The sequence below is a fragment of the Lactobacillus sp. UMNPBX4 genome (assembly GCF_002554115.1).
GTDB classification, from domain to species: domain Bacteria; phylum Bacillota; class Bacilli; order Lactobacillales; family Lactobacillaceae; genus Lactobacillus; species Lactobacillus gallinarum.
In genome coordinates this window covers 1-45,074 of sequence record NZ_PCZF01000013.1, presented here as the reverse complement: position 1 = coordinate 45,074, position 45,074 = coordinate 1, and the positions used below count along the sequence as shown (strand labels likewise).

Sequence of the window (45,074 nt, the reverse complement as noted above, 5' to 3'; positions counted from 1 at the left end):
ATTCGATCTCTAAAAAAGCACCCTTAATTGTCAATGTCTTAACTTAATGACATTGGGAAAACCTGCTGCCTTTTTTAATGATAATGTTTATAACGGTAATAACGATAGCCGATTTTTTTACCAAAAATTTCTTGGGAAATACCCATTAAGTTCGAAATTAATACGTATAATCCTAAAAAGATTAAACCAAAAATTGCTAAGTAAATAAAACTCCCCACTCGTCCTAAATGATTAAAGTGATTTCCTATCAGCAATTGATAAATAAACAAGATAACTATATAAATCTCATTAGTAACCACAATTGGCAATAAGCTAGTAAGACGAATGCCATAGGTCTTGTTAAGTTTATGATAGCTAAGCCAAATTACAATCAAAAATGAAATGTCCGTAGATAAAATTGCACCGTCCGCATTCATAAACATAGTCATTGGGACTTGCAAGATCACTTTAAACACAACGCCCCAAACCATGTAAATCACGGCTAGTTTATTCATATTCAAAGCAAGCAGTAGAGTCAACGAATTCATTACTAGTCCAGCTAACAAACTCTGGACAATATTTTCAACTAGATAATATGCGCCGAGACTATCATGAGAAAAAAGCACCGTATAAATTGGTGATGCCGCAAATGCACCTAATGCTACTACTGGTAATAATACAAATAAAAGTAAACGGTAGTTTTCTAACAATAATTTTTTAATGCTTTCTTGTCGATCCTTACTCTTAAACTTAAGTCCAGCTAATAATGGCAAACTTGTTTCAGATACAGCCGTCGCTAAAGAAATAATTACCGTAGTAATCTTGCTAGGATTAGCTGAAAAAATCGTATAAATATAGCTAACGTAAGTGCTGCTGAGATGATTAAAATTAATCAATACCTGCTTGAACAATAATTGATCTACTAATTGAGTAACGGTAATAAAAGAACCTAATAAAACAAAAGGTATAGAAGCATACCACAGATTAAGCAAGCTTCGTGTTACGTTGTTTAAAGCACGCTCTTCGCTATTTTCAAGAAGCTGCTTATAATGACCCCACCGCTTGCGTAAATACGCAAAGAGGTACAAATAACTAGCAATAGCGCCAACACAAGCACCGAAAACGCTAAAATAAACTGCGATTACGTAATTATGATGAAAAACCTCAATAACTAAAAGGGTTGCCAACAAAATAAAGAGAATCCGCGCAAATTGTTCCCATAATTGGGAAATTCCGTATGGCTTCATATCATTATTTCCTTGAAACCATCCTCTTACCATACTCATTGATGGCAAAATAATTACGGCTGGAACTAAAACACGAATTGAAATCGTTGCACTAGCTACAGAATCAACCGGACTGTTTTTAGCAATGATTGGTGCAGTTACATATAGCAAAATTCCGCAGGCTAACCCCATTACTAACATGATAATGAGTCCCAGCTTGGTAATATACAAACTATCTTTATATCTATTTTGCGAATTTAATTGTGATACTTCCCGGGCAATAACTGAAGGAAGCCCCGCGGTTCCGACAGATAAAAATAATGCATAAGGCGTGTACGAAGAATTAAACAGAGCTTGCGCATTCAATTGGTTGTGATAGCTCCCCAACATAATCAACCAAGGAATTAAATATACAACTCCTAGAATTCTCGATACGATACTACCAAACGATAGCCAAAACGAACCCGATAGGATCTTTTTATTCAACAGTAAAACCTCAAATCTACGTTATCTCATTGTGCCTCATTAATTATACGTGGATTTTTTCATTTTTGGGAACAAAGGGGCTTCTTTTTAGAGAAATTTAGTCGAGGAATAATACAAATTAGTTACATTAGTTACCATATTATTACCTATAGTTTAATTTATCGTTAGGAGGCTTGACCCGCCTCAGAATAATCATTATGATTGAAATGTTTCTATGTGAAAGTTACTGATTATTTATAATTCTATTAATAAAAAAATCATGGGGGATTTACGTTGTTTTTTAAGAAGAGATTTATTACTAAATTAGCATGCGTTGCTATTTTTTCAACTACAGGTATCGCTGCAGTAAAGGCTCAAGCTCCACAAACTGTGCAAGCTTCAACTACTTCCGTAGCTGCACGTTCACTTGGGATTGACGTTGCTAGTTACCAAAGTGCTGACTTGTCTGCTCACGCTAGATCTGGCGCTAAGTTTGCTGTAGTTAAGGTTAGTGAAGGTACAGGCTACAGAAACCCTAAGGCTAGTGGTCAAGTTGCTAGCGCACGTCGTCAAAACATGATGCCAATGGGCTACCACTTCGCTACTTTCAGTGCAAGCACTTCAGCTGCTAAGCGTGAAGCAAATTATGCTATTGCATCAGCCAAGGCTGTAGGTCTTAACCCAGGTTCATACCTTGCTTGTGATTATGAATCAGGCGATGGTAACGACATCAACATGGGTAAGAACCCTACTGCTAACGCAATTATTGCTTTCATGAAGAAAGTTAAGGATGCTGGTTACAAGCCACTTCTTTACGCTAGTTCATCTGTATTGAGAAACAACATTAACACTAACAAAGTAGTTAATGCATTTCCTAACAGTTTATGGGTTGCTTCATACGCTATTTCAGGTCGTATCGACAATCCTAACTTTAACTACTTCCCATCAATGAACGGTGTTTCAATTTGGCAATTTACTGATAACTGGCGTGGCCTTAACGTAGACGGTAACATCAACGTTTTGCCACTTTCATCATCAGGTAATGCAGTTTCTCAAGCTCCTAAGAAGAATACCGGTAAGGCTCGTGTATTGAAGCACAACGCTTATGTTTACGATAAGAACGGCAAGCGTAAGAAGCACAAGGTCTTGAAGAAGAACCATTCTGTTACTGTTCACGGTAAGAAGACTATTCATGGTAAAAAGTACTACAAGATTGGCAAAAACAAATACATCAAGGCTGCTAACCTTTACTAAAAAATAATTAGCTATCAAAAAATGCACCAGGTAAAAACTTACCTGATGCATTTTATTTTGCTTTTTTTACTTTAAGAACTTATCGCCTGCAATGTGACGGTAAAAGTTTGCTTTAGCAGTTTGGTAATATGGAGTAACCCATAAATAGCCAATTCCGCAGGTTATGGCGGCCAAAATGTTCCAGCCTAGGAAACTTAAGTCAAAGATAAACAAAGCCATCTTGTGGCCCTTCATGAGCTCCTTGCTGGCATTAATTCCGTCAGTTGCACTGACTTGCTTACCGCTGGCTACCATGTCCTTCACGATATACGGTGTCATGGAATAAGAATAAGCCTTGATAATACCTGGGATAATCAAAAGCCAAGTCCATAAGAATGTAAAAATAGAAACCAGCACGAAATTAATCAATTCTGGACCAAAGCGATTCTCAGTAAAGACTGAAAATGCAGCCATATATGGTTTTTCTTCTTTTTGATCGTCTCTTAATTCTAGAAATGCAATGTTTCTACTCAAACCAATGAAACTACCGATCCAAAGGAGAATTGATCCAATTGGACTAGCAAATTGGTAGAAAATATTGGTTCCGTCATAATTTATGTAAGTTTCATCTAACCAGTGACCAGCGCCAGTAAAAATGCCAACGATAATTGCGGTAATCAAGAAGACAATTATTGCCCAGCCCCAATTTCCACGTAAGTATTGCTTGGCATTGTCTTTTAATTCTTTTCTTGTAACAGCCATTTTCCCACTCTTTCTATATCAGTTACATAATTAGTGTCACCTAAACGTAGATTATAGTCAATAAAAAATGGTATCAAAAAAAGCCTAATTCCACCAACACGGAACTAGGCTCACACAGTGTTGACCGCCGTCTCTGACCACATATAGAAGATAACATTTTCGCTACCGGAGAAAATGACTACTACTAGCGGCGGTACATGAAAATTCTAGCATTCAAAAATATAAAAAACAAGCAAAATGACACGGATTGATACAGATTGTTATTTTGATAGTTATAATCCACAAATAATTGCGATAATACCAAAGATAATTTGTAATACTGCTATTGCAAGATGACCTGCGTTTTTACCTTCTTTGAGGGGATGCTCAGCATTAATAGATTTGTGAATTTGCCAAGCGTTATAAATTCCGATAATTGTTACAAAAATTCCTGCAACAATTGCAGTCCACTTATAGATAGCACCATTATTGGCATTGCCAGCAGACCATAAGATGATTAGCCCAATGCCTATGATAATTAAAGCATAACCGATTCTTCTACTATTGCGTCCAACGTTGGCAGCATTATATCCTTTATTGCCAGCAGTTTGCTTCATAACAGAATTACTAATTAAAATTTGAACAATACCCATTATTGCAATAAAAACAAATACACCATATGTAACTAAAGTTGCCATAATATTCGCGCTTTCCAATTAAATCGCTTTCATAATTCACTTACATACGCAAAAAAGACGAGGCTCAACGCCTCGTCTTTTCTCTTTAATTAAAGTGCAGCATTATCGACATAATGCGGTTTACTTTCTTTTTAATCTTACCAAATTCGCCATGAGTAGTGTGATTATCCTGAATAATAATCATGTCCTTAGCACCTTTGGTAGTACGCAAGAAGGTGTAATAACCTTCACCAGCACCATTAGCTGCCTTGTACTTCTTCAAGTTATAAAAACCACCATTGTAGTATGACGGTGCCTTACCCTTGAAAAGCACTTTTCTGCTTTCTTTAGTCAGTAATTTACCATGTAGGATATACTCAATCGTTTTTGCTAAATCAGCATTAGACATCACAATAGAGCCTGCACCTAATTCATTATGTGCATCCTTCACAGCCTGATCATGATCAACTCTCATGAATTGACCAGAACTTCTTTCGTAGCCTGGAACCCAGCCTGCAGATTTCAACTTAGTCATGCTTGACCATAAAAATTCGGTTTGCTTTAACTTAAGCGGCTTGATGTAAGTCTCACGGAATAGCTTTTCATAAGACTTATGTTCAAGCTTAGACAAGATACCACAAAGGTAAATGTAGTTTACAGCTGTATAATGCCACTTGCCTAACTTTCTACCGTCAAACACAGTGTATTTTGCATCATGAGCAATATTGGCTTCATCTGAAATAAATTCCGGTGTCCCCAATTGTTGATCAGTTTCTAGATCTAATCCAGAAGTCATGGTTAACAAGTTGCTAATCTTGACATTATCTGCACCATCTACGTTAGGGTAAAACTTAGAAAGTGGATCATCTAAACTCAGCTTTCCCTTTTGTACCTCACGCATGACCATCGCAGCAGTCATTGATTTTTGCACTGAATTAATCAAATAACTAGTGTCAGTACTATTATTTGTAGCGTACTCAAGTAAAGGTTTTCTGTTGCTTGTTACCAAGACAGATCCTTTAATGCCTAAACGATCAATAGCCTGGCGCACTACTTTGCTTTTAAACTGTTCTTATTAGTCAAATCGACGCTCTTAACATCGTCTTTATTCTGCCACTTCTTGGAGTAGTAGTAGTTAGACATGTAGTAGTTGTAACGTCTATTTGGTAATTCCATGAATGGTTTAACAGCTTGATCAACTGCAACCCATCCTTTCCAACCTAAGTGAATAGTATCTTCCATGAAGTACTTTTCATTACCACGTTTTGAAAGATCTACTACATTTTCAAAACCTTGGTTAACAAGTTGGTGCTCAATCTTAGCAACAGATTCCTGGTACATCTTTTCTGATAAACCAGTGTATTTCATCCATTTTCCGTTAATTGGAGGAATAATGAACAATACATTAGTATGTTGCTTAGCAAATTGTTCCAGCATTAATTGGAAGTCACCATATTCAACTGAGTGAACATAGTCGAAATTACGTTGACTACCCTTCAAACGCTTCAATACCTTCTTAGGCAAACGAGTTCTATAGAAAGTATTGTCAATTCCTAAGTTATTTGAATTAGTATGCATTGCAGCTTGTTCTGCAGCGACCTTATTCAAAGCCTTAACAGAGTATGCACTTGGTAAAACTTTAGCTTTCTTTTGAATCTTATTTACACGATCGCGCAATTGGAATGCACTGAAGAAGTTATCTTCATTACTGAGCATTCTACGACGATTGTTTAAGTAAAACTTTTGGAAAGTGGTTAGTTTCTTACCTTCCGCAATTTGCTGAAGACTATTCTTAATTTCGCCCTTAACGTCTGGCATTTCAAGCAAACGCTTAGCAGCGTAACGATCAGTCTTATTATTCTTAGCACTTAACAAGAAATTACATGCTTGAAGTGGTGAATAATACAAAGCAAAGGCATTAGGATCTTGACCCTTTTTGGTAAACCATTGTGGTGAAATAATCACAACAGCCTTTTTATTCTTAAGTTGCTTAGCTGTGCCTTGCATCCCTAAAAACTGAGCCAAAGATTGACTACCTGGACCACCAAGCAAGAATGGACGGTAATTTCTATGATACTTTTCCGCAATTACACTAGGGTGCAATGGATCAAATCTTGATAATTCACTTGAACCATAGAAAGGTACATAGCCGTCATCAAAAGCTTCTTGCTTCATTGTACTGCCCTTAAAGACAGTAGTATTTTGTGAAGCAGCAGCTTCATAGATTGTTTGCTTAGAAAAAGTTCTTTCCCAGGGAATAAGGAATACAACTAATAAAAGGATAAAAGCGCAAATAACTGGGCCAAAAATTTGCCACAGCCGGCGTTTATTACTCATTTTCTAAGCTTTCCACCTTTGCAACAATCTTATTTGGAGTATCCCATTCAGCACGCTTGAATTCTGAAACGGGAACATCAATATCAAACTTTTCTTGTAAGCTCAAAAGCATTTGTACACTTGCCATTGAGTCCATCAAACCATTGTCAAAGATGTTTTCATCCATTTGATCTGATAAATCTTCACCAGTTAAATCGTTTAAAATGTCTAATACGCCTTGTTTAGTGTCCATAATTAATACCTCTATTCAACACAAATACTTAATTAATATCATTCCATATTATATAAGCTTATTTCCAACCGAACCATAGTTGACTAAGAAATCCTGAGAAAATCAAGAAACTGAAGCAAACTACGTTAAAGGTTAAGAAAATGGCGAACCATTCAGTAAACTTGTTAGATGGAATTTGCTTCTTATGCTTTCCCTTAAATCTAAGCCACATATCGTTGATACAAATAGCTGAAGCGTGGAAGATACCATAAACAATATAATACCACGTTAAGCCGTGCCAGAAACCCTGGATTAAGAACAACAGGAAGTAAGAAACTTGTGACAATCTAATTCGATTCTTAAACAATTTTTTCTTCATTGCAAAGAAAGAGAATCGCATATAGATGTAGTCACGGAACCAGAATGACAAAGTCATATGCCAACGATTCCAGAAATCTTTAATGTTCTTAGAAATAAATGGCTTATTGAAGTTCATTGGGGTATGAATACCCATGAAGTATGAAATTGATACGGCAAATAATGAATAACCTGCAAAGTCAAAGAACAAGTACATGCTGTAACAATACATGTAAGCAAGTACCCACCATGAAAGCTTCAAACCACCATTTGCATTGCCGACTGCTAATGCAGAGGCAGTGATCTTTGGTAACCAATAAGTACCAAAGAACCAACCAATAACAAACTTATATAAAAAGCCTTGGAATAAATATCTTACTGCATATTGCAAATCAGTAATATATGCATCCCTTGTAGGAACCTTTTCATAATCCTTCTTAAATCTACGGTAACGATCAATAGGACCTGATGAAATGGTTGGGAAGAAGAGCAAGAATCTTGCATAAGTTACAGGATCTACCTTCTTAATCGCACCATCACGCATTTCCATAATAACTTGAACGGTCTTAAAGGTTACATATGAAATACCTAAGAACCCAATTACAAAGCCGATGGAATTATCAGGAAAAGCAGTTAAATATTTAACTGCAGCTAATGGAATAATTGCCAGAATTACTGCTAAGCTAAATACCCAAGTCTTATTTTTACCGTGATGACGATAATACTGATAAGCAAAGGTCAAAATAAACTCATAAACCAGCCAGATTAATAAGTTAACCCCTTGTTGCCAGTGACTACCATCAAAAATCAAGAATAAGAAAACAATTGAGAAAATTGCTTCATATGTCTTGAAACGATGACCGAAGTATAACCCCAAAATGATTGGGATTAAAGCAATCATCAAATAAATGAAATATTGCGGATTTGAATAAGGTTGTAAGTTAATGAAATTAAAATTCACTACTTATTAACCTCCTTAATAACCGCTTTGATATCTACCTTGCCATTTTGAGAAATTGGCAATTTATCTTGGTAAACAAAACGTTGTGGAATCATGTAAGGCATAACGTTCTTAGCTAAATCTTCACGAATTTCCTTAGTTAAAGCAGCTTCTGAGTGCTGACACGCTACGCCTTCCTTTAATTCGATTTCTGCAACGATTTGCTTAACAGTGTGGTCCTTATTGTATTTAGGTGCCGCAACGCCATAACGAACGTATTTATTCTTAGTTAAGTAGAAGTTGATTTCTTCAAGTTCGATTCTGTAACCATTGAACTTAATTTGGAAGTCAATTCTACCGCGATAAAATAGCATATCGCCATCAAAGAATCCGGCATCCCCACTGCGGTAGCTAGCATACTTTTCGCCATCTTTATGGAAGAAAGCAGCTTCCGTTTTTTCTGGGTTATTCATGTAACCCTTAGAAACGCTAGGACCGTTAATGATAATTTCACCTTCGCCAGGTTTATCACCCTTTGAAGTATCAATTGTAATCTTAGTATCTTCCTTAACTTTACCAATTGGCAAACGGTCATACTTTTCAAGTACTTCGTCAGTAATTTCGACTTGAGTAACAGCAACTGTAGTTTCAGTTGGGCCGTAAGTATTGAAAATATGACTAGTAGGGAATTTCTTCTTAAGCATGTCTGCTTCACTGTGTGGTAATTCTTCTCCACAGAATAAGAAGTGAGTCAAATCTGGGTGATGTTCACTATCAAAAGTCTTATCTAAGAAGCACATTTGTGCAAATGATGGTGTAGATACCCATACGTTGAATTGCATCTTTGGCAAAGTCTGGAATAATTGACCAAAGTTTTGAGTAACATCATGTGGAAGTACCACTAACTTACCAGCAGAAACAAGTGCTGGGTAAAGACTCATAACTGACAAGTCGAAAGAATATGGTGCTTGTGCCAAGAAGCTTGGATTTTCTGGCAAATTGAAGTCTGATAATTCCCAGTTTACGAAACTAAGCAAATTGTCATGACTAATTTGTACACCCTTAGGCTTACCAGTTGTACCTGAAGTAAAGATAATGTAGTAATTATCGTCGCCTTCGACAAAATCGTCTTCATTAACAGTAAAGTCGCCATCTTCAACTTCACTAGCCTTAAGCACTTGAACATCAGACAAATCAACATCTGGCAATGGATCAATTTCCAAAACTATTGGTGATTTTGAAACATCTTGGATCATGGTCAAACGTTCAGCGTTTGAGTAGCTAGCAATTGGAATATATGCGTGACCTGACTTAACACAGCCAAGGAAACTAGCAACCATTTCAAAAGTTTGACCACCCCAGATCATGATTGGAGCATGATCTGGAATATCCATCGCAGCAATCTTGTGTGCCCACGCATTGGAACGCTGCTTAAGTTCGCCATATGTATTGGTTTTACCAAGATAGTCGTAAACAACACGATCTGGTTCTTGTTCAGCTATCTCATCTATTCTCTTAATAACATCTTGAATCATGTAACAGCACCTACCTTAAAATTCGTTATAAATGAAATGAACTGAAGTAAGTCCACTATATTCATACAAATAAATAAGGGCCATCAGGATCCCAAAATAAACAATCGTTTTCAAGACAAACATACCGACGCGTTTGCCTCGAGAATCAATTTTCGATTTCTTATCCATTGTTTCTCCCTCAAGTAATATTTTTGTAACATTTTATTACTTTGTCTTATATTACTACAAATAGCAACAATCAGCGCATCATCGCTATATATTTTAACAAATTTAAACTTTTTCTTAAATTAAGGCTGCATAAAATATACGGAAAGCGTTTTATTATTGCATTTTTTTGCAATTGCGGTATGCGAAGTACAGCGGAATGGCTATAATTACCGCAACAAAAATTAAAGCAAAGATCAATAGTCGCATCATATTTTTAGGATCAGTCCAACGATCGCTTTTTGCCGTGGCCAAAATATACGCTGCAAACAATACGATAATGATTAATTCGCCTAAACAAAACCATGAGTGTAGATTTTGATACAAATACAGATACGTTGTTGCAGGCAGCAGGCAAAACCAGCCCGCAAAACGCAACCAAAAGATTTCCTTTTGACGGTAATTGAGATTCATCGCTTGTTTCCTTTCATCCTAATTGCCAAACAACGCATTAATATTGATGGATAAAATCCGATCCATTACTACAACATTCGGCTTAGCATATTGCTGCGACGCGGATTCAAATAGACAAAGTAGTTGCCCTTTATAAGCTGTAATCTGCTCCAAATATGGCGGCATTTCTAGTTCTAACTCCGCATTCTTTTCATCTAATGCATTTAAGGCAGAAGTTGGGAAAACGTACAGCTTAGAACTACCGCTACCGTATGACTGACTCAAGAAGATCTTATTTTGATAAATTGCAATCCCTTGAATCTGCTTATCCATGCTAGTTTCGCCAGTTGGATCTGACCACTGCAGCGTACCCGTAACAGATTTCACTTCATTATTAGTAATCGAACCTTTGTTTTTGCCGCTACGAGCAATTCGATATGCCGCAACTTTGCCGCGTCCATACATATTGAAGAATCCAACAAATAATTGACTGTCATAATAGGTAACTGCAGATGCTTTTTCAACTGCTGGAATTGCAATCTGGTGATCATATTTAATTGGAATTCTGCTTCCTGGCTTATATTCTTTCATTTCTTTTAATGAAAATGCGGCTAAAGCTGAGGACTTACCTAATGAACCTGTAATCCAAATATTTTTAGCAACGGGATCATATGCAATACCGCCTAAATGCGGCCTACCTGGAACTTGAATTGTCTTAATATATTTACCCGTCTTTTTATCTAAAACATAGATAACGGAAGCATGAACATGATCCCCGTCATAGGCAGTAATTAAAATGTACTTGCTCGCTACCGCGATTCCTTGAGGCGTCATTGCAGTTGCTACATCGTATTTTTTAGTTTTAAAATTGTAGGCCTTAGTTGAAATCAGTCCTGGAATAATAAAATCTTTTCCGTCCCATGTCCTCGGCGGAACATAAGTAGATACTTTATTAATAAAAGGATAGTTTTCACGTAAAGCTTTTTGATAGTTTTTGAAATTATGCCAAGCTGCACTCGTATTTGTTCCATCATTAGCTTTTACTACTTTAGGACGCTCTCGCAGCATCTCTTGTTTCTGCAACCATTGATAGCCAAAATAGCCGCCTGTTCCGACACCTACTAAGATGAGAACAGTTATTATCAATTGCAAAACAAACTTTCCAAATTTTTTCACCGAACTGTTCCTTTCTTTACCTTTTTGACATGTCTAACATTATAGCCACATTCATTATACTTTTACTAATCTGCCACGAATTTTCATTAAAAATATAGATTTTTCGAAAATAAAGTTTATTTCGTCACACTTTTTTCACAATTTAAGGTTATACTATGTAATGTAGCAAGTAAGACTTCCACTTACTACTACAACTCAACTTTTTTGTTTTTCATTCATACTCCTCCAAGTAAATAATGAAAATAAAAAGAATTGACTTACTCCAATTAGTCAATTTCATATCTATCCCTTTCGGCTCACGTGCGTTGCGTGAGCTTTTCTTATGCCCAAAATCAATTTCTTAAATACTTCACAAGCAAATCTTTACCTTTTCATAAGAATTTGAACATTTTTAATTCACATTTAGCCTGTATTATAAAAAATGTAACAAGGCGGTAGAAACTTGTTACATACTCCCACTTTTTTATTTCATTCATTCTTACTCCTCCAAAGTAGATGAAACTAATAAGGTCCGCAAAATCTTGCGGGCCTTTTCCTTTTTTCCTGTATACTTAAGATAGAAAAGAGGCGCAAATATGTTTTCACCATCAATCAAACACTTAATTCAAGAAAAATCAGGTTCGTTTTTAATTCCAGCTAGCCGGATTGCCTTTGTTCAAGATGACAATCCTTTATATCATGCCTTTTTAATCCTTACTAAAGTTAAATATTCTAAAATTCCAGTTTTAGATAAAGATAAAAAAGTGGTTGGTCTGCTTAGTTTAGCGATGATTACAGACAAGATGCTAACGAATGAAGAAATTTCTACCGCACCTTTAGATCAATTAAAGGTTAAAGATGTCATGCAAACCAAGTTCGATAAAATAAATTTTGTCGAAACTACGCTAGAGGCGCAGCTTCATTTATTGATTAACAACGCCTTTTTACCGGTCGTCGATGACCGCGGCGTTTTCCAAGGATTACTTACTAGACGAGAGTGGATCAAAGCCTTTAACTATGTTACCCATACATATGATAAGCACTACAAGTCAATCAAAATAAAATAACCCACGGGCAGTCTATTATGGACTGCCTTTTTTAATGAAGAAAAATAGAATTCTATTTACGTATTCTTATGATAAAAGAATGTTAGAATGTTTTGAGTAGAGTGATATATTTACTTTTTTGGAGGCTATACATATGAAACGTCAATGGAAATTTATTGTCGTTTTAATTGCCGGGGTAATAAGTTTAATTTTTGAATTTGGTTTACATGCTTCTACTCTATTTGTAACGCCAATTCTTAAATTGCAAATGAATCCACAAGCAATTATCATCGACATTTTGGGTATTTGGATTTCCGTTCTTTTGTTAATGGAAATATTCAATGACTGGAAATCCGGCCGTTACGGTGTCGATATTTTAGCCGTAATTGCGATTGTTTCTACTATTTTAATCAACAATTATTGGGCTGAATGGATGATCTTGGTAATGTCTACTGGTGGTGAAACTCTGGAGGACTACGCTACAGGTCAAGCCAGCAAGGAATTGCGTTCCCTTTTGAACAATACTCCTAGAATCGCCAACAAGTTAATCAACGGCAAGATTACCGAAGTCAATGTTGATGATTTGAAAATCGGTGACATTGTTTTAATTAAACCAGGTCAACAAGTTCCAGTTGATGGTGAAATTGTTAAAGGTGAATCAAACTTTGACCAATCATCATTGACCGGTGAATCTGTTCCTGTTGCTAAAAAGCCAGGCGATGACTTGATGTCTGGTTCCGTTAACGGTGATGCTGCCGTCCAGATGAAGGTTACTAAGGCTGCTAAGGACTCAGAATATCAGTCAATTGTCGCTTTGGTTAAGTCATCACAAGCTCAACCAGCTAAGTTCGTTAAGATGGCCGACCGTTACGCCGTTCCATTTACCATCATCTCATTGATTATTGGTGGTGTTGCATGGGCAGTGTCTGGGGATGCTACAAGATTTGCGGAAGTTATGGTTGTTGCTTCTCCATGTCCACTTTTGATCGCAGCTCCTGTTGCTTTAGTCAGTGGTATGAGTTCAATGTCAGCTCACCACATTATTGTTAAGTCAGGTCCAACTCTTGAAAAGTTAGCTCGTGCTAAGACTTTTGCCTTTGATAAGACTGGTACTTTAACTGAAAATCAATTGGTGGTTGACCAAATCATCCCTGAAGGCGATGCTCTTTCAAAAGAAGAATTACAAAGCTTAGCTGCTAGTGTTGAACAACAATCTAGCCACGTTATTGCCAGTTCTTTGGTTAAGGCTACTGACAGCAAGTTAATCAAGCCAGTTACCAACTTAAAGGAAACTACCGCTCAAGGTGTTGAAGGTGACGTCAATGGCAAGCATGTTAAGGTGGGTAAATTAAGTTTCGTAGATCCTAATCATGAAAAGATTGACATAACTTCAACTGCTGTCTTCGTTTCAGTCGATGGCAAGTTTGCCGGTTACATTACTATGATGGATGAAATTCGTCCAGAAACGGCTGATACAATTGCGAAGTTGAAGCGCCAAGGTGCAGAAGACATCATGATGCTTACTGGTGACCACAAGCAAGTTGCTGAAAAGGTTGGTAAAAAAGCTGGCATTACTGATATTCGTGCCGATCTTTTACCAGCTGAAAAGATTAAGGCTATCAAGGAAGTACCAAAAGACTTGCGTCCTGTCGTTATGACTGGTGACGGTGTTAACGATGCTCCAAGTTTAACTGCCGCTGATGTCGGTATCGCTATGGGTGCTAAAGGCGCAACAGCTGCCAGTGAAAGTGCCGATGCCGTTATCATGGTTAACGATTTATCTAAGGTTAATGATGCGGTTGCTATTTCTAAACATACAATGAAGGTTGCCAACATCGATGTTTTAACTGCTATTGGTGTGGTTATCATCATCGAATTGATCGCCTTCACCGGTGTCATTCCTGCCTTTTGGGGTGCTATCTTACAGGAAGTTGTCGACATGATCACTATCAGTTTGGGACTTCTTGCTAAGACTAAGCCAAGCAATAAGCAATTTGGTTTGGAAGAGTAAGTAAAAATTAGATATTAACAAAATAAAAAGCTCTAGAGTCGAGATGATTCTAGAGCTTTTTATTTTATTAAATTGTTTAACTCTAAAGGTATCATATTATAATCTTAAAGAAAGAGACCACATCATTATAAGTAATTCTCTTAGCATAATTTCTAAACATCACCAAGGAGTACCATATCTGAAGATGAAAACTAAAATAATATCAATAATACTTTTGATACTCATCGTCCCACCTATTCTTTTCTGTGTACTTAATTCTAGTTACGAGTTATACGTTAATCATCAAGAAAATATTGCATACAGTAAAATGCAATTAGTCTTGAGCCCGTAAAAGCTCGAATAAAATTCTTTCACATCTATGAATATAAAAGTTCATTTTCTAATCAAAAAACATTGAATAAGAATAGACAACTCTTCAACAAAGTTGGATATAAGATAGGCAAACATGATGATCTAGAAACGCCTTATAAATATTCAATCAGTGCCCTAAAATCAAACGGAAAATGGACAGTTTATATTAAAGAAGAACCGTTTGGCAAGGAAAAAAGTTATCGCGAAGATTGATTTAATTGCAACCTAATTTGCATCTAGTTTAGGAAAATATTAAAATTAAACTCAACTGAATATTTCATTTAGTGGTTGGGTTTTTATCAGAATAAAAGCTTTCAAGATTTGCTTCTTTGGGTCAAGAGGCACCTTGAAGGCTTTTTGCTTTTTTATAGAAAGGGAATACATGCATTTTTTAGGGGAATTAATCTTAATCCTATTAACTACAGTCTTATTAGGTCAGCTCTTTGCTCGCTTTAATATGCCTGCAGTTATCGGACAATTATTGTCAGGAATCTTACTTGGACCAGCTATCCTAAATTGGGTAACGCCAAACGATATTGTCAGTCTATTCTCAGAATTCGGGGTTATCCTGTTAATGTTCTTAGCAGGCCTGGAAAGTGACCTCGATTTACTAAAGAAATACTTCAAATTAAGTTTCACCGTCGCTAGTGTCGGGGTTATCTTACCAGTTGTCTTCATGGGAATTGCCAGCTACTTCTTCGGTATGAAGCCACTTGAGGCACTCTTTATCGGAATTGTCTTTGCGGCAACCAGTGTTTCAATTTCGGTTGTAGTATTGCAAGAAGCACGACAACTTCATACCCGTGCCGGTACAGCAATTTTAGGTGCGGCTGTAGTTGATGATATCTTAGCCGTAGTTGTTTTAAGTTTGTTCACTACTTTCAGTCACGAAGGCGGTAAGAGCGGTTTAACTAACAACTTCTTTATCAATATTTTGATTGAAATTGTCTACTTTGTAGTTGTTTGGGTCATCTTTAAGTTCGTTGCCCCATACTTTATGAAGGCTTCCGAAAAAATCGATGTTGACTACTCTGTAGTTATCGGTTCGCTTGTCTTAGCTTTAACTATGGCTTGGGCTGCCGACTTTGTTGGATTATCTGCCGTTGTAGGTGCATTCTTTGGTGGCTTGGCTATTAGACAGACGCCACAATATAAAGAAGTTCACTCTTCAGTTTCCGCAATCGGTTATGCGATCTTTATTCCGGTATTCTTTGCCGACATCGGTCTTTCAATGACCTTTGAGAGCTTCTTCAAGGATATTTGGTTCATTATCGTAATGACAATCTTAGCTCTCTTATCTAAATTCTGGGCTGGTAAATACTCAAGTGAAGTCTTCGGCTTTACTAAAAATGAGGGTAACATTGTAGGTGCCGGTATGATTTCTCGTGGTGAAGTTGCCTTAATCGTGGCACAGATCGGGATTACCCATCACCTCTTCCCTGAAGATATTTACTCAAGCTTGATTTTGGTAATCATCGTTACAACGGTACTTTCACCATTTATTTTGAATTATTTCATTAAGAAACAAAAAGATAGTAAAGAATTTATGTAAAAGAAAATCCTCGACAAAAACGTCGGGGATTTTTTCATGTTCGCTTGTGAACAAATACTAGATTTTTTAATTATAAAGTGTAGACACAATTTAGCCTACATAATATAATACTGTTAGGAGATGATAGAACATGTTACAAACACCAAATAATATTAAAGCAGTTACTGCTCGTGACTTACGTAATAACTTTAAAAAAATTGCTGATGACATTAATGACTATGATACTACAGTTATCGTTGCTCGTCCTAAAGACAAAAACGTCGTAATTATTTCACAAAAAGAATATGATTCATGGCAAGAGACCTCATATCTTCTAGGGACTAAGGCAAATCGTGATGCATTAGCGGAAGCTAAAGAATCGTTTGAAAATAAAGACACCCGAAACAAAATCTTAACTCCAGAAGAATTCGAGGCTCTAACTAAAGATGACGAAGCTTAACGTAAATTTTAACTATAATGCCTGGGATGAATATCTAGAGTGGAAGAAAGAAGATAAAAAAACTTCCAAGAAAATCGATAGCCTCATTAAAGATTGTCAACGCCATCCATTCACTGGAAAAGGAAAACCCGAACCTTTAAAGGCAAATTTAAGCGGTGCATGGTCTCGACAAATTAATCACAAAGATCGTATGGTTTATTCAGTTACGGCAACAGAACTTCAAATATGGCAACTAAAATATCACTATTCTAAATAGAAAATCCTCGACAAAAACGTCGGGGATTTTTTCATATTCTTAAACAAACTGTTCTAAATCGATTACTTGATCATATCTCTGTAACTCTTCTGGTTCATAATGGTGAATTACTTCCACAAAGGTCAAATCAGACTCTAACAAGTAATCATGAATCTGATCTGAGGTCTTTTTATCAAGAGATGCATTAATTTCATCAAGCAGCAACACTGGCCGCTTCATTAAAATGGCCCGAGCTAATTCAATTCTTGCCAGCTGCCCGCCTGATAATTGATCCGCATTATCCCCTAAAGAATAATCCCATCCCTTCTCTTTCACGATGGTGTCTAGTCCCAACTTGGTGCAGACTTCCATTACCATTTCCCGGGAAATATCTGCGCCTAGTGTCAAATTAAAACACAAGGTATCTGCAAAAATCACTGGACTTTGACTAGCGTATGAAAAGATATTAGCAAATTCTCCAGCCTTAGCTTGGCTATTATTCAAAATAATATCTTTAGCCTGACCGAATTCTCCTGTCATTAAATATTGCAAAAGCGTTGATTTCCCGGTACCCGATGGCCCAATAACTGCTACTTTTTGTTCAGCCTTAATCTTTAAATTAAGACGTCTAGCCAACTCCTGATCTTTTCTAATTAAAGTTAAATCATCCACTTCCAATTCACTAAAATCATTTTCAGAAACGTCTTCAGTTTTCTTACCTTCGGCAATATACTTTTCAGCTTTAGCAACAATCTTTTTAGTAGTTGATAACTTATTGCGACCTTCTAAAATTGTCAAAATTGGATTAACAAAAGAATTCGACAACTGCACAATTGCAAATAATGCACCCAATGTAGTTTGTCCATTAACTACCATGTAAATCCCTACTAAGAATGGCACTGTAAAGGTAAACAAGTTAGCAATCAAGCTGACCCATGAAACTGTGTCCAAGTTCAGTAAATTCATCTTGCGCAGTGCTGCTTCTAATTGGTTAACAAATACCCTACTCTTCTTAACAGCATTATCTTGCTTGCCATACAACTTGAATGTTGAACTACCGGCTAAAAAATTCTTGATATGACTAACATACTTATCATTGGCGTTGGTCCAATTTTCGGAAGCAGTTTGAATTTTCTTTTGAAAAAGGCTGGATACAATCATCGGTAAGCATGAACCTATTAGAAAAAGCAAGGTTACTAACCAGTTAACCGACAATGCATAGACTAATGCAAAAATAATCATGTACGCTTGCATCATAATTTCAATTTCTGCATCAAAGCGATTAGTTTCTAAGAGCTTAAAATCTGTAGTTAGATAACCTAAGCTAGTAGTATTTTCATCACTAGATTGTTTAAGCATCCCTTTTAAGATGCCAAGCCGTAAAGTAGTATTTGCTTCCTGAATCGCACCTGTTTTTAAGCGATTGAAAATAAGTGAAGCTAAAAAGGTAATCAATAAGCCGCTAACAGCAATTAGCAAAATTTGCGGTAAGTCATTAAAGCTTCTTTGCGTAGCAATATTAGTCAATGCCTGCACCATATAAGCCACGATAATCTGTTGCATACTGGCAATTAAGCCGAAGATAATCATGCTGATGAATTTAGAATGTGAAGAGTATTTGTAAATCATATTTCTATCCCCTGTAACTTACCGTTATGTCACCATTTGAATTATCAATACTTAATACTCTTCGCGCCTTGTCATTTTTGCTGTAAGAGTCGCCTTTATTTGAACCATTTATCTCAACGTGTCCATTCGACGTATCCAGATCATAACCGTCAGCTGTACTATGATCGACCATAATATTACCATTTGAAAGATCAATTTCACCTTGACTAACAGCAATGCCTTGAACCGTAACGCTACGGTTAGAATCATCGATTTCAATATTTTTCAACTTTTCATCTGGCAGTCCAATCGTAATTTGCGGTACTACAGAATGTTTTTTGAATAAGTCAAAGAGATTTCTATTAACTACCTTAATACCATCTTTATCTTCAACAATTAATTGCTTATTCTTGACTTCAACTTTTGGAAGCAACTTATGTCTTCCCTCAAAAAGAACACGGTAATGATTGCCTTGTTTGACTTTAATATTGGCATTACTGGTATCAACTTTTACTTGATTAAATTTGCGGTTGGTTAAAACTTTTTGTACTACTTGTTCTGAACTAGCTTTATTCATATCCTGCACCTTTAAAATTCCTAAGATAACTAACATAATTACAATAGCCAAAATTAACATTTTCATTCCTCTTTTCATTTCTATCCCTCGCTACTTGAATTGTTCTTAGTATCGCAGGATAATGAATGAAAATGTAAGGAATTTGCAGATCTGCAAATCGAGGTATGACATGTTTAAATATGGTTCAGTTTATAAAGATTTACGCAAAGGACAAGAAATCACGCAAACTGAGGCGTGCCAGGGAATTTGTTCAATTTCTAAACTTTCTCGCTGGGAAAACAACCAGGTAGAAGTAGAATTCAGTACGGCAATTGCGTTACTTAAGCGCATTAACATTACGCTAGATGAATTCACCGAACGTGCAAATATCGAAGCGGAATTTGAACTGCCTGATGAAATAATTGCGGCAATCAAGGATGAAGACGTTCCCGTATTACGTAAATACGTGCAGGCTCATTTAGCTAAATATCACGCTAGCAAAAACATCCTTGAATTAAAGAATATTATGCTAGTCTGTAACCAACTGCTTTTAATTGATGGGAAGAATTACTTGACCACTGCTGATATTCAAAGAATTGGTTCTTACCTACTGCACACAACAGTTTGGTCAAAATATAATATTATCTTGTTTGCCAATTCACCTTTCTTGTTGAATTCCGAAATTGGTTTCAAGATCGCTATGCGAATCGTTCATAACTTTGACCAAGTGAACGATTTGAGGGATAATCTCACAATCTTTATGGGCGGTCTCTCGGACACTGTTATTGCTTTTATCTTTAAAAAGAAACTAGACTATGCACAACAGCTATTAGATGAATTGCGTAGGGTTGAACTTCCGCCTCATTTCATGTTCTTTGATCTCTCCTTAACCTTTTTACAACGGGTCATCGACTATTGTCATACTGGAGATGAACAGCCAGTTCTAGCAATATTCAATAATTTGATACAATTAAACTGCTCACAACATGCACAACAATTATTAGAAGCCTTCAAGGATGTTAAACAAATTTGGGAGGACGATGAATGAATTCTACAGAGAAAATACGCTTAGCTAAAAAGATTCCCGCAATCATTGCAATTATTGCCTGGGTCATAACTATTATTTTCATGGCAGTCAAAATTTACGGCTGGATGCAAGATCCACACCTACCTGCTATCCATGATCAATTTGTTGCTATTATTGGCTTTATTCCATTAGTTAGTGGCTTTCATCCTGGCATTTGGAGCTTTGATATTGCGGTCTTTGCCACTATTGTTTGGCTAATTTTGCGTTCTTTTTATGGAAAAGAAAATCGTTCCCACTAACGTTAGAACGATTTTTCGTGTTCGCTTGTGAACGTATATTTGGATTTAGTATAATTTTATCTGTAGAAAAGCTGAAGCGGTGGCTATCCTTGAAGGAGATGGTGCTTATGAGTGATTTTTGACTCATGCCAACATCCTAATAGAAAGGAGACGCCTCGTGTCTGTATCAGACGCGTTGCAACTAATGTTAGATTTTGGCTCATTATATACTTCTAAAAAATACTTTATGATTGAGGGATAGGATGAAGAAAATTAAAGAAGATCTATTAGGCAGTATCATCGGTGGTGTAATTCTATTAATCGGTCTTAAGTTTATCAATTTAATTCCCTGGTCATGGCTACAAACTGGCATTAAGATTGGATTATTCTACATTGTAATTGATATTGTTTGTCTGTTATGGAAGCTTTATAAGTTCAAGAAAATATCTAAATCTGAATTAATCAATGACAAAATTGAATAACTAAAAAGGCTCCAATTGGAGCCTTTTACTATGGAGTCAAACATTATTTCAATAATTTTACCAGATTCTTACTCGTTGCTCTGGATCTAGCCACATACCATCGTTTTCACTGACATTGAATGCTTCATAAAATTCATCCAAACATTGAGCCGCAACGTTAGCTCTCATCTCTCCAGGAGCATGTGGATCAAGTTCTGCCAAGGTCTGTCTAACCTCAGGTCCCATCTTTCTACGCCAGATACGTGCCCAATTTTCAAACAATTCGGCCAAATTACCTTTTTCTTCGGCACATGCCTTAACGGCAGCAGTCAATCCACCGAGATCTGCGACATTTTCTCCCACGGTTTGATGACCATTGACTTTGGTTCTTCCAATCTGGATTCCATCAAATAGCTTTACTTCAGCTTGTGCTAATTCAGCAAATTTTTCGAAATCTTCTTTTGACCACCAATCACGTAAATTACCTTTTTCATCAAATTTAGAACCATTCGGATCAAAAGCATGACTAATTTCATGAGCAATTACAGCACCGATACCACCATAGTTTTCACTACTGGTATTCTCAGAACTGTAAAATGGTGCTTGAAAAATGGCAGCAGGGAAAGTAATGTCATTATTAGTAAGTGCATACCCAGCGTTAATGATCATCGCAGGCATATCTTCAGCCCAAAGTTGACGATCAAATTTTTGGTTCAATTTTGTAATGTTAAATGCTTGCTTAGTTTGTCTAATCTTACGAATGCTATCGTACAAATTATTACCGAGAGTAATTTGATCGTAGACCTCTGGCAGCTTAGTAGGATATCCGATTTTAACTATAATAATACTAAAACAAGTAATGAAGAAACTACCGTAACTGTAGATGCAAATTACAGTACTCCAATTATTACTTTTGATAATTCTGGTAAAGTAATTGAAGTTAGAACAGCGACTCCAGAAGAGAAGTTTACTGTTGATTATCTAGAAAAAGGCAGTCGTGCTGATAAAGTAGCTAGTTATATTGGACAATTTGGTGGAGATCAGGCAATTTATCGGATTAAGGGAACCAATAATTGGTTATATTCAATGGGAGTTACGCCGGCATCTAAGATAACTGCTCATAACTATGATTTAGAAAACTACTCACTTGTTAAATTCCCTAAAGCTGCCGACCTGTACAATGGTAATGGTGTATCATTGAATGCAAAAATGAAGAAGAACTATGAGTGGTGGAAAGTAGATAAGCTAGTTTACATTTGGATTCCAAGTGAAAATAAAATAGAAGAATTTTACCACCTCTCACCGTTTACTAAAGGCTACGAAATAGACTATATACAATATGCATCATATGAAATAGGCGCCAATACAACCATTTACGATAAGGGAGCATACGTCAAAACAAGTGATGTTCAATTGGTTTAACCCCATCTAACACTCCAGAAGAAGCACAAGCCGCTGCAATGAAGAAGTAAATTTCACTAGCAATCAAAAATCCCGTTACGTTTGATGTAACGGGATTTTTATATACTCTAATTTTCACTCTATCCAATAAAGCCCATAGCGTTATAACACATATGCACCAGCATCGAGTACCGCAAGTCCTTCGTCTGCATGTAGACCCAAGCTAGCACCATACCTAAGCCCCAATATACAAAGATAAACTTGCTAAGCATCGGATCATGCATATAAGCGAACAAGAAGCCACTAACAATGATGCCGAGCCACTTATTCGTAATCTTTTTCTTCGTGAAGAAAATATTGAAAAACATCCCTCTAAAGACGACTTCCTCACAAAACGGCGCAATAAAGACCACCATAATTTCAAACAAGCCCTTACTATGCAGCTCAATCTTATTCAATGCTTGTTGATTATTCGAAACGCCTCGGCCAACCAAGCTTAACATCACCATTGAGACAATAAGAATCAGAACAAAACCAATTATTGCAATGCCGATTCTTCGCATATCCCAGTGTGGCGCCTGATTAAACCCCCAATCATTGTGCTCCTTCAATTGCCGCTTATACAGATTGAAAATTACGAAGAGTACGATCACCGTTACCAGCGCGGTCACTAACGCACGCATATGATCTAATCTAATTCTTTGTGGGTAAAAATAAAATACTTGCAATTCGATATATAAAGCGAGCGACAAAATAGCTCCCGCAATATTTCCCAGGTAATGCCAAAATTTCGCCATTTTCTTATCAACACCTTGATTCTTTCATCTTTTAACTATTGTTTCCATTATAATAGAAATAACTCAAAATGACTAAGGAGGGGGCATCATGTTGAATGAAATCATCGCCTTTTTTGGGAGACGAGGCGAATTTTTCTACATCTCAGTTTTCATGCTAGTCATGTTCTTTGTCTTTTTAATCTCATGGCTAGTTGAACCACGTCGTTTAATTAATGGCGTGTTCTTTACCATTTTTCTTGCTTCAGTAGTAATTTGGATCACCGTTATGGTGCATAAAAGCACGAGTCACGGTTTGCAACGAGCCTATGATTTATTAGTCTTAGCGGCATTTTTCTTAATTACTGCTCTATTAATCTTCGCTTGGTTTTTTCTATTTTGGAACGCCTACTTTGTTTGGAAATATGAGAGTCATACGTTGCCTAACCTTTTAACATTAATTTTCGGATTCGTTGCTTTAATTCTGAGTCTGATGTTTTTATTCGGCCCAGGACAATACTTACCGCGCTGGCTCAGCGTCTTACTTGCCTCAATTCCAGCTATCGCTATTTACCTAGGCTTAGTTTTATACAATTTCTTGGTCAATCTGCTCTTATATCAAATCTACCCACGCCGTTACAAGCAAGATTATTTAATAGTACTAGGTGCTGGATTAATTAACGGTGATCGCGTTTCTAAGCTCCTTGCGGCTCGCATCAACCGGGCTATCCAATACTCTAACCGCCAATATCAAAAAGGCAGGAAGCGCCCTATTATCATCATGTCAGGCGGTCAAGGACCTGATGAAAAGATACCCGAAGCCGTAGCAATGGCAAAATTTGCCCGAAAACGGGGTATTAAGACTAACCACTTGCTAATTGAAGATAAATCCAAAAACACCTACCAAAATATGCTTTTTTCTAAGAGATTAGCTACTAAAGACTTTGGCGGTAGTAATTTTAAAGCCAAATTTTTTAGTAACAACTACCATATTTTTAGAGCGGCGCTTTTAGCTAAAGAAGTGGGCCTAAAAGCCAACGGTGTCGGTGCTTTTACTCGTTTTTACTATCTGCCTAACGCTATCATTCGCGAATTTGCCGGAGTGTTTGTCATGCATAAACGCCATCATTTCGTTATCATGGGAGTAATAGTTTTATTCTTTATCTTACAAGCTATCTTAATTGCGACAGGTAATATTAAGTTTAGTGTGATCTAAAACTATTTAGAAGAGAGGGACTGAATGCTACAACTAAAACACATTTTTAAATCATACAAGGTTGGAGACAATATCACCCATGCCCTAGATGATGTAACGATCTCGTTTAGAGATCAGGAATTTGTCGCCATCTTAGGACCAAGTGGTTCTGGTAAGACGACAATGTTGAACGTGATTGGCGGACTTGACCGTTATGACAAAGGTGATTTGATCATTAACGGCAAATCAACCAAGAATTTTAAGGAAACCGATTGGGATGCCTACCGCAACAACAGCGTCGGCTTTATTTTTCAAAATTATAATTTGATTCCCCACCTATCAATCATTGCTAACGTTGAATTGGGGATGAATTTATCCGGTGTTGGTAAAAGGGAACGGCATGAAAAAGCCATTGCCGCATTGACTGAAGTTGGATTAAAAGAGCATATCAACAAGCGCCCTAACCAACTATCTGGTGGTCAGATGCAGCGTGTTGCCATTGCCCGTGCGATTGCCAATGATCCCGATATCTTGCTTTGTGACGAACCAACTGGTGCGCTTGATACGGAAACTTCTGTACAAATCATGGAATTGATCAAGAAGCTTTCTAAGGATCGTTTAATCATCATGGTTACGCACAACCCGGAATTAGCTGAAAAATACGCTACTCGAATCGTCAATTTCCAAGATGGCAAGATTCAACATGATTCCGAGCCCTTTAAGCCAGAGGATGAAAAAGATACTTTCAACCTAAAGCGGACCAAGATGTCTTACTGGAACGCAATTAAGCTTAGTTTTACCAACATTATGACCAAGAAAGGTCGAACTATTTTAACTGCTTTTGCCTCCAGTATCGGCATTATTTCTATTGCTGTCGTGCTTTCGATCTCTAACGGTTTTCAAAAGCAAATTAATACAACCATGAGTAAGGCTTTAGCCAAGTACCCGATTGCAATCTCGCAGACGGCTACTGATATGACTTCGATGAATAACCGCGAAGATTCAGATAAAAATGTTAAAAATCGGGGCTATGTCACGGCGAAAAAGGATCCTAGTGAGGAAGCGCAGCATACTAACAAGATCACTGAAAAGTACGTTGACTACATTAAAAAGATCAATCCTAACTATGCCAACAATGTTTCCTATCAAAGAGCAGTTAATTTAAACCTGCTTTCTAAAGTCAATGGCAAGGTAGAGCGCGTTCAATTCTCAAATGCAGATCCTGATCAAAGTGCGTCGATGTCAGCAATGCGCTCACAGGCAATGAGTTCGATGGGAATTGGTTCCTCTGTTTTTCCTACCGCTTTAAATAAAAAGAAGGGCTCATTCTTGAAGCAAAATTATCAGTTGCTCTCTGGTCATTGGCCAAGCAAAACTACTGACCTCGTTTTAGTAACCGACAATAAAAATACCGTTAACATTAATTCTTTGAAGAATCTTGGCTTTGATGTCGACAACAAAGAACGTGTTAAATTTAGTAAGCTAATCGGTAAAGAATTCAGTATCGTTGATAATAATGACTACTACCAAGAATTACCTACGGGGATGTTTGTTCCTAAGAAAGCTAATTCAGCAACGTACAACGGCGGTACCAAGCTGAAGCTAACTGGGGTAATTAGACCTAAGAATGAAGATTCGATGGCTCTTTTATCAACGGGAATCGCATATAGCGACAAGCTTTCTCAAGATGTCATCAACGACAACAAGAATTCTGCCATCGTGAAGGCTCAAAAGAAGTCTAACCGCAGTGTTTTAACTGGACAAAGCATGAAGGCTAATGAAAAGAAGATGATCATGCAAACCTTAGGTGGTTCAAGCATCCCTACTGGCATCATGATCTACCCTAACAACTTTGATGACAAGGACAAGGTTCTTGATTACCTTGATAAGTGGAACAAGGGCAAAAAGAAGACCGACAAGATCATCTACACCGATATGTCTAGTGCCGTAACGACTATGACCGGTGGTTTGCTTGGCGGTATTACGACTATCCTAGTTGCCTTTGCCGCAATTTCATTGATCACTTCAATGATCATGATTGGTATCTTAACCTACACTTCAGTTCTCGAAAGAACCAAGGAAATTGGTGTCTTGAAGGCTTTAGGTGCTCGCAAGAAAGATATCACTCGCGTCTTTGACGCCGAAACCTTCATCTTAGGTGTCTTCTCTGGTGTGCTCGGTGTCTTCATCGCTTACCTATTAACATTCCCAATCAACAGCGTGATTTATAAGATTACCGATTTAGCTAATGTTGCTCAGCTTGATCCAAAAGCTGCGTTGATTTTAATTATTATTTCAACCGTATTAACTTTAATTGGTGGTCACATCCCTGCTAGAATGGCAGCTAAAAAGGACGCGGCTATCGCGCTTAGAAGCGAATAAGAAAAACAGCGTTAGAATTACTAACGCTGTTTTTTACGCTCTTTTCAACACTAAATTAAGTGGTGTAACAATCACCGGCACTACTAATGCAGTGAAGATTGCTTCAATCACACCATTTGCACCTAGCGCTGTAATCAAAATCAGAATCAGCGGCGTGCTAGAATTATAGTTGCCTAAATAATGAAGCAGACTAGCTGGATCATGCATAAAGAAAATACTTGTCAGTAAAATTACCATGATCGTGTTGGTCAATGAAGTTACTGCTCCACTCAAAATGTAGCCTAACTTGGCATAATTGGTTTTGCCCATTGCTTTGGAAATTAAGCCTGGGAAAAAGCCTGCTAAAACACTAGGCACAACAGAAATTACTGGATTTTGGAACAGCATCAAGCTGACCATATCTCCAGGTTGCGTATATGCAACGATTAATCTGGTAATTCCCCAAAATAATCCAAATCCTAAACCTGCCTTAGGGCCCATCAAAGTACCATAAATCGCAATTGTCATCGGAATCGTGGTAATTGCAGGCAAGGCCGGAATGATTCGCACATAACCAATATTCGGTACGAAAGTTTGCATGATCAAAATAGCTGCAAAAACTGCAGTAATGGTCATGCGTCTCGTTTCTTCTCGTCTCATTTTTATCCCCAATTCATTAAAAAGATACTACTAATTAAACCATAGTCAGAATTTTTTCTCAGCAAAAAAGGCCTGTTTCACATGAAACAAGTCTTTTATTTTTTACTTAAATTACCGCTAAAGGAGTTTTCTCCGTTGGAATTGGAAAATCACTATTAATTAACCTTAACTCGTCATCAGTTAACTTTATTTCTTGAGCAGCAATATTTTCCTTCATGTGTTTAATACTGCTGCTTTTTGGAATGGCCAACACATTGCCATTGCGCAAAGTCCAAGCAAGCATAATTTGATGCGGTGTTACACCATGATCGCGAGCCACGATCTTCAAATTCTGCGTAATTCTAATCGTGTCTCCTGCTCCAGAATTAAACGGAGAATAACCAATAAAGCTGACGCCATGCTCTGTTTGCCAGTCTTGCAAATCAAACTCTGTGCCTCGTTCCTTAATATTATAGAGATCTTCGTTAGCAAAACATTTTGTTCCACCAGGCACACTAAATAATTCTTTCATATCAGACGTATCAAAGTTAGAAACGCCCCAGTGACGAATTAATCCTTCTTTTTGCAAAGCTTGCAAACCGCGAATCGTGTCTGATAAACGATGATTACCGCGCCAATGCAATAAATATAAATCTAAATAATCAGTACCTAATCTCTCTAAGCTAGCTTCCAGACTCTTTCTCTCTAGCTCAGGAGTCGCATGATAGGGATAGAATTTTGAAATTAAAAACAATTTATCACGATCGTAATCTTTAATTGCCTCGCCTATCAGCTCTTCACTTTTGCCATCACCATACATTTCTGCTGTATCGATAATGTTCAAGCCATTATCTAAACCATAGCGAATGGCCGCAATTTCATCTTTTTTATTTTTGGGATCTTCACCAATCCCCCAAGTACCTATACCTAAGCCTGTTAACTTTTCAAAATCCATCCGTATTCACTTCCTTTACTCAAATTTTAACATAGTTCTGTGATTTTCATTTTACCAATTGACAAAATGGTCTATTCCATTTTATAATGGACTAGACCAGTAAAGGAGGGTTTTAAAATGAAAATTATTGTTACTGAAAACAAAATTCAAGGTGGAGCAAAAGCATTCGAGATTTTTGAAAATGAAATCAAAAATGGTGCTAAAGTTTTAGGTTTAGCTACCGGTTCTACCCCTGAAACTCTTTATCAAAACTTTACTAACAGTGATCTTAACTGTTCAAACTTAATTAGCATTAACCTTGATGAATATGTTGGCTTAACACCTGATAATCCTCAAAGTTACCACTACTTCATGCGCAAGCACTTATTCGACAAAAAGCCTTTCAAGAAATCTTACGTTCCAGACGGCATGACTAAAGATGTTGCTACTACTTGCAAAGAATACGATCAAATTATCAAAGATAATCCAATTGACGTGCAACTATTAGGTATCGGCCGTAACGGTCACATTGCCTTTAATGAACCTGGCACTCCTTTTGACATCGGTACTCATGAAGTTAAGTTGACCGAAAATACAATCAAAGCTAACTCACGTTTCTTCGACAATGAAGATGAAGTACCTAAGAGTGCAATTTGTATGGGTACTGCCAACATCATGGATGCTAAAAAGGTCGTTTTGATGGCTTTTGGTGAAAAGAAAGCACAAGCAATCAAAGAAATGATCGAAGGTCCAGTTACTGAACAAGTGCCTGCATCAATTTTACAAAAACATCCTGATGTAACTATCATCGTTGATAAGGCTGCAGCTCAAGAACTAGACGACAAATACAAGAACTAAATAACAATTTATCCCTAAAAATGAAAAGCTAGGCTTTCTACAATCGTAGAAGACCTAGCTATTTTTGTGAATTATACTTCACTAAATCGCATTTTTGCTCTAAATATTGAAGTATAATTCATTTTTTATAATTTCTCTGCTCTAATTGAATTATGTTTCATTCCTATCCGATTTTTCATTTCTACCCTTGACTTTTTCGTGTGAAACAGAATTAAAAAAGAGCTTGTGTGCCACAATATCTTGTATTAAACTTATTAATTGTCCAATATCTGGTATTTAAGAAAGAATGTGATTCAAGTTATTGTTTTAAGCGGGCCAATTGGAGCCGGGAAATCCAGTTTAACCAGTATTTTAGCAGAGCACCTAGGTACACAAGCATTTTACGAAGGCGTTGATAGTAACCCTGTTTTGCCGCTTTATTATAAGGATATGAAGCGTTACACTTTTTTACTTAACACTTATTTGCTTAACCACCGTTTAGCTCAAATCAATCAAGCTATTCAAGATAAGAACAGCGTATCCGATCGTTCTATCTATGAAGATGCGCTTTTCTTCAAGATGAACGCTGACAGCAAGGTCGCAGATCCTACAGAATTTAAGATCTATGATGACTTGCTTGAAAACATGATGGAAGATACGCCAGGCAACCCAAGCAAGAAGCCTGATTTGCTTATCTACATCCATGTTTCACTTGATACCATGCTTAAGCGCATTAAAAAGCGTGGTCGTTCATTTGAACAAATCAGCACAGATCCAGGCTTGAAGGATTACTACGCTAGATTGCTCAGATACTATGAGCCTTGGTATGAACAATATGATGCTTCTCCTAAGATGGCTATTAATGGTGACAAACTTGATTTTGTTTCTAGCATGGATGCCCAAAGAGAAGTATTGAAGGAAATTGATGAGAAGTTGCACGAAATCGGTAACTTATAAGACTGAATAAAAAGAAGGAACGTGATGACAGTTATTGTTTTAAGCGGGCCAATTGGAGCCGGGAAATCCAGTTTAACAGGTATTTTATCCAAATATTTAGGTACTAAGCCATTTTATGAAAGTGTTGACGACAATCCAGTTCTGCCACTCTTTTATGCTGATCCTAAGAAATATGCTTTCTTATTGCAGGTATACTTCTTAAACACGCGTTTTCACAGCATTAAAGATGCTCTTACTGAAGATAATAATGTACTCGATCGTTCTATCTACGAAGATGCGCTCTTCTTCCAAATGAACGCTGACATTGGTCGTGCAACCTCAGAAGAAGTGGATACTTACTATGAACTTCTGCACAATATGATGAACGAGCTTGAAAGAATGCCTAAGAAGAATCCAGATTTGCTTGTTCATATTAATGTTTCATATGACACCATGATTAAACGGATTAAAAAGCGTGGTCGTCCATATGAACAATTGAGTTATGACTCAACTCTAGAAGACTACTATAAGCGTCTGCTTCGCTATTACAAGCCTTGGTATGAGAATTACGATTACTCACCAAAGATGGAAATCGATGGCGATAAACTAGATTTCATGGCTAATCCAGCCGACAAGCAAGTAGTCTTGGATCAAATCACAGACAAATTAAAAGAAATGGGAAAGCTTCCTGAAGATTGGAAAAAGCCAACAGATATCCAAATCGAAGCATAATTTCCTAGGAAATAATAAACCGCATAGAAATTCTATGCGGTTTTTCTTTATTCAAATTTTGCCAACGCTTCAGCAATTCCATCATGATTATTATCGAGCGTCACATGATCTAAGCCAATCTTCTCTTTTAATTCTGCGGGTGCATTACCCATTAAAATTGGATGACCTACTTCTTCCAGCATTTCTTCATCATTATAGTTATCACCTAAAGCAATGCAATCTTTTAGTGGTACCTTGTATTCTTTCGCTAAAATTGCTACTGCACTGGCCTTGCTTACGCCTTTTAGTACGACTTCTAGTAGTGTTCTTGAGGATCTGACAAAGCTCAAATCTGGGAATTTTTTAATCAATTCTTTTTGCATACGATCAAGTTCTTCTGGTTTGCCCATGATCAAAGCTTTGTGTACGCCCTGCAATTGCTCAATTTGATCAACAGTAACCGGAGTGGCCTTAACATTGACAATTTTCTCTTCATGTTCAACCAGCGGACTCTTTTCTTTAGCGCAATACCACACATAGCCGCTATAGATATTCCAAGCCGTGCCATTATTTTGCTTTTCAACATAATGGCAAATTTCTGCTGCTTCTTTTGCATTAAAAAAACGCGTAATTAATGCTCTGCCTGTTTCATCTAGTGCTAATGCGCCATTATAGGCAATCATCGGAAAGACTGTCAGGATCTGTCCTACCGCTGTCATAATTCCCTTAGGCAGGCGAGCTGAAGCTGGTATAAAGATATTGCCAGCAATAATCTGATGCCTAATTGCATCACGCGTTTTAGGCGTTACCTTCAATTCATCGTTAATTAATGTGCCATCGATATCTGAAAAAATAAGTTTTGCGGACATTTTTTCACCCCTAATCTCTTTAATCTATGTAATTAAGAATAATGCTAAAAAACTGATAATGAAAGTAATTTGGTGCTTAAAGTCTATCTCTGTACAGCAAATTATAATGAATCAGTATGATCTCTTGACAATAATTCGTGTTTACAAATTTAATTATGAATGCTAAAGTATAATAGTTGCTTTCAGAAAGCAAAAACACGAACAATTCTTTGGAGAGAGTTTTATGAATTTTATTAGGAAATATTTTCAACTAGATAAATACAATACCAGCATTAAAGTCGAATTTATTGCTGGTTTGACTACTTTCATTAGTATGTCATACATTTTGTTTGTTAACCCTAGCGTTTTAGGTGCCAGTGGCATGAACACAGGTGCTGTCTTTACTGCTACTGCTTTAGCCAGTGCGCTTGGTACTGCAATCATGGGTATTGTTGCTAACTACCCAATTGGTGAAGCTCCTGCTCTTGGTATTAACGCATTCTTCGCTTACACCGTTTGTGTGGGGATGCATGTTTCATGGCAAACTGCTTTAGCCAGCGTTTTCGTTGCATCAATCATCTTTATTTTGATCACTCTGTTCAAATTACGTGAGAAGATCATTGATTCAATTCCAGCTGACTTAAAGTTTGCTATCTCATCTGGTATCGGTTTGTTCATTGCCTTCTTAGGTTTACAAAACGGTAAGTTAATCGTCGCAAATAAATCAACTTTGGTTGGCTTAGGCTCACTTCACGATCCACTTGTTTGGATCACGATCTTTGGTTTGCTTGTAACTGTTATCTTGATGATTTTGGGCGTTCCAGGTGCGATCTTCATCGGTATGGTTTTGGCCGCTATTTTCGGTATTTGTACTGGTCAAATTACATTGCCACACAAGGTGATCTCAACGGCTCCAAGTTTGGCTCCAACTTTTGGTCAAGCTATCTTCCACGTTAAGGATATTAATTCCGTTCAAATGTGGGTTATTGTCTTAACCTTCTTACTTGTTACTTTCTTCGATACTGCTGGTACTTTGATCGGTTTGGCTCAACAAGCCGGCTTTATGAAGAACAACAAGATGCCACGTGTTGGTAAAGCTTTAGCTGCCGACTCAAGTGCGATGGCTGTTGGTTCAATTCTTGGTACTTCACCAGTTGGTGCGTTCGTTGAATCAAGTGCCGGTATTGCCGTTGGTGGTAGAACTGGTTTGACTGCCGTCTTTGTAGCAATCTTCTTCTTGATCTCAATGATCTTCAGTCCACTTTTGGGCGTGTTCACTAGTCAAGTTACTGCACCAGCTTTGATTATCGTTGGTGTCTTGATGGCACAAAATACTGCTCATATTCACTGGAACAAGTTAGAAATTGCGGTTCCTGCATTCCTTATTATTTTAGGTATGCCACTTACCTACTCAATTTCTGATGGTTTGTCATGGGGGCTGATTTCTTACCCAATCTGCATGCTTGCAGCTAAGCGTGGTAAGGAAATCAGCCCGATGATGTGGGTACTGTTCTTCGTATTCATTATCTTCTTGTGGGTACTGAACTTTTAGCTAAAAAAGAATATATAAAGAAAAGGATAAAGTTCGAACTTGAACTTTATCCTTTTTGCTTACACCTTTTCTTACTTTTCTAGCAAAAAATCAATAATATTTTGATGAATAATTCCATTACGACTCATATCAAATTTATCCATTGAAAGCACATATTTAGGATAATTATCTGCAATATCATCATATGCGCCAAATTCGCGGTCAATTGTTGTCTGACTTCCCAGCATGTAAGTCACTTGATAGTACCGTTTATCATTACCCTTTTGAGCTACAAAATCAATCTCTTTTTTGTCATTTAGTCCAACCGAAACGTGATATCCACGGCGTAACAGTTCAATAAAAACAATATTTTCAAGAATTTGATCAATATTTTGCTGATTATTGCCAACAATGGTTTGGCGTAAGCCATGGTCAGCAATGTAGTATTTATCGTTAACTCTCAGGTTCTCTTTGCCACGTAGATCGGTTCTAGGAACACGCGTAAATAAATATGCATCACAAATGTATGAAATATAATCAAGAATCGTATCCGCAGAACTACCTCTGTGCTTACTCTTAAGAAATTTAGCTATACCTGTAGCTGAGATAGGATGTCCAATTTCACTACTTAAATAGCTGATTATTCTTCTAAGCAAATCCACGTTTCTAATTGCATGTCGATCAACAATATCTTTTAAAACCACAGAACTATAAATATCCTGCAAGTAGGTATCACATGCTTGTTGATCCGAATAGATCAGCGACAAGAAAGGCATTCCTCCTACTTCCACATAAGTAGTGAAATCTTGATCTATATTTTGTTGATCGGAATTTATTGCTTCTAGAAATTCTCTGAAAGAAAAAGGATAAACCTTAATTTCGACATATCGACCAGCAATTTCAGTTGCTAACTCACCTGATAGTAATTGAGAATTTGAACCAGTAATGTAGATATCGCAATTATAAGTGGCACGTAAAGAATTAATCGTTTTTTCCCAGGATTTAACTTTCTGAATTTCATCTAGAAAAAGATAGGCTTTTCCATCAATCTGCTTGATCCGTTTAACTAATTCCCGATTAAGCTCTCTGTAGTTAAGTAATGATTCATATTGTAAGTCTTCAAAGTTAATGTAAATGAAATTAGCTCTATCTTTTCCACGATCCACTAATTCATCTGAATTTGTTGCAGTAGAACTGATTTCCCACTACGACGAATGCCAGTAATTACCTTAATGATGTCTTTATCAATAAATGGATTAATTCGATTTAAATATATAGTTCGTTTAATCATGCGCTCACCTCATTTATATCGATTATAATCGATGAAGTCATCAAAATCATCAATCTTATCGAGTATAATCGATAAGATTGCAAAAAAAGAGCCTTTTATCGAATATACTCGATAAAGGCTTTTTTCTTATAAAACTAATTCTTACTTAAATGAATTTCACGATCAAAGATCTTTTGTAATTCTAAGCTGAAATTATGAGCAATAAAGACAATCGTCGCCTTACTTTTCAGCAAATTATTCAAAATTTCTTTAGTTCCCTTTGAATCAATTGCACTCGTACCCTCATCAATCAGAATGATATCTGAATCATGAATTTTAGCACGAGCAAGGACGATCTTTTGCCGTTGACCACCAGAAATATTCAAATTATCTAGATTAAGTTCTTGCTTAAGCCCATCTTTAAATTTATTAATATCAGCAATAAAGTTAACTTCTTGAACAACTTGTTCAACCTGATTATTCAATTGATCATCGAACATTGTAATATTGTCAGCAATTGTAGCTGGAAAGACAACCGGATCTTGCGGAATATAGTCGATTCGGCTCATATCTGGTTTAATTGCTTGTCCATCTTCGTCTTGGAAAATTACTTTACCATTAGTTGGCTTAAGCTCACCTAAAATCAATTTAAATAAAGTTGATTTACCTGCGCCAGAATCACCTGTTAATAGAATTTTTTCACCGTTTTTAACTTGAATATCTGGATAAGTCAGTTTTTCACCATTGGGAAACTGCAGCTCTAGGTCCTGTGTAGCAAATCCCTTAGGTGTAGCTTCATCTTCATTAGATTGAGCAGGTACCGCAGCAGCAGTTTCATTAACTTCCTCAATTAACTTCTTGGTTCCCTTCATCTGGCCCCAAGAATTAGAAATATATTCAATAGATGCATTTAGATAGAAGCGAAAGTTACCAACGATCAGCAGTGTACCAACCGTAACGGCACCGTTTTTAACCAAATAACCGGTTAATACAAAAAGAATAAAACCAAATAATGCGGAAACAATTCCATTAAAGGCATTAAGCAATTTGATGTAATATATTTGCTTAACAGTAGCATCTTCTAGCTTCTTAGATGCATTTTCCGTAACGGCAAATAATTTAGCTCCTGCCAAGAATTGACGAATCTGTTCAAGACCGGATAACCAATCATTCAAACTATCGAGGTAAGCCTGATTTCGATCAGAAATTAATTGCGTTGCCTTTTGAAGCGGCTTCTCAGTTATCTTAGGCAAAACAAAGGAGACAGCAACCATCAGCGCAATCACAATAAGGAGTTGCCAATTGAGCAAAATCAGACAAATTAACACCGCAATCATTGTGACAATCCCATAAATCAAATTAAAGATTGGTTCATAGTAGTTGTCATTAATCATTGATAGGTCATTAGTTAGGCGATTTTGCATTGCACCGACTTCATGATTTTTACCATCATGATAATAATGACTAACAATCTTAGTTCTTATTTGATCATTAAGATCTTGTTCTTGCGACTTATTCAAATAGATAATGCCGCTATTTATTAAATATGAAACTAGAATAATCACAAATGTAATTACTGTGATCAAGATAAAGTTTCTAAGGTTCCTTGATAAGACAATATCAGCCTCTAATTGCACCAAAAAGGTGTTAAGAACATTTAATGCAGGAACAAGAATTGCGCCTAAAAGATATAGGTAGAAGCGGAAAGGATTAACTTGAATAAATTTTTTCAGATTCATCTGTTTGCCTCTTTTCTTGTTCTAGTGAACTTAATTTCTTGATCAAATTTAGCTTTAACTTCTGGTGACAAATTATGAGCAATCATCAGAATGGTTCGGTTACTATGCAAAAGATTGTCGATGATCTTTTCTGATCCTGCACGATCAATTGCGCTGGTGACTTCGTCCATCAAAACAAATGGCTGATCATGAATTACACTTCTGGCTAAGACCATTTTTTGTCTTTGACCACCGGAAATGTTCTCATTTTTGACATCAATAACGGTTTGAACACCATTCGGCATCTTGGCTAGATCTGGAGCAAGCTGCATACCACTTACTACGGTTTCAACTTTATCAGCTAACTTTTCATTAAACATTGTGATGTTATCGCTAATTGAAGCTGGAAAAACAATTGGATCTTGTGGTAAGTAACCAACTTTGGCTTCAGCAAATGGAATTAAATTACCGGCTTGATCAGTAAACTTTATTTCGCCACTTTCAGGTTTCATCTTGCCTAAAAGTAATTTAAACAAGGTCGATTTACCTGTGCCTGAATCCCCTGTAAGCAGAACCTTTGCTCCTGGCTTAATACTAAAGTCTGGATAAGAGATTTGTTCACCATTTTCATATTTGGCAGATAAATTCGAAACAGTAATGCCATAGGCTAGCTGCTTATTTTCAGATTCGTCCTTAATCTTTTTACGAAGCAAAAAAGTTTGTTCACGTAATTCTTTAGTTGACTTGACCCGAGTAATAGCACTAGTCATATTAAAGATCGATGAAAAGATTAAGAAGGCAAATGATCCGGCTACAGCCCAATCACCGAAAGAAATCTGATGAAAAATAAATAGAAAGCCGGCTAAAGCGCTCATCCCTATTTGAGCAATTGCATTACCAAAAGTATTGATAATATAAGAAATACTGCGATATTTGTAGCTTTGCTTATTTGCATCAACGTATGAGTGGCTAGCTTTATGTAGTTCGCGGCTTAAGCGTGCATAAGCAGTGTATCTTCTCAATTCTTGTAAACCACCCAGCCAATGCTCAATTGTATTTAACAGCTTCTCATTTTTGACATTAACTTCCTTCACTGCAGCTGAAGTTTTTTTCTCCATTATTTTGGGTAATAAAAGCGTAACGACAGCCAAAATAGCAGTAAACAAAAGAAGTAGCCAATTCATACTGATTAAAAGAGCAACACCAAAAACGATCTGTAAAACTGCGCTTAGGATATCAATCCACGGAGTTGCATAATCATTATCAAGCAATTTTAAATTAGCTGTTAGTTCATTCTGCATTTTAGAGACTTTTTCATCCCCACCTGCATAATAGTGATGTGTAAGGTCTTTTCTGATCTGGTGAATATAGTTCTGTACTTGCCTGGTCATTGTTTGGGTGGCAACCGGCAGCAATAAGGCTACTAGCAGTTCTAGAGCTAATTCGATAGCTTGCCACTGAACATATCCTGTCAAGTTGCCAGCTGTAATATCATTTAGCGCATATTTAAATAGATATTCATTAACTGTTCCTCCTAGTGTGTATAAGACAAATAGGAAGATGATTAGAATGGCTCGCGGAATATTTTGTCTGAACAATTCTTTGATTTCCATAGTGCTACCTCCAAAGTAATTGCAGCTACTTTTTATATTAAATATATGTTAATAACATATTAATTTATAGTACTAACATTTTCAATGTTTTTTTTATTTTTAGCTAATTTTTAAAGATGGCACAAAAAAAGCAGAATCCACGTGGAATTCTGCTTTTACTTTGGCCAAAACAAATCATCTAATGTCTTATCAAGTGCTTCACAAATTCGGATACACAGATTTACCGTCGGATTATAATCCCCTTTTTCAATTGCTGAAATTGTTTGCCTAGAAACATTTACTATGTCAGCTAACTCTTGCTGCGATAAGTCCTTACCTGCACGGGCTGCCTTCATTTTTAAATTTTTCATTTTTTCACCTTACTAATGTAGAGCTGATATGCATAGTTACCACCAACTAAAAGCATAAACAAGCCAAATAGTAACATTAAAACATTGCCATCCCATTTAGCTGCATTTTCAATAAGACCTAGAATACTACAAATTAAATCCACAATTCCTAATGCAATAAAAATTATAGAACTTCCCAATAAGTTTTCATGCATAGCAATATATGCTCCCTTGAAAATTGTATAACTCGCAGACGCTATACATCCAATAAAAAGTGGCGCCATTAATAAAAAAGGTAGGTGTCATTTTCAATTTAAGCTCTTCTGCAAGAAGTAATAAAAAAGAATCACTAATGGCTATTGCAATAAAGGCATATTTATAGCCATGATTACGAATTGATGCTTGACGTTCGTCATACTCTACGCTGGCTCTATTTTTTCTATAGGTTACCAAAACATGAGACTGTAAAATAGTTTGTGTAAGGATGAATGATTCCTTAAATTTATTTCTTTAAACATTAGAAAAAGGAGTTCCTTTCTCGTATGATTGGTTTGAACAAAAAAACACATACAGAAAGAAGAACTCCTTCATGAATGATTTTACCAAAGATTTTGCTCAAGCTCTATTCAATCCAGACAAAATAAATGATTTATTGCGCAAAGAGCTACAACAGGCTGTTAATGACTTGCTAGAAGCTGAATTGACTGCCTTTCTGGGCTATGATCCCTATGCCAGAAATGGCTGGAATACTGGCAACTCTAGAAATGGTGCTTATTTCCGCAAAGTTGATACGCAATTTGGCCCAATTGAAGTGCAAGTGCCTCGGGATCGCAACGGTCAATTTCATCAGCACACGCTGCCTGACTACAAGCAGCACTCGGATATCTTGGAAAGCATGATTATCAAGCTTTACTCCAAGGGCGTGACCACCAGGGAAATAGCCGATCTAATTGAAAAGATGTATGGCAGCCATTACAGTCCAGCTCAAGTATCAAATATTTCCAAGCAGATGATTCCAAAGGTTGAGGCTTACCACAAACGCAAGCTAAGCGACAAGTTTTTCTGCGTCTATTTGGATGCGACATACCTTCCTTTGCGCCGAGAAACGTTTGAGCGTGAAGCAGTCTATATTGCCATTGGCATTAAACCTAATGGACATAAAGAAGTCATTGACTACTGCATTGCTCCTAGTGAGAACATTGAAGTCTGGACAGAGATGCTTCAAAACATGAAGTCCCGAGGCTTGAAGCAAGTTGAACTCTTTCTTTCTGATGGTGTTGTTGGCATGAAAACAGCCTTGGCCAGGACTTATCCTAAAGCTCATTTTCAACGCTGTTTGGTTCATGTCATGCGCAATATCTGCGCTAAAGTACGCGTCGACGATCGTGAAAAGATCATGAACGAATTCAAACAGGTGCATCAACAGACAAACAAAGAAGAAGCCACAGCTGTCCTGCATGACTTCTATACCAAATGGGGCAAGGTTTACAGCCATGTTATCAGAAGCTTGAAAGACATAGAACCAGATCTGCTGGTCTTTTATAACTATCCCAAGCAGATCAGAGCTTCAATTTATTCGACTAACATGATTGAATCCTTTAACAATGTGATCAAGCGCAAAGCTAAGCCTAAGGCAGAGTTTCCAACTGAACAGTCGCTTGATGCTTTTATTGGTATTCAGGCAATGAGCTACAATGACCGTTATTTCAATCGAATTCATAAAGGCTTCGGTCAGGTTCAGGACACCTTAGAATCCTACTTTGATTAAATAAATAATTAAAAAATCAATTTACGAGAAAGATCTATTTACACAAAAGATTTGACAGTTTCCAAAACATAGCCAAGTGCTAAGAAAAATATAAAGATAATTATAGTTAGTGTATTCATTTTTATCATTTCCCTTTCAAATTTGATCTCATTGTAATACATACTTTCATAAATGTAATTTTTTTACATTATCGCAGATAAATTTAACCCCAAAAGGTCGATACTTAATTCGTATCAGCCTTTATTGCCCAGGAAATATCAGCGTACAGTTTCTAAACAATATGATTTTTTATGGCAGTTGGTACAGCGCAATCTTCTAGTTTCTGTGTTTCTTCTTTATTTCTTTTTAGTTGATCTTCGAGCAAAAGATCGATCAACTTATCACCATTTTTATCCTCTAATATTTTTTGAATATCTTTTAGTGAAAAGCCTAGTTCTTTTAAAAAGATAATCAGTTTTAATTGCTTTACCTGCTTAGCAGAATATAAGCGATAGCCACTTTCACTCACTCTGCTGGGTTTTACCAAACCTTTTCGATCATAATAGCGAATGGTTCTAGTGGTTATGTTCAACTTCTTTGCTAAATCTCCGATTGTATATTCTGACATTACTTTCTCACCTCACAACTTAAATATACGGGTTTACGCTACGTCAGAGTCAAGAATAAGCTAAATTTTCCTGAAAAAACTTCAAAAAGCAAATATTTTACTCTTTTCCTATTGAAATTATTAACATTAGCTGTATAATTTTAATTGAATGTTCACTTTATACAAATTTCGGAGGACTAAATGAACGCAATCAGTAATTTCTTTCATTTAAAGGAGAACAATACCTCCTTTAAGACCGAGCTTTTAGCCGGTTTGACTACTTTCGTAAGTATGTCATACATTCTTTTCGTTAACCCAAACGTTTTGGGCGCTAGTGGTATGGATAAAGGTGCATTGTTCACCGTTACTGCATTATCTGCAGCATTCACCTGTATCGTGATGGGACTTGTTGCCAACTATCCAATCGCTTCAGCTCCAACGTTAGGTTTGAACGCATTCTTCACTTACACAGTTTGTCTTGGCATGCACGTTAAATGGCAAACAGCTTTAGCTGCCGTTTTTGTTGCATCAATTCTTTTCATTTTACTAACTGTCTTTAAAGTTCGTGAGATGATTATTGATGCGATACCTGCAGACATTAAATATGCTATTTCTGCCGGTATCGGTTTATTCATCGCCTTCATCGGTCTTCAAGGTGGTAAGTTAATTCAAAACAGTGACTCAACTTTGGTTACTATCGGTAGCCTTAACAATCCAACTGTTTGGATCACTATTTTCGGTTTATTCATTACTATCTTCTTGATGATTGCCCGTGTACCGGGTGCCATCTTCATCGGTATGATTATATCTGCTGTCTTCGGTGTCGTTATTGGTCAAATTCCAATGCCTAAAGGTATCGTTTCATCTGTTCCAAGTATCGCTCCAACCTTTGGTCAAGCAATCTTCCATATCGGTGACATCAACACCGTTCAAATGTGGGTAGTTGTCTTCACCTTCTTGCTTGTTACCTTCTTCGATACCACTGGTACCTTGATCGGTTTGGTTCAACAAGCTGGTTTGATGAAAGACAACAAGATGCCACGTGCCGGTGAAGCTTTAGCTGCCGACTCATCTGGTATGCTTGTTGGTTCAGTTCTTGGTACTTCACCAGTTGGTGCATTTGTGGAATCAAGTTCTGGTATTGCCGTTGGTGGTAGAACCGGTTTAACCGCAGTTTGGGTAGGTATCTTCTTCCTCATTTCTACAATCTTTAGTCCAATCTTAAGTGTCTTTACCACTCAAGTAACTGCTCCTGCCTTAATCATTGTTGGTGTACTGATGGCCGAAAACTTGGCTAACGTACATTGGACCAACCTCGAAATCGCCATTCCATGTTTCCTTATTGCCATCGGAATGCCTCTTACATACTCTATCTCAGACGGTTTAGGTTGGGGAATTATCGTTTACCCAATCTCAATGATCGCAGCCAAGCGTTTCAAGGAAATCACACCAATGATGTGGATTCTGTTCGTGGTGTTCATTATCTACTACGTGGTTTTAAACGTAAAATAATTTCATTAATAAAATACCTTCATCTAAGCAAGCAGTTAATAGCTGCTTGTTTTTTTGGATTTCACTGTAAAGATTTATGCGCTTGATTAAAAATAATTTAAAAAACTATTGACAATTAATTAATGCTTCAGTATTATAACTTATAACATAAATAATATTTTAGCTTTGATAAGGAAAGTAACTTAAGATAAGATTTTCAGAGAGTCTTCGCTTGGTGAAAGAAGATAATTAAGTCTTACGCGAAAATCACCTTTGAGCCGAGAGTGCGATAATTAGCATTCTCAGGGTCCGCCCTATACAGCGGCGACGTATCGCTAATCACAAATAGATTGGCCGCACGTGCAGAAGGTTAAATGTTGAAAAACTTTTAACAAAAATAGGTGGTACCGCGTTTTAAACGCCCTATTAGATCAAATTGGTCTGGTAGGGCGTTTTTTTATTATCAAAGTTAAGTTATTAATTTTTAAGGAGAATTGGCAATGGATCAAACAAGATTAGTAACTTTAGATAATGGTTATCACCTATTTACACGAAAAGTCAATGAAGGACCTATTAAACTGCTTTGCTTACATGGTGGCCCTGGCGGAACACATGAAACTTTTGATAATTTTAAAGATGGCTTAAAAGGGCAAGGCGTTGAAGTTTATTCATATGATCAATTAGGATCTTACTATTCTGATCAACCTGATTTTACTAAAAAAGAAAATAAATCATTACTTTCTATCCCTCGATATGTCGATGAAGTCGAAGAAGTAAGACAAAAGTTAGGCTTAGATAATTTTTACTTGTTGGGACATTCATGGGGTGGACTTCTTGCTCAAGAATATGCTTACAAATATGGCAAACACCTAAAGGGCTTAGTTCTAATGTCAATGATTGATAACTTAGATGAATATACAGAAAATATTAATCATGAACGTGAAGAAACTTTTTTACCTGAACAAGTTGATTACATGAAAGAATGTGAAAAAGCTGAGAACTTTACTGACCCTATGTATCAGCAATTAGTTGCTCATCTTTATTCCCTCTTTTTAACAAGACATCCCACAGGTACAGCTCATCCTGTAAATACTCACAATAATGTGATTTACAACTATTTCCAAGGAAATAATGAATTTGTTATGGTGGGTGAGCTTACCAAATGGGATTTCAGAGAGAAACTAGCAAGTTTGAAGATGCCAACTTTATTAACCTTTGGAGAATTCGATACTATGCCACTTTCAGCTGCTCGCAGAATGCATCAAACACTAAGTAATTCACGCTTAACTTTAACTCCGGATGGCGGACATTGTCATAATACTGATAATCCAAAAGCATTTTTCACGTCTTTAACTAAGTTTTTACACGATGTTGAGAACAACACATTCAAGGGAGAATAAACTATGAAATTAAACAAATTACTATTATCCGCTTCCGTCGTCTTAGCTTCTTTAGCTACCGCTGCTTGTGGAAATAACAACGCTTCTGCTAATAAAAAAGATCAAACTTTACATTTAATGCAAACAGGAGAAATCTTATCTTTAGATACTTCTAATCAAGCTAATATTAGTCAATGGAATGTCCTAGAAAATTCTATGGAAGGACTTTATCGTGCCGATAAAGAAGGTAATCCTTCTCCAGCAATGGCTACAAAATTAGTTAAGCCAACAGATCACGGTAAAAGATATACCTTCACCTTAAGAAAAAATGCTAAATGGTCCAATGGAGATCCTGTAACTGCGGAAGATTTTGTTAATTCATGGCGTAGATCTGTCAGTCCTAGCTCTCAATCAGGTTATTCTTATATCTTCACTGGTGTAAAGAATGCCACCAAAGTCACTGCAGGTAAGTTGCCAGCAAAAGATCTAGGGGTCAAAGCTTTAAACAATCGCACTCTTCAAGTTGACCTAGAATATCCAATGCCATACTTTACTAGAATGATGGTTCTGCCAGCATTCTTCCCACAAAGCAAAGCTGCTTTAACTAAATTTGGCAAAAGCTATGGTTCTGCTTCTAATAAGATGTACTACAATGGACCATTCAAGGTTGATGGTTGGACAGGTAGCAATTTGTCATGGGACTTGGACCAAAATAAATATTATTACGATAAAAAAGATATCCATTTAAAGAAAATGAAAATGCAAGTTGTAAAAGATGCAAACACCGCACATCAACTTTTCCAACAAGGAAATCTTGATGACGCAACTATTACAGGAACCACGGCTCAAGGCTTGCAAAAAGATAAAAATTTAATGCATCTTAAACGTGCCGGAGTCTACTATTTACAACTAAATCAACGTCAAGGACGTGTATTTTCAAATTCTAAATTACGTGAGGCTCTATCTTTAGTATTAGACAAAAAACACTTAGCTGAAAAAGTACTTGCCGATGGTTCAGAACCTGCATATACATTTGTTGCACCAACTTTAGCTAAAGATCCAACCACTGGCAAAGATTTTGCAACTGAAATGAAGCCAAGTGAAAATTATAATGTCAAAAAAGCACAAAAATTATGGCAAGAAGGCTTAAAAGAAGAAGGAAAGAAATCTGTCACTTTAACTTACTATACAGATGATCAAACTATCAATAAGAATATTGCCCAATTTGTTCAATCACAAGTTGAATCCAAATTAAAAGGTGCAGATGTTGAAGTACACGCTGTTCCTGCTAAAAATAGCCAAGATAATGTAAGTAAAGGCAACTTTGACATGCACTTTAGTTTATGGCTTGCTGATTATGCTGACCCAATGAGTGATTTTGATATCCTTCAAACCAATAATGCTCAAAATTACGGTAAGTATAGTAGTAAGGCTTACGATAATTACATTAGTGCCGCTAAAAGCAAGAGCGCTGCAGATGTCAAACAATACTGGCAAAATATGAGAAATGCTCAAAGTCAGTTAACTAAAGATACTGCAGTAGCACCTTTGTACAACATGACCGAAAGTCACTTAGTAAGAAGCAACTTAAAGGGTGTATTATGGCACTCCGTTGGTGAAGTTGATTATACAAGAGCATATTTTAAGTAAATAATTTTTAAAACAAGCAGTTCCAGCTGCTTGCTTTTTCTACTCTAAGTCAAGTGTTATCAACGATTTTAAGCAATTTTATTTTGA

At 36.8% G+C, this 45,074-nt stretch carries 45 protein-coding genes and 2 other annotated features; of the genes, 20 read left to right on the top strand and 25 right to left on the bottom strand.

What is annotated here, in order from left to right; translation table 11 throughout:
* Window positions 1–74: 74 nt before the first annotated feature.
* On the bottom strand, window positions 75–1,691 hold the full coding sequence (locus CP355_RS04080) for a polysaccharide biosynthesis protein (protein WP_087176261.1): 1,617 nt from the start codon (window positions 1,689–1,691) through the stop codon (window positions 75–77).
* A gap of 273 nt (window positions 1,692–1,964) precedes the next feature.
* Between CP355_RS04080 and CP355_RS04075 the strand changes: the two genes are divergently transcribed.
* Window positions 1,965–2,924 (top strand): GH25 family lysozyme, encoded by a 960-nt coding sequence (locus CP355_RS04075; RefSeq protein ID WP_098043946.1) that lies wholly within the window; start codon window positions 1,965–1,967, stop codon window positions 2,922–2,924.
* Between the two features lie 66 nt (window positions 2,925–2,990).
* On the opposite strand, the gene CP355_RS04070 is transcribed toward CP355_RS04075, so the two are convergent.
* From CP355_RS04070 to CP355_RS04025, 10 genes are all read right to left on the bottom strand, one after another.
* Window positions 2,991–3,665, bottom strand: a complete 675-nt coding sequence (locus CP355_RS04070) for a DUF975 family protein (RefSeq protein WP_098043945.1) — start codon at window positions 3,663–3,665, stop codon at window positions 2,991–2,993.
* 272 nt (window positions 3,666–3,937) lie between these two features.
* Window positions 3,938–4,342 (bottom strand): hypothetical protein, encoded by a 405-nt coding sequence (locus CP355_RS04065; RefSeq protein ID WP_025005980.1) that lies wholly within the window; start codon window positions 4,340–4,342, stop codon window positions 3,938–3,940.
* 85 nt (window positions 4,343–4,427) lie between these two features.
* Window positions 4,428–5,372: a serine hydrolase gene (locus CP355_RS04060; protein ID WP_098043944.1), complete on the bottom strand. Its 945-nt coding sequence runs from the start codon at window positions 5,370–5,372 to the stop codon at window positions 4,428–4,430.
* On the bottom strand, window positions 5,372–6,658 hold the full coding sequence (gene dltD / locus CP355_RS04055) for a D-alanyl-lipoteichoic acid biosynthesis protein DltD (RefSeq protein ID WP_025005982.1): 1,287 nt from the start codon (window positions 6,656–6,658) through the stop codon (window positions 5,372–5,374). The genes CP355_RS04060 and dltD overlap by 1 nt, the downstream gene beginning before the upstream one ends.
* Window positions 6,651–6,890: a D-alanine--poly(phosphoribitol) ligase subunit DltC gene (gene dltC / locus CP355_RS04050; RefSeq protein ID WP_013438765.1), complete on the bottom strand. Its 240-nt coding sequence runs from the start codon at window positions 6,888–6,890 to the stop codon at window positions 6,651–6,653. Before dltC ends, dltD begins: the two co-directional genes overlap by 8 nt.
* Before the next feature lie 58 nt (window positions 6,891–6,948).
* Complete coding sequence (gene dltB, locus CP355_RS04045; protein WP_098036465.1) at window positions 6,949–8,187, bottom strand: D-alanyl-lipoteichoic acid biosynthesis protein DltB; 1,239 nt, start codon at window positions 8,185–8,187, stop codon at window positions 6,949–6,951.
* On the bottom strand, window positions 8,187–9,701 hold the full coding sequence (dltA, locus tag CP355_RS04040) for a D-alanine--poly(phosphoribitol) ligase subunit DltA (protein WP_098043943.1): 1,515 nt from the start codon (window positions 9,699–9,701) through the stop codon (window positions 8,187–8,189). The genes dltB and dltA overlap by 1 nt, the downstream gene beginning before the upstream one ends.
* A gap of 15 nt (window positions 9,702–9,716) precedes the next feature.
* Window positions 9,717–9,869 carry a teichoic acid D-Ala incorporation-associated protein DltX gene (locus tag CP355_RS04035; protein ID WP_025005985.1) on the bottom strand — a complete coding sequence of 51 codons (153 nt, stop codon included), beginning with the start codon at window positions 9,867–9,869 and terminating at the stop codon, window positions 9,717–9,719.
* A gap of 153 nt (window positions 9,870–10,022) precedes the next feature.
* Window positions 10,023–10,319 (bottom strand): hypothetical protein, encoded by a 297-nt coding sequence (locus CP355_RS04030; protein ID WP_087236089.1) that lies wholly within the window; start codon window positions 10,317–10,319, stop codon window positions 10,023–10,025.
* Between the two features lie 18 nt (window positions 10,320–10,337).
* The gene (locus tag CP355_RS04025; protein ID WP_087176270.1) at window positions 10,338–11,474 is read right to left on the bottom strand and encodes a YncE family protein; all 1,137 of its coding nucleotides are present in this window, start codon (window positions 11,472–11,474) and stop codon (window positions 10,338–10,340) included.
* 575 nt (window positions 11,475–12,049) lie between these two features.
* On the opposite strand from CP355_RS04025, the gene cbpB reads away from it, so the two are divergent.
* The 5 genes from cbpB (at window position 12,050) to CP355_RS03990 (ending at window position 17,108) form a co-directional block, all read left to right on the top strand.
* Window positions 12,050–12,520 (top strand): cyclic-di-AMP-binding protein CbpB, encoded by a 471-nt coding sequence (cbpB, locus tag CP355_RS04015; protein WP_025005988.1) that lies wholly within the window; start codon window positions 12,050–12,052, stop codon window positions 12,518–12,520.
* Between the two features lie 133 nt (window positions 12,521–12,653).
* Window positions 12,654–14,510, top strand: coding sequence for a heavy metal translocating P-type ATPase (locus tag CP355_RS04010; RefSeq protein WP_098036467.1), 1,857 nt, complete (start codon window positions 12,654–12,656; stop codon window positions 14,508–14,510).
* Window positions 14,511–15,147: 637 nt separating this feature from the next.
* Window positions 15,148–15,204 (top strand) — a sequence feature (sodium ion sensor (DUF1646 type); this cis-regulatory element may regulate processes involved in with the transportation of sodium ions).
* A gap of 39 nt (window positions 15,205–15,243) precedes the next feature.
* Window positions 15,244–16,413, top strand: a complete 1,170-nt coding sequence (locus CP355_RS04000) for a cation:proton antiporter (protein WP_025005990.1) — start codon at window positions 15,244–15,246, stop codon at window positions 16,411–16,413.
* 130 nt (window positions 16,414–16,543) lie between these two features.
* Window positions 16,544–16,852: a type II toxin-antitoxin system Phd/YefM family antitoxin gene (locus tag CP355_RS03995; RefSeq protein WP_003625002.1), complete on the top strand. Its 309-nt coding sequence runs from the start codon at window positions 16,544–16,546 to the stop codon at window positions 16,850–16,852.
* Window positions 16,839–17,108, top strand: a complete 270-nt coding sequence (locus tag CP355_RS03990; RefSeq protein WP_087176272.1) for a Txe/YoeB family addiction module toxin — start codon at window positions 16,839–16,841, stop codon at window positions 17,106–17,108. The genes CP355_RS03995 and CP355_RS03990 overlap by 14 nt, the downstream gene beginning before the upstream one ends.
* 39 nt (window positions 17,109–17,147) lie before the next feature.
* Here the strand turns inward: CP355_RS03990 and CP355_RS03985 are convergent, their stop codons facing one another.
* Together CP355_RS03985 and CP355_RS03980 are read right to left on the bottom strand one after the other, a co-directional pair.
* Window positions 17,148–18,716, bottom strand: coding sequence for an ABC transporter ATP-binding protein (locus CP355_RS03985; protein ID WP_098043942.1), 1,569 nt, complete (start codon window positions 18,714–18,716; stop codon window positions 17,148–17,150).
* A 4-nt stretch (window positions 18,717–18,720) separates the two neighbouring features.
* Entirely contained in the window at window positions 18,721–19,350 is a 630-nt protein-coding gene (locus CP355_RS03980) for a DUF4097 family beta strand repeat-containing protein (RefSeq protein ID WP_098043941.1), read from the bottom strand.
* A gap of 91 nt (window positions 19,351–19,441) precedes the next feature.
* Here CP355_RS03980 and CP355_RS03975 point away from each other — a divergent pair, with 91 nt between their 5' ends.
* The 3 genes from CP355_RS03975 (at window position 19,442) to CP355_RS03965 (ending at window position 21,038) form a co-directional block, all read left to right on the top strand.
* Window positions 19,442–20,299: a helix-turn-helix domain-containing protein gene (locus CP355_RS03975; RefSeq protein ID WP_098043940.1), complete on the top strand. Its 858-nt coding sequence runs from the start codon at window positions 19,442–19,444 to the stop codon at window positions 20,297–20,299.
* Window positions 20,296–20,577, top strand: a complete 282-nt coding sequence (locus CP355_RS03970; protein ID WP_098043939.1) for a hypothetical protein — start codon at window positions 20,296–20,298, stop codon at window positions 20,575–20,577. Before CP355_RS03975 ends, CP355_RS03970 begins: the two co-directional genes overlap by 4 nt.
* A 242-nt stretch (window positions 20,578–20,819) precedes the next feature.
* Window positions 20,820–21,038, top strand: a complete 219-nt coding sequence (locus CP355_RS03965) for a hypothetical protein (protein WP_025005996.1) — start codon at window positions 20,820–20,822, stop codon at window positions 21,036–21,038.
* A gap of 57 nt (window positions 21,039–21,095) precedes the next feature.
* Here the strand turns inward: CP355_RS03965 and CP355_RS03960 are convergent, their stop codons facing one another.
* Entirely contained in the window at window positions 21,096–21,791 is a 696-nt protein-coding gene (locus tag CP355_RS03960; RefSeq protein WP_233185796.1) for a M13-type metalloendopeptidase, read from the bottom strand.
* Here CP355_RS03960 and CP355_RS03955 point away from each other — a divergent pair.
* A complete protein-coding gene (locus tag CP355_RS03955) occupies window positions 21,762–22,439 on the top strand; it encodes a hypothetical protein (RefSeq protein WP_233185795.1) in 678 nt (225 codons plus the stop codon). The two genes, CP355_RS03960 and CP355_RS03955, sit on opposite strands and share 30 nt — an antisense overlap.
* A gap of 119 nt (window positions 22,440–22,558) precedes the next feature.
* Here the strand turns inward: CP355_RS03955 and CP355_RS03950 are convergent, their stop codons facing one another.
* Window positions 22,559–23,215, bottom strand: a complete 657-nt coding sequence (locus CP355_RS03950) for a CPBP family intramembrane glutamic endopeptidase (RefSeq protein ID WP_098043937.1) — start codon at window positions 23,213–23,215, stop codon at window positions 22,559–22,561.
* Between the two features lie 88 nt (window positions 23,216–23,303).
* Between CP355_RS03950 and CP355_RS03945 the strand changes: the two genes are divergently transcribed.
* The gene (locus CP355_RS03945; RefSeq protein WP_098043936.1) at window positions 23,304–24,407 is read left to right on the top strand and encodes a YdcF family protein; all 1,104 of its coding nucleotides are present in this window, start codon (window positions 23,304–23,306) and stop codon (window positions 24,405–24,407) included.
* Window positions 24,408–24,431: 24 nt separating this feature from the next.
* A complete protein-coding gene (locus tag CP355_RS03940) occupies window positions 24,432–26,768 on the top strand; it encodes an ABC transporter ATP-binding protein/permease (protein WP_098043935.1) in 2,337 nt (778 codons plus the stop codon).
* A 33-nt stretch (window positions 26,769–26,801) separates the two neighbouring features.
* Here the strand turns inward: CP355_RS03940 and CP355_RS03935 are convergent, their stop codons facing one another.
* Window positions 26,802–27,407 (bottom strand): ECF transporter S component, encoded by a 606-nt coding sequence (locus CP355_RS03935; RefSeq protein WP_087176284.1) that lies wholly within the window; start codon window positions 27,405–27,407, stop codon window positions 26,802–26,804.
* 106 nt (window positions 27,408–27,513) lie between these two features.
* Window positions 27,514–28,341 (bottom strand): aldo/keto reductase, encoded by an 828-nt coding sequence (locus CP355_RS03930; RefSeq protein WP_025006215.1) that lies wholly within the window; start codon window positions 28,339–28,341, stop codon window positions 27,514–27,516.
* Window positions 28,342–28,458: 117 nt separating this feature from the next.
* On the opposite strand from CP355_RS03930, the gene nagB reads away from it, so the two are divergent.
* From nagB to CP355_RS03915, 3 genes are all read left to right on the top strand, one after another.
* The gene (nagB, locus tag CP355_RS03925; protein WP_098043934.1) at window positions 28,459–29,178 is read left to right on the top strand and encodes a glucosamine-6-phosphate deaminase; all 720 of its coding nucleotides are present in this window, start codon (window positions 28,459–28,461) and stop codon (window positions 29,176–29,178) included.
* Window positions 29,179–29,466: 288 nt separating this feature from the next.
* The gene (locus CP355_RS03920; protein ID WP_098043933.1) at window positions 29,467–30,114 is read left to right on the top strand and encodes a deoxynucleoside kinase; all 648 of its coding nucleotides are present in this window, start codon (window positions 29,467–29,469) and stop codon (window positions 30,112–30,114) included.
* 24 nt (window positions 30,115–30,138) lie between these two features.
* On the top strand, window positions 30,139–30,825 hold the full coding sequence (locus tag CP355_RS03915; protein ID WP_025006212.1) for a deoxynucleoside kinase: 687 nt from the start codon (window positions 30,139–30,141) through the stop codon (window positions 30,823–30,825).
* A 47-nt stretch (window positions 30,826–30,872) separates the two neighbouring features.
* Here CP355_RS03915 and CP355_RS03910 read toward each other — a convergent pair whose 3' ends face one another.
* Window positions 30,873–31,673 carry a Cof-type HAD-IIB family hydrolase gene (locus CP355_RS03910; protein ID WP_098043932.1) on the bottom strand — a complete coding sequence of 267 codons (801 nt, stop codon included), beginning with the start codon at window positions 31,671–31,673 and terminating at the stop codon, window positions 30,873–30,875.
* Between the two features lie 223 nt (window positions 31,674–31,896).
* Here CP355_RS03910 and CP355_RS03905 point away from each other — a divergent pair, with 223 nt between their 5' ends.
* Window positions 31,897–33,204, top strand: a complete 1,308-nt coding sequence (locus CP355_RS03905; protein ID WP_098037119.1) for an NCS2 family permease — start codon at window positions 31,897–31,899, stop codon at window positions 33,202–33,204.
* A 71-nt stretch (window positions 33,205–33,275) separates the two neighbouring features.
* Here the strand turns inward: CP355_RS03905 and CP355_RS03900 are convergent, their stop codons facing one another.
* From CP355_RS03900 to CP355_RS03880, 6 genes are all read right to left on the bottom strand, one after another.
* Window positions 33,276–34,349 (bottom strand): ATP-binding protein, encoded by a 1,074-nt coding sequence (locus CP355_RS03900; protein ID WP_233186982.1) that lies wholly within the window; start codon window positions 34,347–34,349, stop codon window positions 33,276–33,278.
* Window positions 34,349–34,474, bottom strand: coding sequence for an ATPase (locus CP355_RS10500; RefSeq protein WP_233185866.1), 126 nt, complete (start codon window positions 34,472–34,474; stop codon window positions 34,349–34,351). Before CP355_RS10500 ends, CP355_RS03900 begins: the two co-directional genes overlap by 1 nt.
* A gap of 134 nt (window positions 34,475–34,608) precedes the next feature.
* Window positions 34,609–36,192: an ABC transporter ATP-binding protein gene (locus CP355_RS03895; protein WP_098037083.1), complete on the bottom strand. Its 1,584-nt coding sequence runs from the start codon at window positions 36,190–36,192 to the stop codon at window positions 34,609–34,611.
* Entirely contained in the window at window positions 36,189–37,784 is a 1,596-nt protein-coding gene (locus tag CP355_RS03890; protein WP_098043931.1) for an ABC transporter ATP-binding protein, read from the bottom strand. Before CP355_RS03890 ends, CP355_RS03895 begins: the two co-directional genes overlap by 4 nt.
* A gap of 155 nt (window positions 37,785–37,939) precedes the next feature.
* Complete coding sequence (locus tag CP355_RS03885; protein ID WP_025014280.1) at window positions 37,940–38,134, bottom strand: helix-turn-helix transcriptional regulator; 195 nt, start codon at window positions 38,132–38,134, stop codon at window positions 37,940–37,942.
* Window positions 38,131–38,328: a hypothetical protein gene (locus tag CP355_RS03880; protein WP_098043930.1), complete on the bottom strand. Its 198-nt coding sequence runs from the start codon at window positions 38,326–38,328 to the stop codon at window positions 38,131–38,133. The genes CP355_RS03885 and CP355_RS03880 overlap by 4 nt, the downstream gene beginning before the upstream one ends.
* A 374-nt stretch (window positions 38,329–38,702) precedes the next feature.
* Here CP355_RS03880 and CP355_RS03875 point away from each other — a divergent pair, with 374 nt between their 5' ends.
* Entirely contained in the window at window positions 38,703–39,881 is a 1,179-nt protein-coding gene (locus CP355_RS03875) for an IS256 family transposase (protein ID WP_098043929.1), read from the top strand.
* A 271-nt stretch (window positions 39,882–40,152) separates the two neighbouring features.
* Here the strand turns inward: CP355_RS03875 and CP355_RS03870 are convergent, their stop codons facing one another.
* Window positions 40,153–40,488, bottom strand: coding sequence for a MerR family transcriptional regulator (locus CP355_RS03870; protein WP_233185871.1), 336 nt, complete (start codon window positions 40,486–40,488; stop codon window positions 40,153–40,155).
* 180 nt (window positions 40,489–40,668) lie between these two features.
* Between CP355_RS03870 and CP355_RS03865 the strand changes: the two genes are divergently transcribed.
* The 3 genes from CP355_RS03865 (at window position 40,669) to CP355_RS03855 (ending at window position 44,987) form a co-directional block, all read left to right on the top strand.
* A complete protein-coding gene (locus CP355_RS03865; RefSeq protein ID WP_098043928.1) occupies window positions 40,669–41,979 on the top strand; it encodes an NCS2 family permease in 1,311 nt (436 codons plus the stop codon).
* A gap of 156 nt (window positions 41,980–42,135) precedes the next feature.
* Window positions 42,136–42,387: a binding site (T-box leader), on the top strand.
* A gap of 71 nt (window positions 42,388–42,458) precedes the next feature.
* A complete protein-coding gene (locus tag CP355_RS03860; RefSeq protein ID WP_087236101.1) occupies window positions 42,459–43,358 on the top strand; it encodes a proline iminopeptidase-family hydrolase in 900 nt (299 codons plus the stop codon).
* 3 nt (window positions 43,359–43,361) lie between these two features.
* Window positions 43,362–44,987, top strand: coding sequence for a peptide ABC transporter substrate-binding protein (locus CP355_RS03855; RefSeq protein ID WP_087176293.1), 1,626 nt, complete (start codon window positions 43,362–43,364; stop codon window positions 44,985–44,987).
* The last annotated feature ends 87 nt before the right edge of the window (window positions 44,988–45,074 follow it).

Bases quoted from the DNA above. Each gene is read 5' to 3' on its own strand.
- CP355_RS04030 (WP_087236089.1), bottom strand. From the start codon at position 10,319: ATGAATCTCAATTACCGTCAAAAGGAAATCTTTTGGTTGCGTTTTGCG.
- CP355_RS03930 (WP_025006215.1), bottom strand. From the start codon at position 28,341: ATGGATTTTGAAAAGTTAACAGGCTTAGGTATAGGTACTTGGGGGATT.
- CP355_RS03975 (WP_098043940.1), top strand. From the start codon at position 19,442: ATGTTTAAATATGGTTCAGTTTATAAAGATTTACGCAAAGGACAAGAA.
- dltA (WP_098043943.1), bottom strand. From the start codon at position 9,701: ATGATTCAAGATGTTATTAAGAGAATAGATGAGATAGCTGAACAAGAA.
- CP355_RS04070 (WP_098043945.1), bottom strand. From the start codon at position 3,665: ATGGCTGTTACAAGAAAAGAATTAAAAGACAATGCCAAGCAATACTTA.
- CP355_RS03860 (WP_087236101.1), top strand. From the start codon at position 42,459: ATGGATCAAACAAGATTAGTAACTTTAGATAATGGTTATCACCTATTT.
- CP355_RS04000 (WP_025005990.1), top strand. From the start codon at position 15,244: ATGCATTTTTTAGGGGAATTAATCTTAATCCTATTAACTACAGTCTTA.
- CP355_RS03890 (WP_098043931.1), bottom strand. From the start codon at position 37,784: ATGGAAATCAAAGAATTGTTCAGACAAAATATTCCGCGAGCCATTCTA.
- CP355_RS03870 (WP_233185871.1), bottom strand. From the start codon at position 40,488: ATGTCAGAATATACAATCGGAGATTTAGCAAAGAAGTTGAACATAACC.
- CP355_RS03965 (WP_025005996.1), top strand. From the start codon at position 20,820: ATGAAGAAAATTAAAGAAGATCTATTAGGCAGTATCATCGGTGGTGTA.
- CP355_RS03865 (WP_098043928.1), top strand. From the start codon at position 40,669: ATGAACGCAATCAGTAATTTCTTTCATTTAAAGGAGAACAATACCTCC.
- dltC (WP_013438765.1), bottom strand. From the start codon at position 6,890: ATGGACACTAAACAAGGCGTATTAGACATTTTAAACGATTTAACTGGT.
- CP355_RS03915 (WP_025006212.1), top strand. From the start codon at position 30,139: ATGACAGTTATTGTTTTAAGCGGGCCAATTGGAGCCGGGAAATCCAGT.
- CP355_RS03990 (WP_087176272.1), top strand. From the start codon at position 16,839: ATGACGAAGCTTAACGTAAATTTTAACTATAATGCCTGGGATGAATAT.
- cbpB (WP_025005988.1), top strand. From the start codon at position 12,050: ATGTTTTCACCATCAATCAAACACTTAATTCAAGAAAAATCAGGTTCG.
- CP355_RS03995 (WP_003625002.1), top strand. From the start codon at position 16,544: ATGTTACAAACACCAAATAATATTAAAGCAGTTACTGCTCGTGACTTA.
- CP355_RS03885 (WP_025014280.1), bottom strand. From the start codon at position 38,134: ATGAAAAATTTAAAAATGAAGGCAGCCCGTGCAGGTAAGGACTTATCG.
- CP355_RS03945 (WP_098043936.1), top strand. From the start codon at position 23,304: ATGTTGAATGAAATCATCGCCTTTTTTGGGAGACGAGGCGAATTTTTC.
- CP355_RS04035 (WP_025005985.1), bottom strand. From the start codon at position 9,869: ATGGATAAGAAATCGAAAATTGATTCTCGAGGCAAACGCGTCGGTATG.
- dltD (WP_025005982.1), bottom strand. From the start codon at position 6,658: ATGAGTAATAAACGCCGGCTGTGGCAAATTTTTGGCCCAGTTATTTGC.
- CP355_RS03875 (WP_098043929.1), top strand. From the start codon at position 38,703: ATGAATGATTTTACCAAAGATTTTGCTCAAGCTCTATTCAATCCAGAC.
- CP355_RS03905 (WP_098037119.1), top strand. From the start codon at position 31,897: ATGAATTTTATTAGGAAATATTTTCAACTAGATAAATACAATACCAGC.
- CP355_RS03910 (WP_098043932.1), bottom strand. From the start codon at position 31,673: ATGTCCGCAAAACTTATTTTTTCAGATATCGATGGCACATTAATTAAC.
- CP355_RS03935 (WP_087176284.1), bottom strand. From the start codon at position 27,407: ATGAGACGAGAAGAAACGAGACGCATGACCATTACTGCAGTTTTTGCA.
- CP355_RS03970 (WP_098043939.1), top strand. From the start codon at position 20,296: ATGAATTCTACAGAGAAAATACGCTTAGCTAAAAAGATTCCCGCAATC.
- nagB (WP_098043934.1), top strand. From the start codon at position 28,459: ATGAAAATTATTGTTACTGAAAACAAAATTCAAGGTGGAGCAAAAGCA.
- CP355_RS03980 (WP_098043941.1), bottom strand. From the start codon at position 19,350: ATGAAAAGAGGAATGAAAATGTTAATTTTGGCTATTGTAATTATGTTA.
- CP355_RS03985 (WP_098043942.1), bottom strand. From the start codon at position 18,716: ATGATTTACAAATACTCTTCACATTCTAAATTCATCAGCATGATTATC.
- CP355_RS10500 (WP_233185866.1), bottom strand. From the start codon at position 34,474: ATGATTAAACGAACTATATATTTAAATCGAATTAATCCATTTATTGAT.
- CP355_RS03940 (WP_098043935.1), top strand. From the start codon at position 24,432: ATGCTACAACTAAAACACATTTTTAAATCATACAAGGTTGGAGACAAT.
- CP355_RS03950 (WP_098043937.1), bottom strand. From the start codon at position 23,215: ATGGCGAAATTTTGGCATTACCTGGGAAATATTGCGGGAGCTATTTTG.
- CP355_RS03895 (WP_098037083.1), bottom strand. From the start codon at position 36,192: ATGAATCTGAAAAAATTTATTCAAGTTAATCCTTTCCGCTTCTACCTA.
- CP355_RS03855 (WP_087176293.1), top strand. From the start codon at position 43,362: ATGAAATTAAACAAATTACTATTATCCGCTTCCGTCGTCTTAGCTTCT.
- CP355_RS03880 (WP_098043930.1), bottom strand. From the start codon at position 38,328: ATGCATGAAAACTTATTGGGAAGTTCTATAATTTTTATTGCATTAGGA.
- CP355_RS04010 (WP_098036467.1), top strand. From the start codon at position 12,654: ATGAAACGTCAATGGAAATTTATTGTCGTTTTAATTGCCGGGGTAATA.
- CP355_RS04065 (WP_025005980.1), bottom strand. From the start codon at position 4,342: ATGGCAACTTTAGTTACATATGGTGTATTTGTTTTTATTGCAATAATG.